General features: G+C 54.3%; 59 protein-coding genes, 1 other RNA gene, 1 pseudogene and 1 other annotated feature (1 of these 62 only partly in view). Of the genes and pseudogenes, 38 read left to right on the top strand and 23 right to left on the bottom strand.

The features are described 5' to 3' along the window. Positions 1–204: 204 nt before the first annotated feature. From clpB to rluD, 3 genes are all read right to left on the bottom strand, one after another. Complete coding sequence (clpB, locus tag O3S68_RS16870; RefSeq protein ID WP_269232016.1) at positions 205–2,778, bottom strand: ATP-dependent chaperone ClpB; 2,574 nt, start codon at positions 2,776–2,778, stop codon at positions 205–207. A gap of 129 nt (positions 2,779–2,907) precedes the next feature. Then, positions 2,908–3,639 carry a purine nucleoside phosphorylase YfiH gene (gene yfiH / locus O3S68_RS16865; protein ID WP_269232015.1) on the bottom strand — a complete coding sequence of 244 codons (732 nt, stop codon included), beginning with the start codon at positions 3,637–3,639 and terminating at the stop codon, positions 2,908–2,910. Further along, positions 3,636–4,616, bottom strand: a complete 981-nt coding sequence (gene rluD / locus O3S68_RS16860; protein WP_017459962.1) for a 23S rRNA pseudouridine(1911/1915/1917) synthase RluD — start codon at positions 4,614–4,616, stop codon at positions 3,636–3,638. The genes yfiH and rluD overlap by 4 nt, the downstream gene beginning before the upstream one ends. Positions 4,617–4,747: 131 nt before the next feature. On the opposite strand from rluD, the gene bamD reads away from it, so the two are divergent. The 4 genes from bamD (at position 4,748) to pheA (ending at position 7,517) form a co-directional block, all read left to right on the top strand. Then, a complete protein-coding gene (gene bamD / locus O3S68_RS16855) occupies positions 4,748–5,485 on the top strand; it encodes an outer membrane protein assembly factor BamD (RefSeq protein WP_020454767.1) in 738 nt (245 codons plus the stop codon). Positions 5,486–5,760: 275 nt separating this feature from the next. Next, positions 5,761–6,099, top strand: coding sequence for a ribosome-associated translation inhibitor RaiA (gene raiA / locus O3S68_RS16850; RefSeq protein WP_044489450.1), 339 nt, complete (start codon positions 5,761–5,763; stop codon positions 6,097–6,099). A 101-nt stretch (positions 6,100–6,200) separates the two neighbouring features. Then, positions 6,201–6,326 (top strand) — a sequence feature (Phe leader region). Then, positions 6,202–6,252, top strand: coding sequence for a pheA operon leader peptide PheL (gene pheL / locus O3S68_RS16845; RefSeq protein ID WP_189660115.1), 51 nt, complete (start codon positions 6,202–6,204; stop codon positions 6,250–6,252). (Overlaps the previous feature by 51 nt.) A 30-nt stretch (positions 6,327–6,356) precedes the next feature. After that, positions 6,357–7,517 carry a bifunctional chorismate mutase/prephenate dehydratase gene (gene pheA / locus O3S68_RS16840; RefSeq protein ID WP_020454769.1) on the top strand — a complete coding sequence of 387 codons (1,161 nt, stop codon included), beginning with the start codon at positions 6,357–6,359 and terminating at the stop codon, positions 7,515–7,517. On the opposite strand, the gene O3S68_RS16835 is transcribed toward pheA, so the two are convergent. From O3S68_RS16835 to O3S68_RS16810, 6 genes are all read right to left on the bottom strand, one after another. Next, positions 7,514–8,386 (bottom strand): SMP-30/gluconolactonase/LRE family protein, encoded by an 873-nt coding sequence (locus O3S68_RS16835; RefSeq protein ID WP_020454770.1) that lies wholly within the window; start codon positions 8,384–8,386, stop codon positions 7,514–7,516. The two genes, pheA and O3S68_RS16835, sit on opposite strands and share 4 nt — an antisense overlap. 68 nt (positions 8,387–8,454) lie before the next feature. Further along, positions 8,455–9,576 (bottom strand): bifunctional chorismate mutase/prephenate dehydrogenase, encoded by a 1,122-nt coding sequence (gene tyrA, locus O3S68_RS16830; protein WP_269232014.1) that lies wholly within the window; start codon positions 9,574–9,576, stop codon positions 8,455–8,457. 9 nt (positions 9,577–9,585) lie between these two features. Beyond that, entirely contained in the window at positions 9,586–10,656 is a 1,071-nt protein-coding gene (gene aroF, locus O3S68_RS16825; RefSeq protein WP_020454772.1) for a 3-deoxy-7-phosphoheptulonate synthase AroF, read from the bottom strand. Positions 10,657–10,838: 182 nt separating this feature from the next. Then, entirely contained in the window at positions 10,839–12,200 is a 1,362-nt protein-coding gene (locus O3S68_RS16820; RefSeq protein WP_269232013.1) for a PepSY-associated TM helix domain-containing protein, read from the bottom strand. Between the two features lie 63 nt (positions 12,201–12,263). Next, positions 12,264–12,845, bottom strand: a complete 582-nt coding sequence (locus tag O3S68_RS16815) for a DUF2946 family protein (RefSeq protein WP_269232012.1) — start codon at positions 12,843–12,845, stop codon at positions 12,264–12,266. Positions 12,846–12,935: 90 nt separating this feature from the next. Then, positions 12,936–13,787 (bottom strand): phage repressor protein CI, encoded by an 852-nt coding sequence (locus O3S68_RS16810; protein ID WP_269232011.1) that lies wholly within the window; start codon positions 13,785–13,787, stop codon positions 12,936–12,938. 531 nt (positions 13,788–14,318) lie between these two features. On the opposite strand from O3S68_RS16810, the gene O3S68_RS16805 reads away from it, so the two are divergent. The 26 genes from O3S68_RS16805 to O3S68_RS16680 all read left to right on the top strand — a co-directional run bounded on the left by O3S68_RS16805 (position 14,319) and on the right by O3S68_RS16680 (position 30,962). Next, positions 14,319–14,657, top strand: coding sequence for a DUF5347 family protein (locus O3S68_RS16805; RefSeq protein WP_045513809.1), 339 nt, complete (start codon positions 14,319–14,321; stop codon positions 14,655–14,657). Positions 14,658–14,724: 67 nt separating this feature from the next. Continuing rightward, positions 14,725–14,952: a DUF2732 family protein gene (locus O3S68_RS16800; protein ID WP_269232010.1), complete on the top strand. Its 228-nt coding sequence runs from the start codon at positions 14,725–14,727 to the stop codon at positions 14,950–14,952. Next, a complete protein-coding gene (locus tag O3S68_RS16795; RefSeq protein WP_269232009.1) occupies positions 14,952–15,173 on the top strand; it encodes a TraR/DksA family transcriptional regulator in 222 nt (73 codons plus the stop codon). Before O3S68_RS16800 ends, O3S68_RS16795 begins: the two co-directional genes overlap by 1 nt. Continuing rightward, the gene (locus tag O3S68_RS16790; RefSeq protein ID WP_269232008.1) at positions 15,174–17,228 is read left to right on the top strand and encodes a replication endonuclease; all 2,055 of its coding nucleotides are present in this window, start codon (positions 15,174–15,176) and stop codon (positions 17,226–17,228) included. A 74-nt stretch (positions 17,229–17,302) separates the two neighbouring features. Next, positions 17,303–17,488 (top strand): hypothetical protein, encoded by a 186-nt coding sequence (locus O3S68_RS16785; RefSeq protein WP_017459947.1) that lies wholly within the window; start codon positions 17,303–17,305, stop codon positions 17,486–17,488. 210 nt (positions 17,489–17,698) lie between these two features. Then, positions 17,699–17,902, top strand: coding sequence for a tail protein X (locus O3S68_RS16780; protein WP_020454780.1), 204 nt, complete (start codon positions 17,699–17,701; stop codon positions 17,900–17,902). Continuing rightward, a complete protein-coding gene (locus O3S68_RS16775) occupies positions 17,893–18,123 on the top strand; it encodes an HP1 family phage holin (RefSeq protein WP_017459945.1) in 231 nt (76 codons plus the stop codon). Before O3S68_RS16780 ends, O3S68_RS16775 begins: the two co-directional genes overlap by 10 nt. Further along, positions 18,098–18,607: a lysozyme gene (locus O3S68_RS16770; protein ID WP_269232007.1), complete on the top strand. Its 510-nt coding sequence runs from the start codon at positions 18,098–18,100 to the stop codon at positions 18,605–18,607. The genes O3S68_RS16775 and O3S68_RS16770 overlap by 26 nt, the downstream gene beginning before the upstream one ends. Then, complete coding sequence (gene lysB, locus O3S68_RS16765; RefSeq protein ID WP_160269062.1) at positions 18,604–19,017, top strand: Rz-like lysis system protein LysB; 414 nt, start codon at positions 18,604–18,606, stop codon at positions 19,015–19,017. The genes O3S68_RS16770 and lysB overlap by 4 nt, the downstream gene beginning before the upstream one ends. Beyond that, positions 18,917–19,162 carry an Rz1-like lysis system protein LysC gene (gene lysC, locus O3S68_RS16760; protein ID WP_082071816.1) on the top strand — a complete coding sequence of 82 codons (246 nt, stop codon included), beginning with the start codon at positions 18,917–18,919 and terminating at the stop codon, positions 19,160–19,162. The genes lysB and lysC overlap by 101 nt, the downstream gene beginning before the upstream one ends. Beyond that, the gene (locus O3S68_RS16755; RefSeq protein WP_269232006.1) at positions 19,125–19,592 is read left to right on the top strand and encodes a phage tail protein; all 468 of its coding nucleotides are present in this window, start codon (positions 19,125–19,127) and stop codon (positions 19,590–19,592) included. Before lysC ends, O3S68_RS16755 begins: the two co-directional genes overlap by 38 nt. Before the next feature lie 77 nt (positions 19,593–19,669). Further along, positions 19,670–20,305 (top strand): phage baseplate assembly protein V, encoded by a 636-nt coding sequence (locus tag O3S68_RS16750; protein WP_269232005.1) that lies wholly within the window; start codon positions 19,670–19,672, stop codon positions 20,303–20,305. After that, complete coding sequence (locus O3S68_RS16745; RefSeq protein ID WP_020454785.1) at positions 20,302–20,649, top strand: GPW/gp25 family protein; 348 nt, start codon at positions 20,302–20,304, stop codon at positions 20,647–20,649. Before O3S68_RS16750 ends, O3S68_RS16745 begins: the two co-directional genes overlap by 4 nt. A gap of 4 nt (positions 20,650–20,653) precedes the next feature. Beyond that, a complete protein-coding gene (locus O3S68_RS16740) occupies positions 20,654–21,562 on the top strand; it encodes a baseplate assembly protein (RefSeq protein ID WP_020454786.1) in 909 nt (302 codons plus the stop codon). After that, entirely contained in the window at positions 21,555–22,163 is a 609-nt protein-coding gene (locus O3S68_RS16735) for a phage tail protein I (RefSeq protein ID WP_269232004.1), read from the top strand. The genes O3S68_RS16740 and O3S68_RS16735 overlap by 8 nt, the downstream gene beginning before the upstream one ends. A 155-nt stretch (positions 22,164–22,318) precedes the next feature. Next, on the top strand, positions 22,319–23,296 hold the full coding sequence (locus tag O3S68_RS16730) for a phage tail-collar fiber domain-containing protein (RefSeq protein ID WP_269232003.1): 978 nt from the start codon (positions 22,319–22,321) through the stop codon (positions 23,294–23,296). Then, positions 23,296–23,880 carry a tail fiber assembly protein gene (locus O3S68_RS16725; protein WP_269232002.1) on the top strand — a complete coding sequence of 195 codons (585 nt, stop codon included), beginning with the start codon at positions 23,296–23,298 and terminating at the stop codon, positions 23,878–23,880. Before O3S68_RS16730 ends, O3S68_RS16725 begins: the two co-directional genes overlap by 1 nt. 131 nt (positions 23,881–24,011) lie before the next feature. Beyond that, positions 24,012–24,962: a phage tail protein gene (locus O3S68_RS16720; protein WP_269232001.1), complete on the top strand. Its 951-nt coding sequence runs from the start codon at positions 24,012–24,014 to the stop codon at positions 24,960–24,962. A 146-nt stretch (positions 24,963–25,108) separates the two neighbouring features. Continuing rightward, positions 25,109–26,290: a phage tail sheath protein gene (locus O3S68_RS16715; protein WP_045513765.1), complete on the top strand. Its 1,182-nt coding sequence runs from the start codon at positions 25,109–25,111 to the stop codon at positions 26,288–26,290. 12 nt (positions 26,291–26,302) lie between these two features. Beyond that, the gene (locus O3S68_RS16710) at positions 26,303–26,821 is read left to right on the top strand and encodes a phage major tail tube protein (protein ID WP_020454793.1); all 519 of its coding nucleotides are present in this window, start codon (positions 26,303–26,305) and stop codon (positions 26,819–26,821) included. A 60-nt stretch (positions 26,822–26,881) separates the two neighbouring features. Beyond that, positions 26,882–27,163, top strand: coding sequence for a phage tail assembly protein (locus O3S68_RS16705; RefSeq protein WP_020454794.1), 282 nt, complete (start codon positions 26,882–26,884; stop codon positions 27,161–27,163). A gap of 32 nt (positions 27,164–27,195) precedes the next feature. After that, entirely contained in the window at positions 27,196–27,315 is a 120-nt protein-coding gene (locus O3S68_RS16700) for a GpE family phage tail protein (protein WP_017459930.1), read from the top strand. Then, positions 27,308–29,080 (top strand): phage tail tape measure protein, encoded by a 1,773-nt coding sequence (locus O3S68_RS16695; RefSeq protein ID WP_269232000.1) that lies wholly within the window; start codon positions 27,308–27,310, stop codon positions 29,078–29,080. Before O3S68_RS16700 ends, O3S68_RS16695 begins: the two co-directional genes overlap by 8 nt. A gap of 14 nt (positions 29,081–29,094) precedes the next feature. Continuing rightward, positions 29,095–29,553 (top strand): phage tail protein, encoded by a 459-nt coding sequence (locus O3S68_RS16690; RefSeq protein WP_269231999.1) that lies wholly within the window; start codon positions 29,095–29,097, stop codon positions 29,551–29,553. Further along, the gene (locus O3S68_RS16685; protein WP_269231998.1) at positions 29,553–30,689 is read left to right on the top strand and encodes a contractile injection system protein, VgrG/Pvc8 family; all 1,137 of its coding nucleotides are present in this window, start codon (positions 29,553–29,555) and stop codon (positions 30,687–30,689) included. The genes O3S68_RS16690 and O3S68_RS16685 overlap by 1 nt, the downstream gene beginning before the upstream one ends. 78 nt (positions 30,690–30,767) lie before the next feature. Next, positions 30,768–30,962 (top strand): ogr/Delta-like zinc finger family protein, encoded by a 195-nt coding sequence (locus O3S68_RS16680; protein ID WP_017459926.1) that lies wholly within the window; start codon positions 30,768–30,770, stop codon positions 30,960–30,962. A gap of 427 nt (positions 30,963–31,389) precedes the next feature. On the opposite strand, the gene rplS is transcribed toward O3S68_RS16680, so the two are convergent. From rplS to ffh, 5 genes are all read right to left on the bottom strand, one after another. After that, entirely contained in the window at positions 31,390–31,737 is a 348-nt protein-coding gene (gene rplS, locus O3S68_RS16675; RefSeq protein WP_004104634.1) for a 50S ribosomal protein L19, read from the bottom strand. Positions 31,738–31,778: 41 nt separating this feature from the next. Next, positions 31,779–32,546: a tRNA (guanosine(37)-N1)-methyltransferase TrmD gene (trmD, locus tag O3S68_RS16670; RefSeq protein ID WP_269231997.1), complete on the bottom strand. Its 768-nt coding sequence runs from the start codon at positions 32,544–32,546 to the stop codon at positions 31,779–31,781. A 30-nt stretch (positions 32,547–32,576) separates the two neighbouring features. Further along, complete coding sequence (gene rimM, locus O3S68_RS16665; protein ID WP_017459924.1) at positions 32,577–33,125, bottom strand: ribosome maturation factor RimM; 549 nt, start codon at positions 33,123–33,125, stop codon at positions 32,577–32,579. 18 nt (positions 33,126–33,143) lie between these two features. Next, positions 33,144–33,392, bottom strand: a complete 249-nt coding sequence (gene rpsP, locus O3S68_RS16660; RefSeq protein ID WP_017459923.1) for a 30S ribosomal protein S16 — start codon at positions 33,390–33,392, stop codon at positions 33,144–33,146. 257 nt (positions 33,393–33,649) lie between these two features. Continuing rightward, positions 33,650–35,011: a signal recognition particle protein gene (ffh, locus tag O3S68_RS16655; protein ID WP_017459922.1), complete on the bottom strand. Its 1,362-nt coding sequence runs from the start codon at positions 35,009–35,011 to the stop codon at positions 33,650–33,652. Positions 35,012–35,177: 166 nt separating this feature from the next. Here ffh and O3S68_RS16650 point away from each other — a divergent pair, with 166 nt between their 5' ends. Further along, positions 35,178–35,966, top strand: a complete 789-nt coding sequence (locus tag O3S68_RS16650) for a cytochrome C assembly family protein (protein ID WP_020454801.1) — start codon at positions 35,178–35,180, stop codon at positions 35,964–35,966. A gap of 17 nt (positions 35,967–35,983) precedes the next feature. Then, positions 35,984–37,270, top strand: a complete 1,287-nt coding sequence (locus O3S68_RS16645; protein ID WP_025263874.1) for an HlyC/CorC family transporter — start codon at positions 35,984–35,986, stop codon at positions 37,268–37,270. 46 nt (positions 37,271–37,316) lie between these two features. Here O3S68_RS16645 and grpE read toward each other — a convergent pair whose 3' ends face one another. After that, positions 37,317–37,913: a nucleotide exchange factor GrpE gene (gene grpE, locus O3S68_RS16640; RefSeq protein WP_147271691.1), complete on the bottom strand. Its 597-nt coding sequence runs from the start codon at positions 37,911–37,913 to the stop codon at positions 37,317–37,319. A 123-nt stretch (positions 37,914–38,036) separates the two neighbouring features. Between grpE and nadK the strand changes: the two genes are divergently transcribed. The 3 genes from nadK to bamE all read left to right on the top strand — a co-directional run bounded on the left by nadK (position 38,037) and on the right by bamE (position 41,153). After that, on the top strand, positions 38,037–38,915 hold the full coding sequence (nadK, locus tag O3S68_RS16635; RefSeq protein ID WP_020454803.1) for an NAD(+) kinase: 879 nt from the start codon (positions 38,037–38,039) through the stop codon (positions 38,913–38,915). A gap of 87 nt (positions 38,916–39,002) precedes the next feature. After that, entirely contained in the window at positions 39,003–40,664 is a 1,662-nt protein-coding gene (recN, locus tag O3S68_RS16630) for a DNA repair protein RecN (RefSeq protein WP_269231996.1), read from the top strand. 147 nt (positions 40,665–40,811) lie between these two features. Further along, positions 40,812–41,153, top strand: a complete 342-nt coding sequence (gene bamE / locus O3S68_RS16625; RefSeq protein WP_269231995.1) for an outer membrane protein assembly factor BamE — start codon at positions 40,812–40,814, stop codon at positions 41,151–41,153. Positions 41,154–41,289: 136 nt separating this feature from the next. Here bamE and O3S68_RS16620 read toward each other — a convergent pair whose 3' ends face one another. Both O3S68_RS16620 and O3S68_RS16615 read right to left on the bottom strand, forming a co-directional pair. Continuing rightward, on the bottom strand, positions 41,290–41,583 hold the full coding sequence (locus O3S68_RS16620) for an RnfH family protein (protein WP_045513749.1): 294 nt from the start codon (positions 41,581–41,583) through the stop codon (positions 41,290–41,292). Continuing rightward, on the bottom strand, positions 41,573–42,010 hold the full coding sequence (locus O3S68_RS16615; protein ID WP_269231994.1) for a type II toxin-antitoxin system RatA family toxin: 438 nt from the start codon (positions 42,008–42,010) through the stop codon (positions 41,573–41,575). The genes O3S68_RS16620 and O3S68_RS16615 overlap by 11 nt, the downstream gene beginning before the upstream one ends. A 158-nt stretch (positions 42,011–42,168) precedes the next feature. Here O3S68_RS16615 and smpB point away from each other — a divergent pair, with 158 nt between their 5' ends. From smpB to O3S68_RS16600, 3 genes are all read left to right on the top strand, one after another. Beyond that, on the top strand, positions 42,169–42,651 hold the full coding sequence (gene smpB, locus O3S68_RS16610; RefSeq protein ID WP_017459912.1) for an SsrA-binding protein SmpB: 483 nt from the start codon (positions 42,169–42,171) through the stop codon (positions 42,649–42,651). Between the two features lie 439 nt (positions 42,652–43,090). After that, positions 43,091–43,454: a transfer-messenger RNA gene (gene ssrA / locus O3S68_RS16605) on the top strand. Between the two features lie 225 nt (positions 43,455–43,679). After that, the gene (locus O3S68_RS16600) at positions 43,680–44,702 is read left to right on the top strand and encodes a hypothetical protein (protein WP_269231993.1); all 1,023 of its coding nucleotides are present in this window, start codon (positions 43,680–43,682) and stop codon (positions 44,700–44,702) included. A gap of 170 nt (positions 44,703–44,872) precedes the next feature. Here O3S68_RS16600 and O3S68_RS16595 read toward each other — a convergent pair whose 3' ends face one another. The 6 genes and pseudogenes from O3S68_RS16595 to O3S68_RS16570 all read right to left on the bottom strand — a co-directional run. Then, positions 44,873–45,190 (bottom strand): hypothetical protein, encoded by a 318-nt coding sequence (locus O3S68_RS16595; RefSeq protein ID WP_269231992.1) that lies wholly within the window; start codon positions 45,188–45,190, stop codon positions 44,873–44,875. After that, positions 45,190–45,429, bottom strand: a complete 240-nt coding sequence (locus O3S68_RS16590; RefSeq protein WP_269231991.1) for a hypothetical protein — start codon at positions 45,427–45,429, stop codon at positions 45,190–45,192. The genes O3S68_RS16595 and O3S68_RS16590 overlap by 1 nt, the downstream gene beginning before the upstream one ends. A 133-nt stretch (positions 45,430–45,562) precedes the next feature. Continuing rightward, positions 45,563–45,991, bottom strand: a complete 429-nt coding sequence (locus O3S68_RS16585) for a tail fiber assembly protein (RefSeq protein ID WP_269231990.1) — start codon at positions 45,989–45,991, stop codon at positions 45,563–45,565. A 3-nt stretch (positions 45,992–45,994) separates the two neighbouring features. Then, positions 45,995–46,642 carry a gp53-like domain-containing protein gene (locus O3S68_RS16580; protein ID WP_269231989.1) on the bottom strand — a complete coding sequence of 216 codons (648 nt, stop codon included), beginning with the start codon at positions 46,640–46,642 and terminating at the stop codon, positions 45,995–45,997. A 2-nt stretch (positions 46,643–46,644) separates the two neighbouring features. Further along, positions 46,645–47,229 carry a YmfQ family protein gene (locus O3S68_RS16575; RefSeq protein ID WP_269231988.1) on the bottom strand — a complete coding sequence of 195 codons (585 nt, stop codon included), beginning with the start codon at positions 47,227–47,229 and terminating at the stop codon, positions 46,645–46,647. Next, positions 47,220–47,620 (bottom strand): annotated as a pseudogene (locus O3S68_RS16570) (baseplate J/gp47 family protein); its annotated part runs 187 nt beyond the window's last position; the annotation flags it as partial. The gene O3S68_RS16575 and the pseudogene O3S68_RS16570, both read right to left, overlap by 10 nt.

Genomic DNA, 47,620 nt, shown 5'->3' with positions numbered 1-47,620 from the left:
TCTTCACCTGACAGGCCGGTGTGTTTGCCGTTGTGCCGTGTCAGTGGAGGCGCATTATAGGGAGTTAATTCCCGCTGACAACCCCTAATTTGAAAAAAGTAACCGTTCGCTCACTTTTCAGGCGAATTACGCTGAGAAGTTAAATTTTTGCCTGGTTTTCAAACAAAAACGAGCCCGAAAGGGCTCGTTTTCTTCTTTTGTGACTTACTGCACTGCCACAATGCGCTCATCTTTCACTACGAGTTGCACCGGTTTGCCCGGAATCAGCTCGCCCGAAAGAATCTGCTGCGCCAGCGGGTTTTCAATCTGCTGTTGAATAGCGCGTTTTAGTGGACGCGCGCCATACACCGGATCGTACCCGTTTGCGCTGAGCAGTTTCAGCGCGTCGTCGGAAATGCTTACCGCATAACCACGCTCTTCCAGGCGCTTATACAAACGCTGCAACTGGATCTGCGCAATAGACGCAATGTGTTTTTCACCCAACGGATGGAACACTACCACTTCATCAATACGGTTGATGAATTCCGGACGGAAATTCTGGCTCACCACACCTAACACCAGCTCTTTCATGTGGCTGTAATCCAGATCGCCAAAACGCTCCTGGATCAAATCAGACCCCAGGTTGGAAGTCATAATGACGACCGTATTACGGAAATCAACCGTTCTGCCTTGTCCGTCTGTCAGACGACCATCATCCAGTACCTGCAACAAAATGTTGAACACATCCGGATGCGCTTTCTCTACTTCATCCAGCAGAATAACGGAATAAGGGCGACGGCGAACCGCTTCTGTCAGATAACCACCCTCTTCATAGCCAACATATCCCGGAGGCGCACCGACAAGACGCGAAACGGAGTGTTTCTCCATAAATTCCGACATGTCGATACGCACCATTGCATCGTCGCTGTCGAACATAAAGTTCGCCAGAGACTTACACAGTTCGGTTTTACCCACCCCGGTTGGGCCAAGGAACAGGAACGAACCGATCGGACGATTCGGATCCGACAGCCCTGCGCGGCTACGGCGAATAGCGTTAGAAACGGCTTCGACAGCTTCATCCTGACCGATTACACGATGATGGAGGTCATGCTCCATGCGCAGTAATTTTTCGCGCTCGCCTTCCATCATTCTCGCTACCGGGATGCCAGTCCAGCGCGCCAACACCTCTGCAATTTCGGCATCGGTCACACGGTTACGCAGCAGGCGCATGGTTTTACCCTCGGCCTGAGTTGCGGCAGCCAGCTGTTTTTCAAGTTCCGGGATTTTCCCGTACTGAAGTTCCGACATGCGTCCCAAATCACCATTACGACGCGCTTGCTCCATGGCAATTTTGGCCTGTTCCAGTTCCGACTTAATGGTTTGGGTTCCGGAGAGGGAGGCTTTTTCCGCTTTCCACTCTTCTTCTAATGATGAGTACTGGCGCTCTTTATCTTCCAGCTCTTCATTCAGCATTTCGAGCCGCTTGAGACTGGCCTCATCGGACTCTTTCATCAGCGCCCGCTGCTCCAGCTTGAGCTGGATGATACGGCGATCGAGCCGGTCGAGTTCTTCCGGTTTCGAGTCAATCTGCATACGAATGCTGGACGCGGCTTCATCAATCAAGTCGATGGCTTTATCCGGCAGCTGACGATCGGCGATGTAGCGATGCGACAGCGTTGCCGCCGCAACAATTGCCGGGTCGGTAATTTGCACGTGATGATGCAGTTCATAACGCTCTTTCAGCCCACGCAGAATCGCAATGGTGTCTTCCACCGTCGGCTCGGCCACCAGCACTTTCTGGAAACGGCGTTCGAGAGCCGCATCTTTCTCTATATACTGGCGATACTCATCCAGCGTCGTAGCCCCCACACAGTGCAATTCACCGCGCGCTAGCGCAGGTTTCAGCATGTTGCCCGCATCCATTGCACCATCGGCTTTACCGGCACCGACCATCGTATGCAGCTCGTCAATAAACAGAATGACGTTGCCTTCCTGTTTCGCCAGGTCGTTCAGCACACCTTTTAAACGCTCTTCAAACTCACCGCGATATTTTGCACCGGCAACCAGTGCGCCCATATCCAGCGCCAGTACACGGCGGCCTTTCAGCCCTTCCGGCACTTCGCCGTTAACAATACGCTGCGCCAGCCCTTCGACAATCGCGGTTTTACCGACGCCCGGTTCACCAATCAGCACCGGGTTATTTTTGGTACGCCGTTGCAGTACCTGGATCGTACGACGAATCTCTTCGTCACGACCGATAACCGGATCGAGCTTGCCTTGTTCGGCGCGCTCAGTCAGATCGACGGTAAATTTTTTCAAGGCCTGACGTTGGTCTTCGGCCCCCTGATCGTTCACGTTCTCTCCCCCACGCATTTGTTCAATCGCCTGGGTCACATTGGCCGTTGTCGCACCAGCAGCTTTAAGCAAATCCATCAGCGTACCGCGTGATTCAAGCGCAGCCAGAACGAAAAGTTCCGACGAGATAAAGTTGTCACCTCGCTTTTGCGCCAGCTTGTCGCAAAGATTCAGTACACGTACCAGATCCTGAGAAGGCTGTACGTCGCCACCGGTGCCTTCCACCTGCGGCAAGCGGCTCAGCGCTTGTTCAATCGCTGTGCGTAACTGGCCGGCGTTCACGCCAGCAGAGGTTAATAAAGGATGAATCGAACCGCCTTCCTGATTGAGTAAGGCGCTCATTAAATGAAGAGGTTCGATAAACTGGTTGTCGTGCCCGAGTGCGAGCGACTGGGCATCGGCGAGAGCAAGCTGGAATTTATTAGTAAGACGATCCAGACGCATAACTCCTCCCATAACAGGTCAAAATTGCTACTGGAGATTAAATGAGGTCATCCCTCAATTATTCAAGGTGAATGACCTGAATTATGCGAAAGAAAACCTACGCGTACTGGATCGTCTTGATTCTTTAGGTTATATCAGCCAAATGAAACTTGCCATACGCCCGGTCGTCTTGTCCCGGCGGTATGAGAAAAAATTATCCTTATCGCTGAAGGTACAGCGATCGCCGCCGAACACATGCCGGACGCCTACGCTCGCCAGACGCTGGCGTGCAAGCTGATAGATATCAGCAAAATATTTTTCACCGTGAGGACGAAAAGCGCTGTCGGCCTGCGGATCGTGCGCCATGAACGCTTCACGAACTTCTGCACCAACTTCAAACGTTTGCGGCCCAATTGCTGGCCCCAGCCACGCCAGCAGATTTTCCGGCTTATCGGCGAAACACGCAACTGTCTGTTCCAGCACGCCTGCACATAAACCCCGCCAGCCGGCGTGAGCAGCAGCAACTTCGGTGCCCGCCTGGTTACAAAACAAGACCGGTAAACAGTCTGCTGTCATCACCGCACAGACCGTACCGGGTAAGTTGCTGTATGACGCATCCGCCCGTTTCGACGCATAAGGACCACCGCTAAGTGTGAGCACGTCAGTACCATGAACCTGTTCAAGCCACTCCGGCTTCGAAGGCAAACCGCCCGCCGCGAATAAGCGCGCGCGATTCTCTTCCACATGCTCAGCATTGTCACCACAGTGTGCGCCAAGATTCAGCGAATCGTAAGGTGGCAGGCTTACACCACCGACGCGCGTCGAGCTACAAGCCGCGACACCTTTCGGCAGCGGCCAGTCCGGGAGGATCAGTTTGGTCATAACCAGGCAACATCGTCCTTATGGGTTTCAAAATCAGCGCGCATCGCATCAATCAAATCAACCATATCTTGCGGAATTGGCGCATGCCATTCCATTTCAATACCGCTGATAGGATGGTAAAGGCGCAGCATAGTGGCGTGCAGCGCCTGGCGGTCAAACTTGCGCAGTGCATCGATAAATTCGTCCGATGCGCCTTTCGGCGGACGCGGGCGACCACCATAGAGCTGATCGCCAACCAGCGGGTGAGTGATATGCGCCATATGTACGCGAATCTGATGCGTACGGCCTGTTTCCAGGCGCAGACGCAGACGCGTATGCACACGGAAATGCTCCATAATGCGGTAATGTGTCACCGCCGGCTTGCCCATCGGGTGCACCGACATATGGGTACGCTTGGTCGGATGGCGGCTGATCGGTTCTTCCACCGTGCCGCCAGAAGTCATATGCCCAATCGCTACCGCTTCGTATTCACGCGTGATTTCTCGCAGTTGCAGCGACTCCACCAGCCGCGTCTGAGCGGGTACGGTTTTCGCCACTACCATCAAACCGGTGGTGTCTTTATCCAGGCGGTGGACGATGCCTGCACGCGGAACATCCACAATAGGCGGGTAATAATGCAGCAGAGCGTTAAGGACAGTGCCATCCGGGTTACCTGCGCCCGGGTGTACAACCAGGTCGCGCGGTTTGTTAATGACGATAATGTCATCGTCTTCATAGACGATGTTAAGTGGAATATCCTGCGGTTCAAAACGTGCTTCTTCTTCGATTTCCGCATTGATAGCAATGAGTTCGCCACCCAACACTTTCTCTTTCGGCTTGTCGCTGACAACGCCGTTGACCAGCACGCGCTGGTCGAGAATCCATTCTTTTATGCGCGAACGTGAATAATCCGGGAACAATTCGGCCAAAGCTTGATCTAAGCGTTGACCGAGTTGGTTTTCGGATACCGTTGCGGTGAGTTGTACCAGTTGTGCCATATACAGCTTCTTCGTTAACGTTGGGTTTTACGGCTTCGCCGTTTAATATAGTGTGCTATTGTAGCTGGTCTTAGTCGGGAGCAGGAATAAAGAATCTCCCGCGTAAACATTCTGAGGAAAGTCTAAACGTCATGACGCGCTTGAAATATCTGGTGGCAGCCGCCACGTTGAGTCTGGCTTTGACAGGTTGCTCCGGTTCAAAGGAAGAAGTACCTGATAATCCGCCAAACGAAATCTACGCGACAGCTCAGCAAAAGCTGCAAGACGGTAACTGGAAGGCGGCAATAACGCAACTGGAAGCACTGGATAATCGTTATCCGTTTGGTCCTTACTCACAACAAGTGCAGTTGGATCTGATCTACGCGTACTACAAAAATGCCGATCTGCCGCTGGCGCAAGCCGCGATTGACCGTTTTATTCGACTGAACCCAACCCACCCGAACATTGATTATGTAATGTATATGCGTGGGCTGACCAACATGGCGCTGGATGACAGTGCTCTGCAAGGGTTCTTCGGCGTAGACCGGAGCGATCGCGATCCGGCGCATGCCCGTGACGCATTCAAAGACTTCTCCAAACTGGTGCGCGGCTACCCGAACAGCCAGTACGTCACCGACGCCACCAGACGACTGGTGTTCCTGAAAGATCGTCTGTCGAAATACGAACTGTCGGTTGCGGAATACTACACCGATCGCGGTGCGTGGGTTGCAGTAACCAACCGCGTAGAAGGGATGCTGCGTGACTTCCCGGATACAAAAGCGACCCATGACGCGCTGCCGCTGATGGAAAAAGCCTATCGCGAGCTGCAACTCAACGCGCAGGCGGATAAAGTGGCGAAAATTATTGCGGCGAACAGCAATCGAACCTGATTGACCTGATCGCCTGAAATACAAAACGGCAGCCTTTCGGCTGCCGTTTTTTTATTCATTTTATCTATCACTAAAGCGGTTTAGCCGCAATTCATCCTATCAACTATGACTGCTAATGATGGCGTAGACAAGGTAAATTTGCCCTCTTCCTGCCCTGCCTCACAAAACCCTTTTATTGACAAAAAGTGACAAAATAATGTGATTTAAATCACACATTTTGACATTGTGGACGGTATGCTGAAATCACCAAGACGGAAAGACAAGAGGTAAAATTTATGACAATGAACATTACCAGTAAACAAATGGAAATTACTCCGGCAATCCGCCAGCATGTCACAGACCGTCTCGCCAAACTGGATAAATGGCAAACTCAACTGATTAATCCGCATATCATCCTGTCGAAAGAACCGCAGGGCTTTATCGCCGATGCAACCATCAACACACCGAACGGACAACTGGTTGCCAGTGCGAAACATGAAGATATGTATACCGCCATCAACGATTTGATTAACAAGCTGGAACGGCAGCTGAATAAAGTGCAACACAAAGGTGAAGCACGTCGCGCCGCAACATCGGTGAAAGACACAAGCTTCGTTGAGGAAGAAGAAGAGTAGTCTCTACATTGAGCCCATCCCAACGCGCCCACGGGCGCGTTTTTTATTGACAGAGCGAAAACAGTACGGGTACTGTACTTCGGTCGCACAAAGGAAAACTCCATGAAACTTGTTCCGTTCTTCTTCGCATTCTTTTTTACCTTCCCCAATTAGGGAGGCGATTCGTTTTGTGATAAAGAATGCGAAGACGAACAATAAGGCCTCCCACACCGGGAGGCCTTTTTTATTGATAACAATTAAAGACGAAAGGCAACAACATGACGGCTGAAAACCCCTTACTGGATTTACGCGTAAAGATCAGCGCACTGGATGAACAGCTGCTGACGCTGCTGGCCGAACGCCGCCAGCTCTCTGTTGAAGTCGGCAAGGCCAAGCTGGATTCACACCGTCCGGTACGCGATATCGATCGCGAACGTGATTTACTCGAACGTTTGATAGAGCTCGGCAAAGCGCATCATCTGGATGCCCACTACATCACCCGCCTGTTTCAGTTGATCATCGAAGATTCCGTTCTCACCCAGCAAGCCCTGCTCCAGCAGCATCTGAATAAAATCAACCCGCACTCTGCCCGCATCGCCTTTTTGGGGCCAAAAGGATCCTATTCACACCTGGCCGCCCGTCAGTACGCGGCGCGCCATTTTGAGCAGTTCATTGAAAGCGGTTGCCTGAAATTTCACGATATCTTCAGCCAGGTGGAAACGGGTCAGGCCGATTACGCGGTGGTGCCGCTGGAGAACACCAGCTCCGGGGCAATTAACGACGTTTACGACCTGCTCCAGCACACCAGTTTGTCTATCGTTGGTGAACTGACGGTGCCTATCGACCATTGCATTCTGGTTTCCGGCTCCACCGATTTAGAACACATCACCACGGTTTACAGCCATCCGCAGCCTTTCCAGCAGTGCAGCCAGTTCATTAACCGCTATCCACAGTGGAAAATCGAGTATTGCGAAAGCACTTCCGCCGCGATGGAAAAGGTCGCGCAGGCGAATTCGCCGCAGGTTGCGGCGCTGGGCAGCGAAGCCGGTGGCGCGCTGTATGGCTTGCAGGTGCTGCAACGTAATCTGGCGAACCAGACGCAGAACATCACACGCTTTGTGGTGCTGGCGCGTAAAGCCATTGATGTATCCGATCAGGTTCCGGCAAAAACCACGCTGCTGATGGCAACCGGCCAGCAAGCAGGCTCGCTGGTTGAAGCCCTGCTGGTGCTGCGTAACCACAATTTGATCATGACCAAACTAGAATCGCGCCCGATCCATGGCAACCCGTGGGAAGAGATGTTCTACATCGATGTGCAGGCCAATTTGCAATCCGGGCAGATGCAAAAAGCGCTGCGCGAACTCACCGACACCGCGCGTTCGCTGAAAGTCCTCGGTTGCTACCCCAGTGAAAATGTGGTGCCGGTCGACCCGGCTTAAACCTCTTTAAACAGCGGTTTCTTCATCCCTGCCACCGCCACGGGCAGGGTGAAGATCGCTCCCGACAGCGGATATTGCGCCACTTCGTCCGCCGTCATATTTTCCCGCGTGGTGGTGATAAACAGCGTTTTCATATCAGGCCCACCAAAACAGACCATCGTCGGGCAACGCACCGGCAAGCGATACTCAGCCAGTTGTTCACCCTGCGGCGAAAAACGCGCGATGCGCCAGCCATCAAACATTGCGCTCCAGTAGCAACCTTCAACATCCATCGCCGCCCCGTCCGGAATACCTTCCCCGGCGTTAAAGCGGCGGAAAACCTCGCGTTTACCCGGCTCACCCTGCTCATCAAGCGGCGTGCGGTAAATCACCGCGTTCGGCGTGTCCGAGGTGAACATCCACTGCTTATCGTGGCTGAAGGCAAGACCATTGGCACCGTGAATGTCGCACTGCAACACTTTGGGCGTGAGGTCATGATTAATGCGCAATAGCAACGCGCCGTTATAATCGCCCGGCCCCCAGAATGTGCCCGCATAAAAACGGCCAAGATGATCGGTGCCGCCATCGTTAAAGCGCGCCAGTTGCGGGTTTGAAGGGTTATCACACACTTTTTGTCGCAGCAAACCGCGCGCATCCGTCAGCCAGATGCCATTACGCATCGCCACGATAAAGCCGCCTTCCTCACGTAGCGCAAAGCAGCCAACCTCTTCGGCAAACGACAGCACCGTATGTTCGCCAGACGATAAGTGGTAACGATGGATCTCACCTTCAATAATATCTGCCCAGTAGAGCGCCTGCTCCGCGTCGCTCCAGGTGGGGCATTCCGGCAAATGCCCGGTGTAATCAAACAGCGTGTGCAGCTCAGCCATTGCGCATCCCTTAAATGAAAAAAGCCAGCGGGTAACCACTGGCTTTTCAGTATAAACGGCTTTTTTATTTACGGGCGGCTGTCGTTGGCCTGGCGTAACAACACGCGGCTTTCGCTCTGGAAACGTTGCGCATAGTCACCAAACCAGTGTTCAACTTTGCGGAAGCTGTCGATAAACGCCTGCTTATCGCCCTGCTCCAGCAGGCCAATCGCTTCACCAAAACGCTGGTAGTAGCGTTTAATCAGCGCCAGGTTACTGGACGACGACATAATAATGTCGGCGTACAACTGTGGATCCTGGGCAAACAAGCGCCCGACCATCGCCAGTTCCAGGCGATAAATCGGTGAGGAAAGCGCCAGCAACTGTTCGAGCTGAACATTCTCTTCCGCCAGATGCAAACCATACGCGAAGGTCGCGAAGTGGCGCAGCGCCTGAATAAAGGCCATGTTCTGATCGTGTTCAACAGCGCTAATGCGGTGCAAACGCGCGCCCCATACCTGAATCTGCTCCAGGAACCACTGGTACGCTTCCGGCTGTCGGCCATCACACCAGACCACCACCTGTTTAGCCAGGCTACCGCTGTCCGGGCCAAACATCGGATGCAGCCCGAGCACCGGCCCTTTATGCGCGCTCAGCATCGCCTGTAACGGGCCGCTTTTCACCGACGCCAGATCGACCAGAATACAGTCCTCCGGCAAGGTCGGCAGTTTGCCGATCACCTGCTCGGTAACGTGAATGGGCACGCTGACAATCACCATGCCCGCGTCAGCCAGCAGCACATCGGCCTGCGCCCAGTCCTCTTTTTCAAGGATGCGCACCTGGTAGCCAGAGAGCGTCAGCATTTTGGCAAACAGTTGCCCCATCTGCCCGCCACCACCAACAATCACCACCGGACGCAGTTCCGGGCAGAGGGTTTTAAATCCTTTGTCGTTCTCGCTGGAGTAGGATTCGCGCATGACGCGGCGCAGCACATCTTCAATCAGATCCGGCGGTACACCCAGTGATTCAGCCTCTTTGCGACGCGATGCCAGCATCGTCGCTTCGCGCTCCGGTACATAAATTGGCAAGCCATATTTACTTTTGACTTCGCCAACTTCCGCCACCAGCTCCAGGCGGCGCGCCAGCAAATCCAGCAGCGCCTTGTCAACTTCATCAATTTGATCGCGCAGCGCGGTCAGTTCAGCAACCATAACACCCTCTTAAGCAAAACGCGCCGCCAGGCTGTTACGCAGATCGTTATTGATTTCACGCAGCAGCGCTTCGGTCGCTTCCCAACTGATGCACGCATCGGTCACGGAAACGCCATACTTCATCTCGCAGCGCGGCTGCTCAGAAGATTGATTGCCTTCATGAATATTGCTCTCAATCATCAGACCGGTAATCGAACGGTTGCCATCTTTGATCTGCGCCACCACCGATTCAGCAACGGCAGGCTGGCGACGGTAATCTTTATTGGAATTACCATGGCTGCAATCTACCATCAGCGACGGTCTCAGTCCCGCCTGTTCCATCTCTTTTTCACACTGCGCGACATCCGCCGGGCTGTAATTCGGCGCTTTACCGCCGCGCAGGATCACATGTCCATCAGGGTTGCCCTGGGTTTGCAGCAGGCAGACCTGGCCGGCCTGGTTGATCCCCACAAAGCGGTGCGGCATGGCTGCGGCGCGCATCGCATTGATAGCGGTCGCCAGGCTGCCATCGGTGCCGTTTTTGAAGCCAACCGGCATTGACAAACCTGAAGCCATTTCGCGGTGCGTCTGCGATTCAGTGGTTCGCGCACCAATCGCCGACCAGCTAAACAGGTCGCCAAGGAACTGCGGGCTATTCGGATCCAGCGCTTCAGTTGCCAGCGGCAGCCCCATGCTGACCAGCTCAACCAGCAGACGACGCGCAATCTTCAGGCCAGCTTCCACATCAAACGAGCCATCCATGTGCGGATCGTTAATCAGCCCCTTCCAGCCAACGGTGGTCCGGGGTTTTTCAAAATAGACGCGCATCACCAGATAGAGGCTATCGCTGACCTCTGCGGCAAGGGCTTTAAATCGACGGGCATATTCAATCGCGGCTTCAGGATCGTGAATCGAGCAGGGACCACAGACCACCAGCAGACGCGGATCGCGCCCGGCAATGATGTTGGAAATGGTCTGGCGGGACTGCGCGATTTGCGCTTCCTGCTCGGCAGTCAACGGGAAGGCCGCTTTCAACTGATCCGGGGTGATCAGCACCTGTTCATCGGTAATATGTACGTTATTCAGCGCGTCTTTTTGCATGATCAAAATCCTGTATGGCTCGTTTGCGATAGTTGTTCCTCGAGTGAGGATGACGTAACGATACCATAGCTGGTAAAGATTTCAATCCACATAACGTAACGATTACTTTACAATGACAAATTAATCGCCATTTAATCACCACTAAGTGTAATTATATTTTTACACTCAGTGGCGTTTTACAACTACATCGTTACGACAGAACGTCTGGCATGTTGTTTCCAGCGCAAAGCATCAATGAGGATAAACAGCAGCAAGCTGGCGCCCATGACGGGTAACGCCAGCCCCAGCAACAGCGCCAGGAACGCGCTTATTACCCGTCCTGACAGTGGTAAAACCAGCCAATTGTGCAGCAGCGTACTTGCCGAGTTGACGTTGGCACTGGCCGGGCGGCGGATCCACCACAGCCGGTAACCAACCACAATCATCACGCACAGCGCACTGCCAAAGGCGATCAGTAGCAACTGGTTCGCCAGGCCAAACAGAATGCCCATATGGAAATCAACGCCCCAGCGCGTCAGCTTCGCCATTAGCGGAAAGTCCGTAAACCTTGTGCGATCCACTACCGTCATCGTGCTGCCATCAATCGCCACCGCATCCACACGCGTGGGCCAGCCGCGATCGATTTCGGTTACCGTCCAGGCTTTATCCGCACTGCGTGGCGGGCGGATCTCCAGCTTGCCGGCGGCGATCCCGGCCTGCCGCGCACTGTGCAACGCTTCATCGAACTGCACCCGATCCGGCTGCATATCCGGCATAACCATCCCCTCATGCATCATATGGTGTTCCGCATGCGGATCGTGCATCTCCGGCACACCGTGCAGTTGCGTATTGACCTGCGGCGTCATCCAGCCAAGCGCTGCACGCAGGCTGTCAACATTGCCGCCCGCCCACTGCGACCAGGTCAGACCGGTGGCGGAAAACAGCAGCATCCCGATAAGCAGGAGCCAGCCTAAAGAGACATGCAGGCGACGATGATTTTGCATAGCGTTATTAATGCGCCGTTTCGGGCGGGTAAAAAACCACAGCGCAATACCACCAAGCGCGGCAACCCACATCCAGGACGCCGCCAGTTCGCTGTACAGACGACCCACATCGCCCAGCAGTAGCGAGCGGTGGAAATAGTCAATCCACTGGCGCAGCGGCAAAATTCCACTGGTGCCGTAGACCGTCATATCCCCTTTCACTTGCAGCGTCACCGGATCGATAAATATCGCGCGGTTCTCCGATGCGCCCAGTTGTGGGTCAGCAAACATCACGCGGGTAGTGTCACTCCCGGTAAGGCCAGGGCGCACCGCATGCAGACGCAAATGGCCGCCGGTTAGCTGTTCAGCCACGGCAATCTGTTCGGCGAGCGGCTGCCGCGTTCCCCCTTCCACACCGTAAAGCGCATCGTGATAGAACCAGTTTTCCAGCTGTGGCGTCGCCACATATAACGTGCCGCTCAGGGCGGCGACAAAAATAAACGGGCCGACAAACAGGCCAATGTAAAAATGCAGGCGTCGCAGCACGCTGAGCCACGCCGCACGCGGAGTGCAGGTTGTCATACTTTTCCTCAGAAATAGCAAAAGGTCGCCGTTTCGCACAGGCGAACGGACATTTTTTTAGGATCAGGAAAAGCAGACGCGCGGCGGGGCGCGGGTATCAGGACAAAGCCAGGGAAAGAAGTGCCAGTGCTGAACAGGCTGACGGGCAACGACCAGGCAGATGCGCAGCACACGACCGAGCAGGAGCAAAATAACGAGGAAGAGAAGACCGGGAACATGTGCCAGCAGTACGCAGTAGCCACAGGCCTCGGCGTGATCAAGCGGCATACTTTGCGGCGAAGGTTGATGGTGCGACATCGGCGGCGATGCGACATCGTGATGTATGCGCATCGGCATGCTCATCTCGTTCGGCGGCGATGCGGCATCGTGATGCGCGCGCATCGGCATGCTCATCTCGTTCGGCGGTGATGTGCCATCATGATGTGCATGTATCGGCATGCTCATCTCATTCGGCTGCGATGCGGCATCGTGCTGTGCATGCATCGGCATGCCCATCTCGTGGTGCATGCCGGGCATCGCGCTCATTGGGTCTTGCTGCAGCGAAACAGAAATCAGCGGCGCGACGAGGATCAGCAAGATCGCAAACAGCGCCAGCCCTGCGGCTGCGCGTTGTGCTGCGTATTGATGAAAAACGTTCCTCACCACTTCCCCTCCCGGTCGAGGCGGCATTGTAAATTAAACATCACCAGAAAGTTAATTTACTTGTCGTTTTTCTGCAGACTCAGCGCCAGCGGCTCAGACATGTTTCTCGAGCGTAAAGACCACCACGCCATACGGCACGATTTCCGCTACCGCACACTCAAAATCCACCGCACCGTTGGTAAGGCGCACTTTGCCGCCCGGCAGACGCACCACATCAAAAACATCCAGCGTATCGTCAATGCTGATAAACCAGCGGCCGTTGCCAATTTTTTGCGCACGGGTATCCACCAGCCAGCCTGCATTTAGCCCTTCAATAAAATTCAAACCGTCGGTAGACGCTGGCGCGAGACTGCGATCCAGCGACCAGACGCCCGCCTCTTTCAGCTCGCCAGACTCATGGCGAAATTTCGGGATGCTCAGCGCCGCGTCATTTTGCGCGGCGCCCGCGGTTGCAGCGGGATACATTTCGCCTTTGCCCGTCGCCAGCCAGCCTAAAGAGACGCCGGTATCCAGCGCACAAGTCACCACTACATCGCCAGGGAAAAACTCACGTCGCACCCAGGTGCTGATGGTGCCGGAGGAGATATCCAGTAAATCTCCCAGCTCTTTTTGCATCTCGAACCCGTACGCATCAAGGATACGGCGCAACACCGGACGCCCGCCGGTCGACAAAATTTCGTCGTACAGCGCTTTGCCCTTCGGCACCGGTTTATCCGTCAATTTCGCATTTGCAAATTCACCTGTCACCAGCCAGTGCAGGTCTGCGCCGGTGTCGAGTGCGCATTTGACCACCGCTTTATACGACACGCTATCGCGCTGGATCCAGCTGCTGATATTGTTCGCCGGCACATCCAGCGCCTCAGCGAGGGCTTTCTGGCTGGAGACGGAATAGGACGCGGCAATGCGCTCAATCACATCCTGAACACTCATCTTGTTTTCACTCATGGACACCAACATCGAAAAAGTGATTTACACAATCGCATTTGCGATTTATATTGCTGTACATCGACCAAAAAGCACAGCTTCGCAGTACATTTTAAACAACAGGAGATAATGCGATATGTCAGATGCAAAATCAACGCCGTCGCATCCGCAATCGGCTACTCAAATGCGATCCAAACGTGGCTGCCACAGCCGTGTGAGCACTGAGATAACGGCCCGTTTTCCGGCACGCTACGCCGCGACTCGCATAACAAAGTCCGCGCCAGTAAACCAGAAAACATCCTCGGCAATCCATAGCCAGTGCGAATGTCAGAGAGATCAGCAATACGCTGAGCGCATATCGCAGGGCCGACTTAACCGCCACATGTCTGACCTTCACGACACCGCAACATGGCGCAATGCGCAGGTGAATGCCAGCGCTTTGCATTTTGCCTTTACGCAACAGGAAAAGTGCCGTCACGGCGTTAAACGCCCTTTCGGCATGGTGTTACGCTGAATTTGCTTTTGCAAGCCAACACTATCGCAGGAGAGCTTATGGCTATCACATCCCCTGTCGTGCATGTTCCGCTTAGCACATCAGAGCGGCTAAGCGGGCTAAACCATATCGCCGAGCTTCGCGGTCGTTTATGGGGCGATAACTGGAGCGACGTAGCACGCTTTATCGACGATCTGCGCGACCCGCGTGACGAACACGCAGAAGAGAACAACCGGGCGCTGGCGGCCATTTTCTTTCTTGCCCGAGTGCCCGCCGCGCGCCAGGCGCTCAACCCGCACGCATTAACGCTTGATGAGAAGCGGGCGGTGATCGCCGCCATGAACCATTTCCGCGCGGTAGTCAGCCAGTTTCCGAAACGGCTCACCATGCCGCTGTAAACCCTAAATCCACAACCATGACGTCAACCCGTCGGGCATCCCCTTGCCCAAATTCAGGAGCAACACAATGAGAAAACAACCCTTCAATTCACCGAACCACAGCCCGGACGCTCTCGCGCTCCAGCTTGCGCAAGCGCGCAACAATGAACGTCTGCGCTGCGCCGGCGTTATCTCCGCCCGTCTGGACGCCCTGGCCACATTCATCAGTTCGCATCGCCTTGAATGGCATGATGCCGCTGAATTGTTGCGCCAGGAAGCCAGCCACATCGACAACCAGGCGCAGGAGCTGCACTAATGGCCGACGAAATGGATCTCGCCCAGCAACGCGAGATGGAAGAACGCGAGCGGCATATTCAGCATGCACGCAATCGCCTGCTGGCACCCTTAAGGCTGACCTGTGAAAGCTGCGATGCGCCTATCCCGCAAGCGCGGCGCATGGCGCTGCCCGGCGTCACCTGTTGCGTTTGTTGCCAGCAGATCGCCGAACTGAAAGACAAGCACTACAGGAGACGCTAATTGTCTGTCACCTGGGCTTATCCGTGGAATGCGCCGCGTTCAGCTATCTCCAGCCCCTTGCTCACTCACGCTGAGCTGCACCGCCGTAATCGCCATATTGCGGCGGTGTCGCAGGCGCGTCAGGCACTGGCGCTCCAGCCGGAGTGCGTACGCGTTTCACTCACCCGAGCTGCGGATACGATAGAAAAAGAGCACGGTATGGCGCGGGCGGAGGCTTTTCTGTTGCATTTTTATCGCCGCACGCTGCCGCGGCTCAACGCGGTGGCGCAACGCTATCAACTGGATCATTTACAACCGCGCGTCTCCAGAGCGGTGTTCAACGGCCATTTTGATACGGTTATCCAGCAGGGGCTGGCGCACCGCTTAGTCTCGCTGTTTACCCGCTACAACCAGTTACCGGATATGAACAAAGCCCCTGTCGACAGGCTGGCGGCGGACATCGCCAATTTTATTCGCGGTGAACTGGCAGAGCACGACGACACAAGCGCAACGGAGCTGAAAACGCTGCATCGCTGGTATCTGCACGCAGGCACCATCGCTTTGCAATTCAACGTCACTCCCCCGCACTGGCAGCGAGTGATGCAAAAAGTCGTCAGCGCGGAAGATCTCGCCCCGGCAATCATGCGCCTGTTCAGCGAGCAGTGGTGGCGCGGGCATCTGCGCAAAGCCGCCGGGCAGTGGCGCGAACATTTGCACATCGCCCTCGGCAATGTCAGCAAGAAAAAACAGCCCTACGCCAGCGCGCAGTGCGTAACCGCCTGGCGCGAGCAAAAACGGCGTAATCGCGAGTTTCTGAAAAGCATGGAGCTGGAAGATGAAGAGGGAAACCGCATTAGCCTTATTGATAAACACGACGGCTCGGTAGCCAACCCGGCAATCCGTCGCTGTGAGCTGATGACGCGCCTTCGCGGTTTCGAAACCATCTGCCAGAACCTTGGTTACGCAGGCGAGTTTTACACGTTAACCGCGCCCTCGGCCTGGCACGCAACAACGCGCGCGGGCTACCGTAACCGGAAATGGAACGGCGCCAGCCCGGCGCAAACCCAGGCGTATTTCACCACGTTGTGGGCGCGTATCCGCGCGAAGCTGCACCGCAACGGCCTGCGCGTTTTCGGCATTCGCGTGGCAGAACCGCATCACGACGGCACTCCGCACTGGCACCTGCTGCTGTTTATGCAGCCGCAGGAGGTTGCCCGCGTGCGCGAGATCCTGGGAGATTTCTCCTGCCAGCAAGACCGCCACGAGCTGTCCAGCGCGAAAGCGCAACGGGCACGCTTTCACGCCGAAACCATTGATGCACAAAAAGGCAGCGCGACCGGTTATCTGGCGAAATATATCGCGAAAAATATCGACGGCTATGCGCTGGACGGCGAAACCGATGTTGAGAGCGGCGCATTGCTGAAAGAGAGCGCCTGCGCGGTCTGCGCTTGGGCCGCACGCTGGCGCATCCGCCAGTTTCAGTTTATTGGCGGCGCGCCGGTCACCGTTTACCGCGAGCTACGCAAACTGGTCGATAACGATGCCGCGCGCGGATTGAGCGTGGAGTTTGCGCAGGTGCATGAAGCCGCCGATCGCGGCGACTGGGCGGGTTATGTCAACGCGCAAGGCGGGCCGTTCGTCAAACGCGATGCGCTGCAGGTGCGCACTCTTTATGAAGCAGACGGCGATTTTAATCAGTATGGCGAAGAGACGCTGCGCGTACGCGGCGTGTATGACAGCGTGGCTGGAAGCGGATCGCCGCTGCTGACGCGGCTGAAAAAGTGGAAGATCGTGCCAAAGCGCGCACAGGAAAACGTGCCGGACACCGCCCTTTCTTGGAGTTCTGTCAATAACTGTACGCCCTTCGAGCCCGATCAGCGGTTAAACCGCCGCCAGCGTCGGCAACTTACTGCCTGGCTGCGCAGCGATATTCTGCAGGCGCGCAAACGTATGCCAAAAAGCGTGCGCTGTACTGGCAGGAGTAGCAGGGAAATAGCTGGAAACACCGGGTTTAAAGCGCGAGCAGAAAGCCATAATGGTTTTCTTTATCAGCAACATAGTGATGGGAACAAATAATTATCGCTTCCCATTAATAATCAGCCTATGATACTGTATAAACATACAGTACAAGAAATTCATGAGAGGGATTCATGGTCTCTGAGCGACTAAATCAGACTCAGCACAAGTGGGCATGCGTGCAATTCATTGCCGAGGTGTCTCTGCTGGCTAACTGCAAACCGTCCGATCTGAAACTGGCGCTGAGTCTGATTGCGGACCTGGCCAACAGCGAAAACGCTACCGATGAGGATGAAAACATTTTCTACAAGGCCGAATAGCGCCCCGCCACGACCTTTCCCGGCAGTTAACGCTGCCCTTCTCTCGATGCGCCAGCGGCACTGCTGCCTGGTGCATTCGTGCTGTGCTTTTCTCTCTGCGCCCACCTGTTGTGCCAGCGCTTAACCAGCCCCGAAAGATAGCGTCCATCGCCTGCGGTCAGGAAACTTAACCATGGGGAAAAACCTTCCTGATGGAAAGAGACGCGAACGATGAATGTGAAAACACAACAAGGCGATACCCTCGACCTGCTTTGCCTGCGTTATTACGGGCGCACCGCATCAGTGGTCGAAACGGTGCTCGCCGCCAACCCGGGGCTCGCCGATCTGGGCGTTATTTTGCCTTATGGCACCACGGTCAACCTGCCGGAAGTACAGACGCAAACCATTAAAGAGACGGTGAATCTATGGGGCTGACCATCGAAAAAGTCACCTCATCGCTGGCGTACTGGATAAGCGTGGCGCTGACCTTTTTCGGTGCCATGACCCCGCAAGACTTTGCCGCCTATTTTGGCGCGCTGGGTGTTGCCGTCACCGTGGCGGTGAACTGGTACTACCGCCGCAAAAGCTATCTGTTCCTCCAGTCCTGCGCGTCAACCCAGGAGGTGATGAATGGGATTACCCGTAAAACGCTGTAGCGCGGCGGCGGTGCTGGCGCTGGCGGTACTGCTGCCGGATTTCCGCTTACTGAAAACTTCACCGCGGGGGCTGGCACTGATTGCCGATCTTGAAGGTTGTCGCCTGCGTCCTTACCAGTGCAGCGCCGGGGTCTGGACATCCGGCATCGGTCACACCGCAGGCGTTATACCAACGCGTGATATCAGTGAAAAAGAGGCGGCGAGCAACCTTGTCGCCGATGTATTACAGGTTGAGCGCAGACTGGCGCAGTGCGCACCGGTGGCGATGCCGCCGCAGGTGTATGACGCGGTGGTCAGCTTCGCCTTTAACGTTGGCAGCGGCGCGGCTTGCCGCTCGACGCTGGTTTATTTCCTTAACCAAAAGCAGTGGCGCCAGGCCTGCGATCAGCTGCCGCGCTGGGTGTTTATCGACGGTGTACGTAACCAGGGACTGGAAAACCGCCGCCAGCGCGAACGCGGCTGGTGCCTGCAGGGGGCGCAATGAATGCTCGTCTGATCGCCCTGTTGATCGCCTCGCTCGGCCTGCTGTGGCTGGTGCAGCAAAACCACTCGCTGAGCACCTCGCTGGCGCAATCCCGCCAGCTTACGCGTGAGCAAAACAGCGCCATCACGCAGCTGAAAGCGCAACTGAACGCCGCCGCCGCGTTGGCGGACAAAAACCAGCAGGCGCAGGTGGCACTGCGCCTGCAACTGGATGCCGCCAGCACGCAAGCGGTGCGGCGTGAACAATCGATAACGAGGTTACTCAATGAAAATGACGCCTTTCGCCGCTGGTACAGCGCTGAGTTGCCTGATGCTGTGCGCCGGGTGCACCAGCGCCCCGCCTGCCCTTCCGCCGGTCACTGTTTACAACAGTTGCCCGCTGGTCAGCCTGTGCCCGATGCCGGGAAGTAACCCGCAAACTAACGGCGATTTGAGCGCCGATATCCGCCGACTGGAGCTTGCGCTGGCACAGTGTGCGCTCCAGGTCGAAACCCTTAAACATTGCCAGGATGAGATCAATGCTAAAACCCAATACGCTACGCACCGCGCTGACTGACGCCGTGCCGGCGCTGCGCGATAACCCCTCGATGCTGCGCCTGTGGGTGGATAAAGGCAGTAACACCGCCACCCTCGCCAGCTCACTCTCTTTTGAAAAACAGTTCAGCCTCAATGTCACCGTCAGCGGTTTTGCCGGTGATATCGATGCGCTGTTCGTACCGGTGATGGCGTGGCTGCGTGCTAACCAGCCCGACATCCTCACTACCGAAGCCGGCCGCAAAGGCAGCTTCAGCTGGTCGCTGGTGGCGAACACCGACAACACCCAGGATTTGACGATGGTGCTGCAACTGACCGAGCGCACCAAAGTCACGGAAATCGACGGCGCGCTGCATGCCGAAACACTGCCGGAACCGCTGCCGCCCGCGTTCGTGACCCGCCCGACCGAGCTTTATATCAACGGTGAACTGGTGAGCCGCTGGCCGGCCTGAATCGCCCGGCGTTGTGCCAAAAACCGGACAGCCCTGTCCGTTTTTCAACGCCCGTCACGCATAGGATGATTTCCGTTATGAACAGACAACTCTCGCTTCAGGAACTGTCCCGCTTGCTGCGCAATATGATCCGCACCGGGATAATCGTTGATATCGATCTGAACAGCGGGCGCTGCCGGGTGCAGACCGGCGGCCTCGTAACACAATGGTTGCAGTGGTTAACCCACCGCGCCGGGCATTCACGGAGCTGGTGGGCACCTTCCATCGGCGAACAGGTGTTGCTGCTGGCGGTCGGCGGCGAGCTTGACACCGCGTTCGTGCTGCCGGGAATTTTTTCCGATGACAACCCGGCCCCTTCGGCATCCGCCGACGCCTTGCATGTCGCTTTTCCCGATGGCGCAGTCGTGGAATATGAACCGAAAACCAGCGCGTTAACGGTGAGCGGCATTAAAACCGCCACCATCAGCGCGTCGCAATCCCTTACCGCTACCGTACCCGACGTGCGGGTGACCGCCACGACCCGCATCACGCTGGATACGCCGGAAGTGGTCTGTACCAACAAGCTCATCACCGGCACGCTGGAGGTACAAAAAGGCGGCACGATGAACGGCAACATTGAGCACAGCGGCGGATCGCTCACTTCCAACGGCAAAGTGTTGCATACCCATAAACACCCCGGCGACAGCGGCGGCACAACAGGAGCGCCTTTATGACAGTTCGTTACAGCGGGTTAAACCGCACCACCGGCAAGCGTCTTACCGACACCGAGCATATTCGCCAGAGCATCAGCGACATTCTGCGCACGCCGATAGGCTCCAGAGTGATGCGCCGCGATTACGGCTCATTGCTGTTTGAGATGATCGACCAGCCGCAAACCCCGGCGCTGACGCTGCAAATTCAGGCCGCCTGTTACATGGCGCTATTGAAATGGGAACCGCGCATTAGCGTAAGCGCGGTCACCACCGAGCGCCAGTTCGACGGCAAGTTGCTGGTCAACCTGACCGCGCAACTCGCCAGCACCGGCGAGTCCCTTTCGTTAACCCTTCCAGTGAGTTAAAACCATGCCGATTATCGATCTGAGCCAACTGCCGGCGCCGGATGTGGTCGAGGAGCTTGATTATGAGGCTATCCTCAACGACCGCAAAGCGACGCTGATTTCCCTGTTTCCCGCCGATGAACAAGAAGCGCTGGCGCGCACGCTGGCGCTGGAGTCCGAACCACTGACCAAATTTCTGCAAGAGAACGCCTACCGTGAAGTGATGTGGCGCAGCCGCGTTAACGAAGCGGCCCGCGCGGTGATGCTGGCCTACGCCGCCGGGAAGGATCTGGATGTGATGGCCGCCAACAGCAACACCGCGCGGCTGGTGGTTTCGCCCGCTGACGAGAGCACCATTCCGCCAACGCCGGCGGTGATGGAGTCTGACAAAGATCTGCGTCTGCGCGCGCAGCAGGCGTTTGAAGGGCTAAGCGTCGCCGGGCCGGAAGGCGCTTACGAATACCATGGTCGCAGTGCCGACGGGCGGGTTGCCGATATTTCGGTCATCAGCCCGAACCCGGCGTATATCACCATTTCCGTGCTCTCCCGCGAGGGGGACGGCCGCGCCAGCGATGAGCTGATCGCCATCGTGGATAAAGCCCTGAACGCCGAAGATGTGCGCCCGGTGGGCGACCGTGTGACGGTGCAAAGCGCGGAGATCGTGCCTTACCAGATTAACGCCACGCTCTACTTCTACCCCGGCCCGGAATCGGAACCGATTCGCCAGGCCGCTGAGCAGCAGTTAAAAGCCTATATCAACGCGCAACGGCGTTTAGGGCGCGATATCCGCCAGTCGGCGATTTATGCCGCGCTGCACGTTGAAGGCGTGCAGCGAGTGGAGCTGAGCGCGCCGCAAAGCGATCTGGTGCTGGCGAAAAATCAGGCCTCTTACTGCACCGCCTGGAGCATTAATGCCGGAGGCACCGATGAGTGACGACCGTTTGTTGCCTGTTGGCTCATCCGTTCTTGAGGTGGCAGCGGCAAAAGCGGCAGCAGATATTGAGCGCGTGCCGGTGCCGCTGCGCACGCTGTGGGATCCGCAAACGTGCCCGGCGGAGCTGCTGCCTTACCTGGCATGGGCGCTCTCCGTCGACCGCTGGGACTTTAACTGGCCGGAAGCGACCAAACGCAAAGTGATTGCCGCTTCATTCTTCGTTCATCAACACAAAGGCACGCGCAGCGCGCTACGCCGGGTGGTTGAGCCGCTCGGTTTTCTGATTGAGCTGCGCGAATGGTGGGAGGACAACGCCGAGCCGGGCACCTTTAAACTGGTGATTGGCGTGCAGGAGAATGGCATTACCGAGGAGATGTACCTTGAGCTGGAGCGGCTGATTAATGATGCCAAACCGGCGAGCCGCCACCTGACCGGGTTAAACATCAGCCTGAGCAGCAGCGGCGAGTTTTATGTCGGCGCCGGTTGCTATCTGGGTGAAGAGCTGACCGTTTACCCTTACATGCCGGAAGAGATTGTTGTTGGCGGTGCATATTATCCGGCTTCAGCGGTTCATCTGGTTGATGATGTCATCATCACTTAACCACGTAACATCACACCAAACGGGCTGCGGCCCGTTTTTTTTACCCGCCTCGTTGTGCCAGCGGGCAGCCAACCCCGCCTGATAGCGTTCGCCTGTCGCTGAACGGAAAATGTCTTCTGTACTGATTCATCACCCAACAACCTGAGAGTTAACGCATGACTGCAAAATTCTTTGCCATTCTGACCAATCAGGGGGCCGCGAAGCTGGCGAACGCCGCGTCGCTTGGCACAAAGCTTAACCTTACGCAGATGGCGCTCGGCGATGCCAACGGCGTACTGCCCACGCCTGATGCGGCGCAAACTCAACTGATTAATCAGAAGCGAATTGCCCCGCTGAACCGCCTGTCCGTTGATCCGAATAACACCAATCAGATCATTGCCGAACAGGTGATCCCGGAAAACGAAGGCGGTTTCTGGATCCGCGAAATTGGCCTCTACGATGATGACGGCGTGCTGATTGCTATCGCCAACTGCCCGGAAACTTACAAGCCGTTGTTGCAGGAAGGCAGCGGACGCACGCAGACGATTCGCATGGCGCTGATTGTTTCATCGACAGCAGCCGTGACGCTGAAGATTGACCCGTCGGTGGTGCTGGCCACGCGCCAGTATGCGGATGATAAAGCGAGAGAGGTGAAAGGCTATGCCGATACTCTTCTTGCCGCTCATATGGCTGCCGCAAACCCGCATCCACAATATCTCGCAGTCGCGGATATCAATAACTACCTTCCTGTCGGTGTGCCAATTCCTTATCCAGCTGCGACCCCGCCAACTGGCTGGTTCAACTGTAATGGCTCCGCATTTGATAAAACAAAATACCCCATTCTGGCGTCGCTTTTTCCCTCGGGGAATCTGCCCGACCTGCGCGGTGAGTTTATTCGCGGCTGGGATAACGGGCGTAATGTCGATGCAAACAGGGGATTAGGGCAATGGCAGGGCGATGCGCTGCAACAACATACCCATGACTACTTCACCATTTTACCGCTCGCAGATACTGACCGGGGAGGTGGCTCTTCACTCTTTTCACTCGATAACTCAACCTGGTCGACCACCAATGGTGTCGGCGGCGGCGCACGCGTCGCTTCAGAAACACGTCCACGCAATATTGCGTTTAACTACATCATGAGGGCAGCATAATGGAACAAGCCGTACTGAACGACAACCTGATTGCAATCAAAGCAGGTTACATCACCGTCTATCATTACCGCGAAACGACCCGTGAATATCTCGCGCCATCAGAAGAGTATTTGGCTGTTGGTCTCGGTATTCCTCGTTTCTCCACTATCGAAAAACCGGGAGAGGGTAAAGCGGGCTTCGCTATCTGTCGCACTGTTGCGCTGGATGCCTGGGAGTACGTTCCCGATCATCGTGGCGAAACGGTGTATGACATCAATACGAAGCAGAAAAGGGAAATTACCGAATTAGGCAATTATCCTGCGGACGTCACACCGCTTGCCCCTTCAACGCCTTATGACAAGTGGGATGGTAGCCAGTGGGTGACCGATCAAGCCGCGCTGATTGCTGTCGCAGAAGCTAAAAAAACACAACTGCTCAACGAAGCCAAAAACACTATCAGCCTGTGGCAAACCGAGTTGCAACTCGGCATCATCAGCGATGACGATAAAGCCCGGCTGATTGCATGGTTGCAGTACATCAAGCTGCTCCAGGCGGTGGATACCGCAACGGCACCGAATATCAACTGGCCGCAACAACCGCAATAATATCAGACGGGCTACGGCCCGTTTTTTTCATTCATAGTTGTCCTGCCCATAAACCAACCCCAACCGATAGCCCTGCCTGATGCGCTCACCGGAAAATAGTGCCCACGTTTCCGACAACTGAGAGTGAACGCATGACCGCGAAATATTATGCCATTCTGACCAATCAAGGTGCGGCGAAGCTGGCAGCAGCTACCGCGCTTGGCACGCAAATTCATATCACGCAAATGGCCGTCGGCGACGGTAATGGCAGCCTGCCCACGCCCGACGCCACACAAACCCAACTGCTTAACCAGAAGCGCATCGGTGCGGTGAACACGCTCACTGTCGATGCGGCCAACGCAAATCAGATCATTGCCGAACAGGTGATCCCGGAAAACGAAGGGGGCTACTGGATCCGCGAAATGGGGCTTTTTGATGACGATGGCGTGCTGATTGCCATTGCCAACTGCCCGGAAACGTACAAGCCGTTGTTACAGGAAGGCAGCGGCCGCACGCAGACGATTCGTATGGCGCTGATTATTTCGTCAACGGCGGCGGTGACGCTGAAAATCGACCCGTCGGTGGTGCTGGCGACACGCAAATATGTCGACGATAAGGTTATCGAGGTAAAAGCCTATTCCGACGAGCTGATGAAACAGCATGTCGCCGCCAGTAACCCGCATGCGCAATATCCATTGATTTCAAATGCGTTACAGGAAATGACGAGTGCGGGCCTGGTGAATCGCGTGCATGAAAATCTGAACCTTAGCGCCATTGTACTGGCGGGAACCGCTACCGGACAATTAGCTAATTACGGGTATTTAAAAATCCCCGTAATCATTGCTAATGTCAAAAAAGAGGTCATTATCCAATGGATGTTTGGGGCGACCAACGTAACTAACGGCACGGACTCAGTGATAAATTGGCCCATTGCCTTTCCTACAGCCTGCCTGAGTGCGCAGGTCACATTTAATGAATCTGCCGGTCCATTTAGTGATATCACCACACCGGTTTACATCACCGCCCGCTCACTGAATACGATCACGATTCGTTCATACACCGGTGCAGCAAATGGCGTAGATATTCTGGGCATCGGTTTTTAACCGATGCCCAGAATATACAGAAACGGGCCCCGGCCCGTTTTTTTTGTCTACCGTGTTGTTTCATCCCCACGCCAACCCCGACAAATAGCGCGTTAGCGCTGCGGTCTGGAAAATAGCACTCACCCCAACACCACGGAGTTAATCGGATGAGTGACTACCATCATGGCGTTCAGGTCGTCGAAATCAACGACGGCACACGCGTCATTTCCACTGTCTCAACTGCTATCGTCGGCATGGTTTGTACGGCCAGCGACGCCGATGTGGCAACCTTTCCACTGAATGAACCGGTGCTTATCACCAACGTGCAAAGCGCCATCGCTAAAGCGGGCACCAAAGGTACGCTGGCATCGTCTTTACAGGCGATTGCCGATCAGGCGAAACCGGTGATTGTTGTGGTGCGTGTCGCGGAAGGTAGCGGCGACGATGCCCAGGCGCAGACGATTTCCAATATCATCGGCACCACCGATGCAAACGGGAAATACACCGGTCTGAAAGCGCTGCTGACCGCTGAAGCGGTGACCGGCGTGAAACCGCGTATTCTTGGCGTGCCGGGTTACGACACCCTGGAAGTCGCAACCGCGCTGGCCCCCATCTGCCAGAAGCTGCGTGCCTTCGGTTACGTCAGCGCCTGGGGCTGCAAAACCATTTCGGAAGCTATTAAGTACCGCGAGAATTTCAGCCAGCGCGAGCTGATGGTGATTTGGCCGGACTTCCTCGCCTGGGATACCGTTGCTAATGCCAGCGCCACGGCGTACGCCACGGCGCGCGCACTCGGCCTGCGCGCTTATATCGACCAGTCTGTTGGCTGGCACAAAACCCTGTCTAACGTCGGCGTTAACGGCGTGACCGGCATCAGCACCCCGGTGTTCTGGGATCTGCAGGAATCCGGCACCGATGCGGATCTGCTGAATCAGGCTGGCGTCACCACGCTGATTCGTAAAGATGGCTTCCGTTTCTGGGGCAACCGCACCTGCTCGGATGATCCGCTGTTCCTGTTTGAAAACTATACCCGTACCGCGCAGGTTATTGCCGACACCATGGCCGACGCGCATATGTGGGCGGTGGACAAACCGATTACCGCGACGCTTATCCGCGACATCATTGATGGCATTAACGCGAAATTCCGCGAGCTGAAAAGCAACGGTTACATCGTCGATGCGACCTGCTGGTTCGATGAATCCGCGAACGACGCCGAAACCCTGAAAGCCGGGAAACTGTATATCGATTATGACTATACGCCGGTCCCGCCACTGGAAAACCTGACCTTACGCCAGCGCATCACCGATAAGTACCTGGCGAACCTGGTCTCCTCGGTTAACAGCAATTAAGGAGCCTGATAAATGGCAATGCCGCGAAAACTGAAATACATGAACGTGTTCCTCAATGGCTACAGCTACCAGGGTGTCGCCAAATCCATCACGCTGCCAAAGCTGACCCGCAAGCTGGAAAACTACCGTGGTGCAGGCATGAATGGCGTCGCGCCGATTGATATGGGTCTCGATGAAGAGGCGATGTCAATGGAGTGGTCGCTGGGCGGCTTCCCGGATGAAGCTATCTGGGAACTGTATGGCGCCACCAGCGCCGACGCGGTGCCGATCCGCTTCGCCGGTTCTTACCAGCGCGATGACACCGGGGAAACGGTGGCAGTGGAAGTGGTGATGCGTGGTCGCCAGAAAGAGATCGACACTGGCGAAAACAAGCCGGGTGAAGATACGGAATCCAAAATCTCCGTGGTTTGCACCTACTTCAAACTGACCATTGATGGCAAGGAGCTGGTGGAGATCGACACCGTCAACATGGTTGAAAAAGTGAACGGCGTCGACCGTCTCGAACAGCACCGCCGCAATATCGGCCTGTAATGCCCCACCCGGTCAGCCTGGCTGGCCGGGTCTTCCCCCCGCAAAAGCAACGAGGATCGTATGAGCCACGAAACAGATAACGTCATTACCCTGCAAACCCCGATTAAACGCGGCGAGCAGTTGATCAATTCCCTTACGCTGATGAAACCGAACGCCGGTACGCTGCGCGGCCTGAGCCTGGCCGCGGTGGCAAACGCCGAAGTGGACGCGCTGATTAAAGTGCTGCCGCGCATCACCTCCCCTTCACTTACCGAGCAGGAAGTGGGCGCGCTGGATCTGGCCGATATGGTGGCGCTGGCGGGCAAGGTGGTCGGTTTTTTGTCACCAGCTTCGGGACAGTAAATTTTCCGGCCAGGCTGTCGGTTGACGATCTGATGGCGGATATCGCGGTGATCTTCCACTGGCCGCCATCAGAGCTTTACCCCCTGAGTCTGAGCGAACTCATCACCTGGCGCGAAAAAGCGCTGCAGCGAAGCGGAAACACATATGAGTAACAGCGTAAATATCGAGGCCCTGCTCGCTGCTGTTGATCAAGCGAAGCGGCCCTTTCAAACCCTGCAGACGGCGAATGTGTCGCTGTCTGACAGCATAAAAGCAACGGAGAAAAACCTGAGCGGGTTGTATGGGCAACTCGCGCAGGTGGATGGCTTAATGCGGGCGGAAAAAGCCCTTACCTCAGTCAATGTGCGGCTGGAAACGATGCAGCAGCGTACGCAAAAACTGGCGGAACAAGGCCCGCCGACGCGCAGCCACGCCAGTCTTTTGCAGTTCACACAACAGCGTGTCGGCCAGCTGCATCTGCAGCGCCTCAACCTGACGGCGAAAGTCGCCAGGCGGAAAAGCGTGGTTACCGAATCCGGCCTTGACGCTGCGGCGCCACTGGCGGAAAAGCTGCGGCTGAAAAGCCGCATCAGCGACAGTTCGGCGCAGTTGGTAACCCAACAGCAGAGCCTGAAACAGGAAAACCGGCAGCAACGGCAGAAGAAAATCCAGGATGCGCAGCAGAGCATCACAGGGATGGGCGGAAAAGTCGCCAGCCTTGGGAAGGCCAGTATGTCGGTGGCAAACACCGGTTTTAGCCTTGGCAAAAAATTGCTGCAACCGGGTTATGAAGCATCACTGCAAGCGCGCCCTACCGTGCAGCCTGCGCCAGCGGGCACCGCTGTCGCCAGCCTCCAGCAGAACGCCGGAAACCGGGCCCAGCCGATCGCCAACCAGCAACAAAGCGGCGGCGATGCTGCGGCCGTGACGCAAAACAATGCCGGCAACCTTGGCACGGATTTAGCGGCGCTGCAGGCGGCTTATCAATCCCTGAGCGTGGACATTTTCGCCACCCAGGAGTCGTCGCTGCGCATGCTGGTACAGACCGCGACTGGTTATCTCGGGCAGCTTCAGCAGTGGGTGCAAAATAACCAGGGGCTGGTGCAAAGCTTTGGTCTGATAGCGACGGTGATCGTCGGCGTTGCAGGGGCAATTGGCACTATCGCAAGCGTGATTGCGCCCGTCTTTACGGGGATCAGCACGCTTATCACCATTGCCACGACCTTCGGCAGCGTGTTTACCACCGTTTGTGGTGGGATCATGGCGGTTATCGGCGGACTCACCTGGCCAATTGTTGCCGTGGTGGCTGCCATCGCCGCTGGCGCTGCGCTGATTTATAAATACTGGGAGCCTATTAGCGCCTTTTTTAGCGGCGTGATTGAGGGGATCGTCGCGGCATTTGCCCCCATTGCAGAGATGTTTTCGCCATTACAGCCGGTTTTCGATGCCATCGGCGGTGCACTGCAAACGGTAAAAGAGACCTTTATCGCGCTGCTGACGCCAATCAAGGCCAGCGAGGAGACGCTCACTCAATTCGGCAACCTCGGGCAGAGTGTCGGTAAAGTGCTGGTTACTGCATTCACCTGGCCACTGAACCTCTTCCGTTCACTGAGCGAGAGCGCGACGGGGTTGCTGGAGACGCTGGGCATTATCGATAAGAAACCCGCACTGGCGCTCAAACCATCGATCGAGCAACCCGCTACCGGAGGGGTATCCAGCTATATCCAGCCCACAAGTTCGCAACCGGGGTATAACGCCTATCAGATGGCGCGCCCGTCAACCGGCAGCTCTTACCTCGACCAAAGCCGTACGGAATATAACGTCACGCTGCAGGGCGATGTCACGCCGGGCAGCAGCAACGAACGTTACCTGCAGGATCTGTTCCGCCAGGATGCCGATAACCGGCGCAACAACGCGTTATCCCAATTCAACCCGTAAGGAGAGTTCGCATTATGATGCTGGCATTGGGGCTTTTTGTTTTTATGCGGCAGACGCTGCCATTTCAGAATATGAGCCGTACCTCAGCGTTTAACTGGAAGAACAACGCGCGTGTGGGCAAGCGCGCGGCGTTTCAGTACATCGGTCCAGGGGAGGAAACCATCGAAATTACGGGCGCGCTCTACCCGGAACTCACTGGCGGTGTGCTGTCGCTTGCGGCGGTACGTCTGATGGCCGATCAGGGTCGCTCATGGCCGCTTATTGACGGAACCGGAATGATTTACGGCATGTATGTAATAAGCAGCGTCACCGAAAACGGTTCTGAGTATTACAGCGACGGTTCACCGCGCAAAATCACCTTCACGCTCAAACTTACGCGCGTTGATGAATCGCTGGAGGCCCTGGCGGGCGATCTTCAGGCCCAGGGGGAACAACTGTTCAGGGACCCGACGAAGATGCTGGGGAACATGTGATGATTGACGTACTCACCCAGGATTTGGGGCGAACAAGCGTCCCCCTGTTTACGCTGAAGCTAAAGCAGAAACAGCATGATCCGCAGCAAGCGCAAAAACAGCAAGTAAAAGACATTACCTACGATATTGCGCCTCGCCTGATAGCATTGACCGTCACCGATAATCGCGGGTTTGAAGCCGATACACTAACGTTAACGCTGGATGATGCCGACGGGAAAATCCAGATGCCGCAGCGCGGTAATGAGGTAAGTGTCGCCATTGGTCGACTGGGAGAACTGCTCACTAATATGGGCACGTTTACCATCGATCAGGTGACGCATCGAGGTACGCCGGATCAGGTGGTTGTTACCGGCCGCAGCGTCGATTTTCGCGGCAATATGAATAGCCCAAAAGAGTGGTCATGGCATGACACAACGCTTGGCGAAGTTGTCAAAGATATCGCCTGGCGTAATTCACTGAGCGCCAGTGTCGCGCCAGCGCTGGCAAATATAAAAATCGCCCATATCGACCAGTCTAATGAGTCCGACATTGGCTTTCTTACCCGGCTGGCAACTCGCAACGGTGCTGAAATCGCCGTGAAATCAGGTACGCTGATTTTCCTTGTTCCGGGCATGTGCGTTCGGGGCGGCAAGGTTGTTCCTTCGGTGACGATCACCCGCAGCGATGGCGACTCACACGAGTTTACCCTTGCCGATCGCGCAGCTTACAGCGGTGTGGTTGCCCACTGGCAAGATACCAGAACGCCAAAAGCGCAGACGAAGCAGGTAAAACTGACGCGCAAAATCGCGACAACCAGCAATGAAAAACAGGAAGCGACCGATTACACCGCTGGATCAAAAGATAATATCTATACCCTGCCGACGACATACTCTTCTAAAGATGAAGCCATGCGGGCGGCAGAGGCACAGTGGCAAGATATCCAGCGCAACGCGGCGAAATTTACGCTCACTCTCGCTCAGGGGCGCACCGATATCTCAGCAGAAAGCCCTGTGTATGTTTCAGGCTTTAAAGATGCGATCAACAATACGCCCTGGGTAATCAAAAAAGTGACACATGGCATTGATAGCAATGGTTTTATTAGCAAACTGCAGCTGGAGGTTCGGGTTGATGGCGTTAAATATGAAGTGCAGGAATAACGTCAAATGCATTCTTTAACTTGCATTTGCAAGCCAAAAGGATAATATAACTGGCATATACACGAGGGAGAAACCACCATGATGCATTGCCCGGTATGCCAACAAGCGGCGCACGCGCGCTCCAGCCGCTACCTCAGTTCTGAAACCAAAGAGCGCTATCACCAGTGCCAGAATATTCACTGTGGTTGTACGTTTGTCACCCATGAGTCGCTGGCGCGTTACATTGTCCGCCCGCCAGCACTGCAAGTGAGCGCGTCACACGCCGGGAAGTAATCCGGCGAAAATAATCAAAAGCCTGCGCCAGCAGGTTTTTTATTTCTGCATCGATAATAGGTAATGGAAAAAAATACGTGGGCAATGGATGGTCACAGAGCATAAAAACCACTGATACAGGAAACGCCCTGGGTTCAGCCTAAATTAAATATGCGTCTGCCTGCCCGGAGAGATGTCGATCCTGATAAGGATGCGAAACCAGAATTTGTTAGCGTGCGGATCTACAGGATGCTGTTTTTAGCTCGCAATCAAACCATTAATAAAGCTCGCTGCCTGCTGTGAACGATTTAAATCCCAAAGCAATACGCCAAAACCTGGCGCTGAACACGTCTAAAGAAGGTGGTTTTCAGATGAGTATAAAAAAGGGGCTGGCATTACGCCAACCCCTTGTTTCATAACACGCTTTGGATGTAGCGTGTGCGCTATCTTAGTTAAGACGCTCTTTGATACGAGCAGACTTACCAGTACGCTCACGCAGGTAGTACAGTTTAGCTTTACGAACGGCACCACGACGTTTGACAGAGATGCTGTCAACTACCGGAGAGTGAGTCTGGAAGACACGCTCAACGCCTTCGCCGTTGGAAATTTTACGAACAGTGAATGCAGAGTGCAGACCGCGGTTACGAATAGCGATAACCACGCCCTCGAATGCCTGCAGACGTTTTTTGGAACCTTCAACAACCCATACTTTCACTTCCACGGTGTCACCCGGACGGAAGGAAGGCACGTCCTGCTTCATCTGCTCTTGTTCAAGTTGCTTAATAATGTTGCTCATAATTTAATCTCTTATCCTGGGTAAACTGATATTCGGGTGGCTTAAGCCATCCCATCATGTTTCTGTTGCTGTTGCGCTTGTTCCCGTTGGAACTCCGCCAGCAACCTTGCTTGCTCTTCAGTCAGAGCCAGGTTTTCCAGAAGTTCAGGTCTTCTAAGCCAGGTGCGGCCCAGCGACTGCTTCAAACGCCAGCGACGTATCTCGGCATGGTTCCCCGACAGTAACACCGCCGGTACTTCCATTCCTTCTAACACTTCAGGTCGGGTATAGTGTGGGCAGTCCAGCAACCCATCGGCAAAAGAATCTTCCGTTGCCGAAGCTTCATGCCCCAGTACCCCCGGAATAAACCGGGAAACCGAGTCAATCAGCGTCATCGCTGGTAACTCACCACCGCTGAGAACGTAATCGCCGATAGACCATTCTTCGTCAATCTCGGTTTGAATTACGCGCTCATCTATCCCTTCGTAGCGACCGCACACCAGAATCAGTTTCTGATTCGTTGCCAGTTCGCTGACGCCCGCTTGATCAAGCTTGCGCCCCTGAGGCGACAGATAAATCACTTTGGCGCCTTCGCCCGCCGCGGCTTTTGCTGCATGAATGGCGTCCCGTAGGGGGTTCACCATCATTAACATCCCCGGTCCGCCGCCGTAAGGACGATCGTCCACGGTACGGTGCCGGTCGTGAGCGAAATCACGCGGACTCCAGCTCTGGATGCTCAGCAGGCCATTTTTTACTGCCCGGCCAGTTACCCCGTAGTCGGTAATCGCGCGGAACATTTCAGGAAACAGGCTAATTATGCCAATCCACATAGCGCCGTCTTTTACCGTATATCCGGAGGTTTAAAAACCAGGATCCCAATCTACTTCAATGGTTTGAGTAGTGAGATCGACTTTCTTGATAACCTGCCCATCGAGGAACGGAACCAGCCGCTCCTTGATACCAAATGCATCTTTCAGGTTTGCCTTGATGACGAGAACGTCATTCGACCCGGTTTCCATCATATCGACGACTTTACCGAGGCTGTAACCTTCAGTAGTCACTACCTGGCAGCCCATCAGGTCTTTCCAGTAGTAGTCACCCTCTTCCAGTTCCGGCAACTGCGCGGAATCAACGACAATTTCACAATTGGTCAGCAGATTCGCGGCATCTCTGTCATCAACACCTTTCAGTTTGATGACGATGTCCTGATTGTGGTAGCGCCAGCTTTCCAGCTCAATGCTCTGCCACTGACCCGCCTTCTGGATAAACCAGGGCTGATAGTCAAAAATGCTTTCGGCGTCTTCGGTGGAGGAAAACACTCTGAGCCAACCACGAATTCCGTAAGAAGACCCCAGCTTGCCGACAATAATTGGCTCAACAGGGACCGGTGCGGCTTGTTGCTTGCTCATCATGACCACCGTGACAGATTAAGCTGCTTTCTGTGCTGCTTTGATCAGCGCGGAAACGCGATCGGAAACGGTAGCGCCCTGGCCAACCCAGTGCTGAATACGATCCAGATCCAGGCGGGTGCCTTCTTCTTTCTCGGAAGCGATCGGGTTGAAGAAACCAACGCGCTCAATGAAGCGACCGTTGCGTGCATTGCGGCTGTCAGTAACAACAACCTGGTAGAACGGACGCTTTTTAGCGCCGTGACGTGCTAAACGAATAGTTACCATAACATCCTCTTGTGTGAATAAAACACCAGGCCCCATCGAGGAACGGAGCCCGGTGTCATATTAAAAGCCCGAAAATTTTACTGATTTTGGGGGAAATTGCAATCAGGATAAAGTAAACAAGGGATATAAGGCGTATATCGGTGCAGCCAGTTTAGTTCCGGCGTGCGCACAGAAAGCGGAGCGTACACGGAGTACGTGAGCATTTCGAGCACGCCCGGGGGCTAAAATGGCAAACAAGATAGCCTTACGCCCTTGTTTTAGCGACCCGGGAAACCAGGCGGCATCATCCCCTTCATCCCGCGCATCATCTTCGCCATCCCGCCCTTCTTCATCTTCTTCATCATGCGCTGCATGTCGTCGAATTGTTTGAGCAGACGGTTCACATCCTGCACCTGCATGCCGCAGCCGGCGGCGATACGGCGCTTACGCGAACCTTTGATGATGTCCGGGTTGGCACGCTCTTTCAGCGTCATGGAGTTAATGATCGCTTCCATACGCACCAGCACTTTGTCGTCCATTTGCGCTTTAACGTTGTCCGGGATCTGGCCCATGCCCGGCAGCTTGCCCATCAGGCTCGCCATGCCGCCCATGTTTTTCATCTGGCGCAGCTGCTCAAGGAAGTCGGTCAGATCGAAACCGTCGCCCTTCTTCAGTTTATTCGCCAGCTTTTCAGCCTGCGCTCGGTCAACTTTGCTTTCGATATCTTCGATAAGCGACAACACGTCGCCCATGCCAAGGATGCGTGAGGCGATACGATCCGGGTGGAACGGCTCCAGCGCTTCCGTTTTCTCGCCGACACCGAGGAATTTAATCGGTTTGCCGGTGATATGGCGAATGGAGAGCGCCGCACCGCCGCGCGCATCACCGTCCACTTTCGTCAGCACCACGCCGGTCAGCGGCAGCGCTTCATTAAAGGCTTTCGCGGTATTCGCGGCGTCCTGACCGGTCATGGCGTCGACGACAAACAGGGTTTCTACCGGCTTAATCGCCGCGTGAACCTGTTTGATCTCATCCATCATCGCTTCGTCGACATGCAGACGACCGGCGGTATCCACCAGCAGCACGTCGTAGAATTTCAGCTTCGCCTCTTTCAGCGCGGCGTTAACGATGTCAACTGGCTTTTGCGCGACGTCAGAAGGGAAGAAATCGACGTCAACCTGCTGCGCCAGCGTTTCCAGCTGTTTGATCGCCGCCGGACGGTAAACGTCGGCAGAAACGACCATCACTTTCTTCTTGTGCTTCTCGCGCAGGAACTTACCGAGTTTACCGACGCTGGTGGTTTTACCCGCCCCCTGCAGACCCGCCATCAGCACTACCGCTGGCGGCTGCGCGGCAAGGTTCAGGCTCTGGTTCTCTTCGCCCATCGCCGCAACCAGTTCGTTGCGCACGATTTTGACGAACTCCTGGCCCGGCGTCAGGCTCTTGTTCACTTCATGGCCAACCGCTTTCTCTTTTACGCGGTTGATAAAATCACGCACCACTGGCAGCGCAACGTCCGCTTCCAGCAGTGCCATACGCACTTCGCGCAGGGTATCTTTGATGTTGTCTTCAGTGAGGCGTCCACGGCCACTGATATTGCGCAGGGTGCGCGACAAACGATCGGTTAAATTATCAAACATTGTCTCTCGCCTGAGGTGATACGATGGCCGCCAGCGCGACGCATAACAGAAATTTCCCGGAGTATAACATGAAGACATTGCTCCTGTATGTGATGCAACTGTTGGAGCCAACGTCACGTAACGTTATACTGCTTTTCTTTCTTCTTCAGTCAACTGCCGACATCCTATGCCCGTTTTTGCCCTGATCGCTCTTGTCGCCTACTCAATCAGCATTGCGCTGATCGTTCCCAGCCTGCTGCAAAAAAACAGCGGCTGGCGCAGAATGGCTATCCTTTCGGCGGTAATCGCACTTATTTGTCACGGTTTCGGCCTGAAAGAACGCCTGTTCCCGGATGATGGCGGGCAAAACCTGAGCCTGCTGAATGTCGGTTCGCTGGTCAGCCTGATGATCTGTACGGTAATGACGATTGTGGCGTCGAAAAATCGCGGCTGGCTGCTGCTGCCGATTGTCTATACCTTCGCGTTAATCAACCTTGCTTTCGCCGTTTTTGTACCCAATGAGTACATTACCCATCTGGAAGCCACGCCGGGCATGATGGTGCACATTGGCCTGTCGCTTTTCGCCTATGCCACACTGATTATTGCGGCTATGTACGCGCTGCAACTGGCCTGGATTGACTATCAGTTGAAGAATAAACGGCTGGCGTTCAGTAACGAAATGCCACCGCTGATGGTGATTGAGCGCAAAATGTTCCACATTACGCAGGTTGGCGTTGTGCTGCTGACGCTGACGCTATGCACCGGCCTGTTCTTTATGCAGAACCTGTTCAGCATGGAAAATATCGACAAAGCGGTGCTCTCAATCATCGCCTGGTTTGTCTACATTGTTCTGCTGTGGGGCCATTACCATGAGGGCTGGCGCGGCCGCAGGGTCGTCTGGTTCAACGTTGCAGGCGCGGGGATTTTAACGCTGGCCTATTTTGGCAGCCGCATTCTGCAGCAGTTCGCGAGCTAATCACAAAGGAGTTCCCCCTGGAACACATTTCCACCACGACGCTGATTATTACGCTAATCATCATGGTCGTGGTTTCGGCCTACTTTTCCGGTTCCGAAACCGGAATGATGACACTCAACCGTTACCGCTTGCGCCACTTAGCCAAGCAGGGCAACCGCGCGGCAAAACGCGTAGAAAAGCTGTTGCGTAAACCCGACCGCCTGATAAGCCTGGTGCTGATTGGTAACAACCTCGTCAATATTCTGGCGTCGGCAATTGGCACCATTGTTGGGATGCGCCTGTATGGCAATGCTGGCGTCGCTATTGCCACCGGTGTGCTGACCTTTGTGGTGCTGGTGTTCGCCGAAGTGTTGCCAAAAACCATCGCCGCGCTCTACCCGGAAAAAGTGGCCTTCCCCAGTAGCTTCCTGCTCGCGCCGCTGCAAGTCATCATGATGCCGCTGGTGTGGTTGCTGAACGGCGTGACGCGCGTGCTGATGCGCATGGTGGGTATTAAAGCGGATGTGGTGGTCAGCGGCGCGCTCAGCAAAGATGAGCTGCGCACCATTGTGAACGAATCGCGCTCGCAAATTTCCCGCCGCAACCAGGACATGTTGCTGTCGATTCTCGATCTGGAAAAAGTCAGCGTTAACGACATCATGGTGCCGCGCAACGAAATTGTCGGCATTGATATCAACGACGACTGGAAGGCCATTGTTCGCCAGCTCACGCACTCGCCGCACGGTCGCATTGTGCTCTACCGTGATTCGCTGGACGACGCCATCAGCATGCTGCGCGTGCGTGAAGCCTACCGGTTAATGACGGAAAAAAACGAGTTCACCAAAGAGGTGATGCTGCGCGCCGCTGACGAAATCTACTATGTTCCGGAAGGTACGCCGCTGAGCGTGCAACTGGTGAAATTCCAGCGCAATAAAAAGAAAGTCGGCCTGGTGGTCGATGAGTATGGCGATATTCAGGGGCTGGTGACGGTCGAGGATATTCTGGAAGAGATTGTCGGCGACTTTACCACCTCCATGTCACCTGCGCTGGCGGATGAAGCCACGCCGCAAAATGACGGCTCGGTGATCATCGACGGCAGCGCCAACGTGCGCGAACTGAATAAAGCCTTTAACTGGCGCTTACCGGAAGACGAAGCCCGCACCATTAACGGCATGCTGCTGGAGGCGCTGGAAGAGATCCCGGCGGTGGGTACGCGAGTGCGTATCGAGCAGTACGACATCGATATTCTCGACGTGCAGGACAATATGATTAAGCAGGTTCAGGTGATCCCGGTGAAAGCACTGCGGGAAAGCGTCGCCGAATAAGCGAAAAAAAACCCTCTCCGGACGGAGAGGGTTTATCTAAAAAAAGTTACGCCTTCGCTTTAGCAACGGTCACCATCGCTGCGCGAATAGTGCGGCCGTTTAAGGTGTAACCTTTTTGCATCACGCCCAGCACTTTACCAGCGGCAATCTCTTCAGATTCCACCATGGCAATCGCCTGATGCACGTTTGGATCCAGCGGAACGTCGGTTTCAGCAATCACTTCCACGCCGAATTTCTTCACCACATCCAGCATGTTTTTCAGCGTCAGTTCAATGCCTTCAACCATCGGTGCCATCTCGGCGTTGTTTTTGTCCGCCACTTCCAGTGCGCGATCCAGGCTATCGATAACCGGCAGCAGTTCATTGACGAACTTCTCCAGCGCGAATTTATGCGCTTTCTCGATATCCTGTTCGGTACGGCGACGCAGGTTTTCCATTTCCGCTTTAACGCGTAAAACAGTTTCGCGCTCGCGGCTTTCCGCTTCAGCTAACTGCGCTTCAAGGTTCGCAATTTTCTCATCGCGCGGATCCACCTGCCCAGCAGAATCGTCAGACTCAACAACTGCCTCAACTTCGTCGTGCTGTTCCATGATAATTTCTTCCGGGGCTTGCCCGTCAGGCGTTTTCTGTTCTTTACTACTCATGAATTTCTCCGCGTTTTTTTGCATTCATCTCGCTAACCTGCATTATTATGGGGATCAGTTTCCGGGATTCAAGGGAACGTGACAGATTGTCATCATTTCACTCGCCACAAGGACCTCCAGAAAATGACCCATCATTTCAAGTGTATTGGTATTGTCGGGCATCCACGGCACCCTACCGCACTGACCACACATGAAATGTTATATCGCTGGTTAAGCGCCAAAGGTTATGACGTCATTGTCGAACAACAGATTGCCCAGGAATTGCAGCTCAATAATGTGAAAACCGGCACGCTGGCAGAAATCGGTCAACAAGCCGATCTCGCGGTGGTTGTCGGCGGCGACGGTAATATGCTGGGCGCGGCGCGCACGCTGGCGCGCTATGATATCAAGGTTATTGGGATTAACCGCGGCAACCTCGGCTTTCTCACCGATCTCGATCCCGACAACGCGCAGCAACAGCTGGCCGACGTGCTGGAAGGTCATTATATCGCTGAAAAACGTTTTTTGCTGGAAGTGCAGGTCTGCCAGCAAGAGTGCCAGAAACGTATCAGCACCGCGATCAACGAAGTAGTACTCCACCCGGGCAAAGTTGCCCATATGATTGAATTTGAAGTCTATATCGACGAAGTTTTCGCCTTTTCCCAGCGTTCGGATGGGCTGATTATCTCAACCCCTACCGGTTCCACCGCCTATTCACTCTCCGCCGGCGGGCCGATTCTGACGCCATCGCTGGATGCCATCACGCTGGTACCGATGTTTCCGCACACGTTGTCTGCGCGCCCGCTGGTGATAAACAGCAGCAGCACTATTCGCCTGCGCTTTTCCCATCGTCGCAGCGATCTGGAGGTGAGTTGCGACAGCCAAATCGCGTTGCCGATTCAGGAAGGTGAAGATGTACTTATCCGCCGCTGCGACTATCACCTCAATCTTATTCACCCTAAAGATTACAGTTATTTCAATACGTTAAGCTCTAAGCTCGGCTGGTCGAAAAAATTGTTCTGAAAATCATCGCACAACACTTTACTGTATATAAAACCAGATTATACTGTACGAAAATACAGTTATGGTTTTTCATACAGGAAAGCAACCATGTTGGCACAACTGACCATCAGTAATTTTGCTATCGTTCGTGAGCTCGAGATTGATTTTCACAGCGGGATGACAGCTATTACCGGCGAAACCGGGGCGGGTAAATCGATTGCCATTGATGCACTCGGGCTATGCCTGGGCGGTCGTGCGGAAGCCGACATGGTACGCGCAGGCGCGCCGCGCGCCGACCTGTGCGCCCGCTTCGCACTAAAAGATACTCCCGCCGCCCAACGCTGGCTCGAAGAGAACCAGTTAGAAGATGGGCGTGAGTGTTTACTTCGCCGAGTGATCAGCAGCGACGGGCGCTCCCGTGGTTTTATCAACGGCACGGCGGTACCGCTTTCCCAGTTGCGCGAGCTGGGCCAGTTACTCATTCAGATCCATGGTCAGCACGCGCATCAGCTTCTTATTAAGCCTGAGCAGCAGAAAAACCTGCTCGATGGCTACGCCGGTGAGTATGCGCTAACTCAGCAAATGACCGAACACTACCGTGCCTGGCATCAAAGCTGCCGCGAGCTGGCCCAGCATCAACAGCAAAGCCAGGAGCGCGCCGCCCGCGCAGAGCTTTTGCACTACCAATTGAAAGAGCTGAATGAATTTAACCCGCAGCCAGGCGAGTTCGAGCAGATTGATGAAGAGTACAAACGCCTCGCCAATAGTGGTCAGCTACTGTCTACCAGCCAGCATGCACTGAACGTGCTGGCAGACGGTGAAGAGGCCAATCTGCAAAGCCAGCTCTATACCGCCCGCCAACTGCTTGGCGAACTGGCAGGTATGGACGCACGTCTTTCCGGCGTGCTGGATATGCTCGAAGAAGCTGCTATTCAGATTAGCGAAGCCAGCGATGAGCTGCGCCACTACTGCGACCGCTTAGATCTCGATCCAAACCGTCTGTACGAACTGGAACAGCGTATCTCACGACAGATTTCGCTGGCGCGCAAACATCACATCAGCCCGGAAGAGCTACCTCAGTTTCACCAGTCACTGCTTGATGAACAGCAACTGCTCGACGATCAGGCTGATTCCCAGGAAACCCTGGCGCTGGCTGTCACACACCATCACCAGCTCGCGCTGGCGACCGCCCAGCAGTTGCATGAGCAGCGCGTGAAATATGCGCAGGAACTCGGCGAATTAATTACTGAAAGCATGCATGCGCTCTCCATGCCGCACGGCGTCTTTACCATTGATGTGGCGTTTGATGCCCATTCGCTGACAGCTGAAGGTGCCGATCGCATCGAATTTCGTGTGACAACCAACCCCGGCCAGCCGCTGCAATCAATCGCCAAAGTCGCCTCTGGTGGTGAACTGTCGCGCATTGCGCTGGCTATCCAGGTGATCACCGCACGGAAAATGGAAACCCCGGCGCTGATCTTCGATGAAATCGACGTTGGCATCAGCGGCCCAACAGCCGTGGTTGTAGGTAAGCTGTTGCGCCAGTTGGGTGAATCCACGCAGGTAATGTGCGTAACGCACCTGCCGCAGGTTGCCGGTTGTGGCCATCATCACTTCTTTGTCAGCAAAGAAACGGATGGCGCAATGACCGAAACGCATATGCAGCCGCTGGATAAACGTGCCCGTTTGCAGGAACTGGCGCGCCTGCTTGGCGGTAGTGAAGTGACCCGCAACGCGCTGGCGAACGCCAAAGAGCTGCTGGCAGCGTAAACTTTTTTGTAATATGACGGTCAGAGTTCTCGACAAAATCGACAACAGACCCGCCGGCAAAGGTTTTAAACTGGCGAAAGGTCTATTATCATCGGCATATTACATATGAGCCACGTATTGTTCGGGCCGAAAAGGAATCAAATCACTATGCGCTGTAAAATGCTGACTGCTGCCGCAGCGGTTCTTCTGATGTTGACCGCAGGTTGCTCTACCGTAGAACGCGTGGTTTACCGTCCTGATATCAATCAGGGGAACTACCTGACGCCAAATGATGTTTCTAAAATCCGCGTAGGTATGACGCAACAGCAGGTTGCCTATGCACTGGGTACGCCGATGATGACCGACCCATTTGGCAGTAACACCTGGTTCTACGTGTTCCGCCAGCAGCCGGGTCATGAAGATGTTTCTCAGCAAACCCTGACGCTGACTTTCAGCAGCAATGGCGTATTGATCAATATGGATAACAAACCTGCGCTGACCAAAGGCTAAGGTTGCAGAAATGTAAAAAGGTGCTCAATGAGCACCTTTTTTGTTTGAGTTTGTATGAGCCATTTATGTCGGCTCTTTTCCCGTCGTGTTCGGATTCTTACTTACCGGCGCCGGTAACAAAACCCATGCTATCAGCTTACGCTTTCTTAGCCGACTTCTCAGCGCGCTGGCGGCGCAGCTCTTTCGGATCGGCAATCAGCGGGCGGTAAATCTCTACGCGATCGCCGTCGTGCACGGCATCGTGCAATTTCACCGGGCGGCTATAAATCCCTACTTTATTCACCTTCAGGTCAATATCATCACGCAGCTCGAGCAAACCTGAAGCGCGTATCGCCTGCTCAACGGTTGCGCCCTCTTCAAGCGTAACCCGTTGAAGATACTGTTTCTCCGGCAGTGCGTAAGCCACTTCTACCGCGATATTACCCGGCACGGTAAACCTCTTTCGCCCGGTGGGTAAACGCCTGCACCATGTTTGCCGCCAGTTCTTTAAAGATGCGGCCAAACGCCAGTTCAATCAGCTTATTGGTAAATTCAAAATCAAGTTGAAATTCTACCCGGCAGGCATCAGCACTTAGCGGCGTGAATTTCCACCCACCGATCAACGACTTGAATGGGCCATCGACCAGATGCATCAAAATGCTTTGATTAGTGTCCAGCTTATTACGCGTGGTAAACGTTTTGCTGATCCCGGCTTTGGAAACATCCACCGCCGCGGTCATTTGCGTCGGCCCGGATTCCAGCACCCGGCTGCCAGTACAGCCAGGCAAAAACTGCGGGTAGGATTTTACATCATTCACTAACTTGTACATTTGTTCCGCGCTGTAAGGCACCAGCGCAGTACGGCTAATCTGAGGCATATCGTTTTCCGCGTTCACACAATCGTCAAATAATACCATTTCCCCAGGATGAAAGGAAAACGCAATGCCCGAACTCATGCTAAGATAACCGGCTAAACCTCACAGGACGCAATGAGGTCAGTTTCAGATATCAGATTACCGGATGGCTTCACGACACTATGACGAAGAAAAAAGCATACAAACCAGGTTCAGCCACCATTGCGCTGAATAAGCGCGCCCGCCATGAATACTTTATCGAAGAGGAATTTGAGGCCGGGCTGGCACTGCAAGGCTGGGAAGTAAAATCCTTACGCGCCGGTAAAGCAAACATCGGTGACAGCTACGTTATTCTGAAAGACGGCGAAGCCTTTCTGTTTGGCGCAAACTTTACGCCACTGACCGTAGCCTCCAGCCACTATGTTTGCGATCCGACTCGCACACGTAAGCTACTGCTTAATCAACGCGAACTCGATTCACTGTATGGACGTATCAACCGCGAAGGTTACACCGTGGTGGCGCTGTCGTTGTACTGGAAAAATGCCTGGTGCAAAGTGAAAATCGGCGTGGCGAAAGGTAAGAAACAGCACGACAAGCGCACCGATTTGAAAGAGCGCGAATGGCAGCTAGATAAAGCTCGCATTATGAAAAACGCCGGGCGTTAATCGCGTCCGCATTGCCCTCTCACGCCGGGAGAGGGCATCGAACATTTCTCAACCCTCACTCAGCGTCTCATTCAGTTTGCTCAATGTTTTTATAGATAATCCAGCACCGCTTTGATCTCCAGACTGGCAATTATCTCCGGCAGACTAGGAAAGATTTTCCTGTACGGTTGGTCAGTTCAGCGCTTCTTATACGCGCGTAAACCACGCCTCTGGAGCGCTCAAAAACAGGCGATCGGGTCAATTCCATACGCTCAACTACGTTAGCCATCTGGTGTGAACGCTTTGTCTCGCATACAGCAATAATAAATACGGCATGATCGTATGCATCAGTTGCTGTTGCGTGTGGACACTTACTAACCGCATTTCCCTCGACAAAAGTCATTGTGATATGGACTGGAATGGCACGTCATAAATCTGTTATACTGAGCGTCACACTTTTGGGGCTGATTCTGGATTCGACGGGATTCGCGAAACCCAAGGTGCATGCCGAGGGGCGGTTGGCCTCGTAAAAAGCCGCAAAAAAATAGTCGCAAACGACGAAAACTACGCTTTAGCAGCTTAATAACCTGCTTAGAGCCCTCTCTCCCTAGCCTCCGCTCTTAGGACGGGGATCAAGAGAGGTCAAACCCAAAAGAGATCGCGTGGATGCCCTGCCTGGGGTTGAAGCGTTAAAACTAATCAGGCTAGTTTGTTAGTGGCGTGTCCGTCCGCAGCCGGCAAGCGAAATTAAAGACTGGACTAAGCATGTAGTACCGAGGATGTAGGAATTTCGGACGCGGGTTCAACTCCCGCCAGCTCCACCAAATATACATGGACAGTGGCAGGACAGAGTCTTAAAAAACAGTAAGTTAGCCACTTATCCCGGACGGTGACCGGACACCAAAGGGACAAAAAAGGATACGCAAAGGAGCCGCGGCTCTCTGTTGTGAAAAGCTCGCTTCGGCGGGCTTTTTTCTTTTTCAGACTCGAATCGTCATGCTTATCTTCATCGAATTGAGCCTGGTTAAAAACTTGATAAGGGTATGCAAATGGACGCAACTGCGGACTTTTTGATTCGTAGCGAAGAGGATTTTTTAAATTTTTTGGAAGTCATTAAAAAAAGTGAGGGCTTAGAAACTGAGGAATTTCTCTTCCCACAGGTAAAGTTTGAAGGCTGGCCTGTTCTTGATATCAATGTTAAAGGTGAGCGGTACCATTCCTCCATCACTTCAGCCATGCTGTTTGGGATGTCGATGCTTAACGAGGAAATTCAGCGCGCTTTCGCTACCATAAGATATGGCTCTCAAAATCTTCAACGATTGACTAATGAAGATAAGCAAAGACTTGATATTGTTTTCAACATTAGCGAAGGTTCCAGTGACGCTGAAGGTGTTACTGATAAGATCATCAACGCGGTGACTGGTTTTCTACGGGATTCTATGAACGGTATGACGGGTTGGCAAAAAATGTTGGTTGTAATCGCGATTGTTGGCGCAGCCAGCACTTGCGGATATCACTACATTTCTGAAAATGCCGAGAGTGAAAGGCATGCAACCGATCGACAAGTAGAAATCGCAAAAACAACATCTGAAGGTATTAATAAAGCAATCAGTGCTACTTTGGACTACAAAATAAACGGAAAATCAGCCACCAGTGAAGAAGTTATCCACCATGGTCAGGCTGGTAAAAGTGCATTAGTTAAGCAACTCGCCGCAGATCCTACAGTTGAATCAGTAACCCTCGGAAATGAGAAACTCTCTCGCGAAGAGCTAAATACATATAATGGCCGCCAGGCTATTGATAGGGACCGCCTTGAGAAAACGGATACGTTCTTTGTTAAAGGTGTAACAAGGACAGGACCAACAAACCAAGATATCAATATTAACGTCCTGCGAGTTTCAAACGCGGATGGTTTCACTATTAAAGCTTCTGCTGATGTGATAACCCAAGATGAATTAACTGCCATCACCGACGCTTTATCGAACAATACAACCATAAAAATAAGATACTTGGAAGTTATCGAAAAAGGCGCCATTTCTTTAGGTCAGTTTAACACTGTAGCAACAGACTAATCTTTTTAGAGAGATAATCTTCTGTCATGGGGTGTCAGGGGTCGGAGGTTCAAATCCTCTCGTGCCGACCAAAAAATCCCAGGAAAACCAACCCATTGCGGTTGGTTTTTTTATGGTTGCGATTTGGCTAAGGTAAAACAAAGGTAAAATGAAGGTAAAACCCATGACACCTAAACTGCTAAATCATCGTCTTTAACGCGGATTAGCGTATAGGTAAGGACGCCGTGTACTGTAACCCCGTCCAACGCCTCGCCTTCAATGGCTTCACCGTCTTCCGTTATCAGCGCCCCGCGCATCCATTTAGCAAACTGCGCGCGGCCGTCGAACGTGGCGAGAACAGTTTCACCCTCAACCGGCCTGGCAGAAAGGTCAATCACCGCATACCCGGTGTCCGTCTCGATGATCCTGCAATTTGCGTCCATCTGGCAAAGCGCGTCAACGGTTAGCGCGCGCTGTGCATAATCAGCCGCTGGAGATGGAAAGCCCATTATTGAATACTCCCCATGTTGCGAAGCATCCAGAGACGGTTCTCACTGAGGTCAGTCGTCTTGTCCACAAAATACGGCTGATAGCGCTCTATCCAGTCGTTAGCGTCCCGTTCGCTGAAATGCCAGTTGCGGGCGTTAAGCTCCTGTATAAAGTCTGCGGTGCGAAGGTACTGATACCCCTTCGGGTTCCGCTGTATCGCTGCAACAAAAGCTGAATGAATTTCGTACTGACGCGGCATGATCACCACCCTTAAATACTGTTTTTATATACAGTATAATGGTTCAGGTGCATGATCAAGCCCCCGCTTCGTTAACGGGGGCCTTTATGGTGGGATTACCTTTTAGGGTGAAGCGGTTAGGAAGAAGAAAATTTTATGAGGGAAGTGAGGGCCAGGCTATACCGGGTGCGGTCGATGTATCGACGGCATAGAGAGAATCCAGATAATCAAGCCATCGTACGTATTGCGCCAACTCGTCACCTTTCAGGCGACCAAGCGCGGCCTTGCCAGGCCATTGTTTATTGTTCATATACGTATTTGCAGCGTCTATTTTCATGGAGCGAAGAAATTCGGCATCTAATACAAGCGCAGATTGCGGTTTATCGCCCCACACCGGCATGCCAGCATCATCCGTGGCAAGAACTTTTCCCGCCGGTGGCGATGCATTAAACGTATCCCTGATATCATCAGAAACGGGGATGGCATCATCAGGTAGTGTCGCGGATTTTTTAAAATCCTCGAGTAAAATCAATGGATAAAAGGCTAAAGTGGTTTTCGAAAAAAGGTAATTTTTGTTCTCCATGACTTATCTCCCAACTACGATAACGGAAAATGTAAAAGCCCCATTGGTGATAAACTCAGCGCCTGAATTTGTCAGTCCGCCAGCGTTCACCACTGATGACCCCGAACCGCCAGGAACCATCGCCATGGCAAAGACATTATTGGGGAATGGTGTTGGGAAGTTATAAGTTGCATGCCCGGCAGCGGCAGTTACGCATAACATCCACTGGATTAGTAATCCCTTCCCATCAGGAGTGGGGAGTTTGAACCATCCGCTGCTACTTTGTGTGCTCCCGATAGACGAGGTAAAAGAGGACATATCAGGTATTTGTCCAATGCCGGTGCCGACATCTTTCAGTGCTGCGGTTTTTAAACCAAGGTTCGTGAGAGCCTGCGCCACGGCGGTAGCCCCATCAGCTTTAATATCCGCAAATGGGTTTGCCCGACTAAGCAGCAGGGACTTCAGCGCTGTTAACAACTGATCATGTTTTGTTTTATTAAGGACAGCGCCAGAAGCTTCAACAACTGCGGCCAGTTCTTCCTGAAGCATGTCAAAGTAATCGTCATCCAGTTCTGTGGCAGGCGTACCGGTTTGCGGGTTCCCGCGGGTAAAGCCATTTTTGCCGGGGCCAAACTTGTCCACCTGTGCGGCGGGTGTATCAATACGGTGCATGGTTACTCCGGATATTTAAAAACTACATAGGTATGAGAGGGGCATAGCTTCGTCAGTACGCACTCAACAATCGTGTCCCCCCACCAGCGCAGGGGTGAAGTGCAGTTATCGGTACAGGTCATGGAATTAACATCGACTGACGATGGCATATTGACCTGCCAGTAATAACGCCACTCCGGCGAATCGACCACCTCCGTACAGGGCGAGATGCATTTAAACGGACTTTTGATGTACCGGGTGATCGTTGCGCCCTTCTTCCCAAGTGCCTCAAGTTGCGCCAGATAGAATGCTTCGTTAATCCCGCCGACCAGATTGAGCTTTGCATCAAGCCGCCGCTGGCGCTGCCTGATTGTCTGGGTTCCTTCCGGGATGCACTCATCCGGTAAGCCTGCAATTCGCTCCCAGCGGTTGATAAGTTCGGTTGTGGTACGCGGATCAATCTCATACATCAGTGCATCTGCGCGCTGATGCACCCGAAGCAATGAGGGTGCCACACCTTTTATCGCCGGATCATCAGGTGACCACGCCGGGCCAGGAGGCAGAAGAGCAGACAGCAGGCTGATGTAATCATCACGGGTTACAGCCATGTAATAGCCCCCAGCACCGCCAGCTCGTTTTTCGCAATCGCAATATCCGCCGCAGGCGAAACCAGCGTGTGACTGTGCTCACCGGTGGCGACAGATATCGCTTCATTGATGCGGGAGAGTTCAAGCAGCCCATCCGGGTAGCCATCACGCTGCAGGAACGCCCGAAGCTCCGCTTCAACCGCGGCGCGTACTGCCCCGGTATCAGGATTAAGGTCGATAGTGAAACTGATAACCTTCGGCGCGGCAGTAAACACATACAGCGCCGAACCTGCCACCGGTGCCAGAGGCTCGATATGTTCCCTGACGGCGGCAACGGTGGTTTCATCCAGGATAGGGTTAACCAGATCGCTGCTGGCCACCAGTAGACCTACCGTACCGATCCCCATCCAGT

This window comes from Kosakonia sp. SOY2, from assembly GCF_027109175.1.
Classification (GTDB): domain Bacteria; phylum Pseudomonadota; class Gammaproteobacteria; order Enterobacterales; family Enterobacteriaceae; genus Kosakonia.
The sequence above is the reverse complement of the archived record's forward strand: the minus strand, read 5'-3'. Positions and strand labels throughout refer to the sequence as shown.

Excerpts from the sequence above, each read along its gene's own strand:
- O3S68_RS16730 (WP_269232003.1), top strand. The coding sequence starts at position 22,319 with ATGACTGCAAAATTCTTTGCCATTCTGACCAATCAGGGGGCCGCGAAG.
- rimM (WP_017459924.1), bottom strand. The coding sequence starts at position 33,125 with ATGAGCAAGCAACAAGCCGCACCGGTCCCTGTTGAGCCAATTATTGTC.
- O3S68_RS16705 (WP_020454794.1), top strand. The coding sequence starts at position 26,882 with ATGAGCCACGAAACAGATAACGTCATTACCCTGCAAACCCCGATTAAA.
- O3S68_RS16745 (WP_020454785.1), top strand. The coding sequence starts at position 20,302 with ATGACAGTTCGTTACAGCGGGTTAAACCGCACCACCGGCAAGCGTCTT.
- O3S68_RS16735 (WP_269232004.1), top strand. The coding sequence starts at position 21,555 with ATGAGTGACGACCGTTTGTTGCCTGTTGGCTCATCCGTTCTTGAGGTG.
- tyrA (WP_269232014.1), bottom strand. The coding sequence starts at position 9,576 with ATGGTTGCTGAACTGACCGCGCTGCGCGATCAAATTGATGAAGTTGAC.
- rluD (WP_017459962.1), bottom strand. The coding sequence starts at position 4,616 with ATGGCACAACTGGTACAACTCACCGCAACGGTATCCGAAAACCAACTC.
- O3S68_RS16650 (WP_020454801.1), top strand. The coding sequence starts at position 35,178 with ATGCCCGTTTTTGCCCTGATCGCTCTTGTCGCCTACTCAATCAGCATT.
- O3S68_RS16590 (WP_269231991.1), bottom strand. The coding sequence starts at position 45,429 with ATGCCGCGTCAGTACGAAATTCATTCAGCTTTTGTTGCAGCGATACAG.
- O3S68_RS16725 (WP_269232002.1), top strand. The coding sequence starts at position 23,296 with ATGGAACAAGCCGTACTGAACGACAACCTGATTGCAATCAAAGCAGGT.
- yfiH (WP_269232015.1), bottom strand. The coding sequence starts at position 3,639 with ATGACCAAACTGATCCTCCCGGACTGGCCGCTGCCGAAAGGTGTCGCG.
- pheA (WP_020454769.1), top strand. The coding sequence starts at position 6,357 with ATGACGGCTGAAAACCCCTTACTGGATTTACGCGTAAAGATCAGCGCA.
- bamE (WP_269231995.1), top strand. The coding sequence starts at position 40,812 with ATGCGCTGTAAAATGCTGACTGCTGCCGCAGCGGTTCTTCTGATGTTG.
- O3S68_RS16750 (WP_269232005.1), top strand. The coding sequence starts at position 19,670 with ATGAACAGACAACTCTCGCTTCAGGAACTGTCCCGCTTGCTGCGCAAT.
- O3S68_RS16575 (WP_269231988.1), bottom strand. The coding sequence starts at position 47,229 with ATGGCTGTAACCCGTGATGATTACATCAGCCTGCTGTCTGCTCTTCTG.
- O3S68_RS16580 (WP_269231989.1), bottom strand. The coding sequence starts at position 46,642 with ATGCACCGTATTGATACACCCGCCGCACAGGTGGACAAGTTTGGCCCC.
- bamD (WP_020454767.1), top strand. The coding sequence starts at position 4,748 with ATGACGCGCTTGAAATATCTGGTGGCAGCCGCCACGTTGAGTCTGGCT.
- O3S68_RS16835 (WP_020454770.1), bottom strand. The coding sequence starts at position 8,386 with ATGGCTGAGCTGCACACGCTGTTTGATTACACCGGGCATTTGCCGGAA.
- aroF (WP_020454772.1), bottom strand. The coding sequence starts at position 10,656 with ATGCAAAAAGACGCGCTGAATAACGTACATATTACCGATGAACAGGTG.
- nadK (WP_020454803.1), top strand. The coding sequence starts at position 38,037 with ATGACCCATCATTTCAAGTGTATTGGTATTGTCGGGCATCCACGGCAC.
- rplS (WP_004104634.1), bottom strand. The coding sequence starts at position 31,737 with ATGAGCAACATTATTAAGCAACTTGAACAAGAGCAGATGAAGCAGGAC.
- O3S68_RS16615 (WP_269231994.1), bottom strand. The coding sequence starts at position 42,010 with ATGCCTCAGATTAGCCGTACTGCGCTGGTGCCTTACAGCGCGGAACAA.
- raiA (WP_044489450.1), top strand. The coding sequence starts at position 5,761 with ATGACAATGAACATTACCAGTAAACAAATGGAAATTACTCCGGCAATC.
- lysB (WP_160269062.1), top strand. The coding sequence starts at position 18,604 with ATGAATGCTCGTCTGATCGCCCTGTTGATCGCCTCGCTCGGCCTGCTG.
- O3S68_RS16785 (WP_017459947.1), top strand. The coding sequence starts at position 17,303 with ATGGTCTCTGAGCGACTAAATCAGACTCAGCACAAGTGGGCATGCGTG.
- O3S68_RS16600 (WP_269231993.1), top strand. The coding sequence starts at position 43,680 with ATGGACGCAACTGCGGACTTTTTGATTCGTAGCGAAGAGGATTTTTTA.
- smpB (WP_017459912.1), top strand. The coding sequence starts at position 42,169 with ATGACGAAGAAAAAAGCATACAAACCAGGTTCAGCCACCATTGCGCTG.
- O3S68_RS16695 (WP_269232000.1), top strand. The coding sequence starts at position 27,308 with ATGAGTAACAGCGTAAATATCGAGGCCCTGCTCGCTGCTGTTGATCAA.
- recN (WP_269231996.1), top strand. The coding sequence starts at position 39,003 with ATGTTGGCACAACTGACCATCAGTAATTTTGCTATCGTTCGTGAGCTC.
- grpE (WP_147271691.1), bottom strand. The coding sequence starts at position 37,913 with ATGAGTAGTAAAGAACAGAAAACGCCTGACGGGCAAGCCCCGGAAGAA.
- O3S68_RS16800 (WP_269232010.1), top strand. The coding sequence starts at position 14,725 with ATGAGAAAACAACCCTTCAATTCACCGAACCACAGCCCGGACGCTCTC.
- O3S68_RS16770 (WP_269232007.1), top strand. The coding sequence starts at position 18,098 with ATGGGATTACCCGTAAAACGCTGTAGCGCGGCGGCGGTGCTGGCGCTG.
- O3S68_RS16710 (WP_020454793.1), top strand. The coding sequence starts at position 26,303 with ATGGCAATGCCGCGAAAACTGAAATACATGAACGTGTTCCTCAATGGC.
- lysC (WP_082071816.1), top strand. The coding sequence starts at position 18,917 with ATGCTGTGCGCCGGGTGCACCAGCGCCCCGCCTGCCCTTCCGCCGGTC.
- O3S68_RS16795 (WP_269232009.1), top strand. The coding sequence starts at position 14,952 with ATGGCCGACGAAATGGATCTCGCCCAGCAACGCGAGATGGAAGAACGC.
- rpsP (WP_017459923.1), bottom strand. The coding sequence starts at position 33,392 with ATGGTAACTATTCGTTTAGCACGTCACGGCGCTAAAAAGCGTCCGTTC.
- clpB (WP_269232016.1), bottom strand. The coding sequence starts at position 2,778 with ATGCGTCTGGATCGTCTTACTAATAAATTCCAGCTTGCTCTCGCCGAT.
- O3S68_RS16700 (WP_017459930.1), top strand. The coding sequence starts at position 27,196 with ATGGCGGATATCGCGGTGATCTTCCACTGGCCGCCATCAGAGCTTTAC.
- ffh (WP_017459922.1), bottom strand. The coding sequence starts at position 35,011 with ATGTTTGATAATTTAACCGATCGTTTGTCGCGCACCCTGCGCAATATC.
- O3S68_RS16755 (WP_269232006.1), top strand. The coding sequence starts at position 19,125 with ATGCTAAAACCCAATACGCTACGCACCGCGCTGACTGACGCCGTGCCG.
- O3S68_RS16775 (WP_017459945.1), top strand. The coding sequence starts at position 17,893 with ATGGGGCTGACCATCGAAAAAGTCACCTCATCGCTGGCGTACTGGATA.
- O3S68_RS16805 (WP_045513809.1), top strand. The coding sequence starts at position 14,319 with ATGGCTATCACATCCCCTGTCGTGCATGTTCCGCTTAGCACATCAGAG.
- O3S68_RS16715 (WP_045513765.1), top strand. The coding sequence starts at position 25,109 with ATGAGTGACTACCATCATGGCGTTCAGGTCGTCGAAATCAACGACGGC.
- O3S68_RS16820 (WP_269232013.1), bottom strand. The coding sequence starts at position 12,200 with ATGACAACCTGCACTCCGCGTGCGGCGTGGCTCAGCGTGCTGCGACGC.
- O3S68_RS16685 (WP_269231998.1), top strand. The coding sequence starts at position 29,553 with ATGATTGACGTACTCACCCAGGATTTGGGGCGAACAAGCGTCCCCCTG.
- O3S68_RS16740 (WP_020454786.1), top strand. The coding sequence starts at position 20,654 with ATGCCGATTATCGATCTGAGCCAACTGCCGGCGCCGGATGTGGTCGAG.
- trmD (WP_269231997.1), bottom strand. The coding sequence starts at position 32,546 with ATGTGGATTGGCATAATTAGCCTGTTTCCTGAAATGTTCCGCGCGATT.
- O3S68_RS16690 (WP_269231999.1), top strand. The coding sequence starts at position 29,095 with ATGATGCTGGCATTGGGGCTTTTTGTTTTTATGCGGCAGACGCTGCCA.
- O3S68_RS16585 (WP_269231990.1), bottom strand. The coding sequence starts at position 45,991 with ATGGAGAACAAAAATTACCTTTTTTCGAAAACCACTTTAGCCTTTTAT.
- O3S68_RS16595 (WP_269231992.1), bottom strand. The coding sequence starts at position 45,190 with ATGGGCTTTCCATCTCCAGCGGCTGATTATGCACAGCGCGCGCTAACC.
- O3S68_RS16680 (WP_017459926.1), top strand. The coding sequence starts at position 30,768 with ATGATGCATTGCCCGGTATGCCAACAAGCGGCGCACGCGCGCTCCAGC.
- O3S68_RS16720 (WP_269232001.1), top strand. The coding sequence starts at position 24,012 with ATGACCGCGAAATATTATGCCATTCTGACCAATCAAGGTGCGGCGAAG.
- O3S68_RS16810 (WP_269232011.1), bottom strand. The coding sequence starts at position 13,787 with ATGAGTGAAAACAAGATGAGTGTTCAGGATGTGATTGAGCGCATTGCC.
- O3S68_RS16780 (WP_020454780.1), top strand. The coding sequence starts at position 17,699 with ATGAATGTGAAAACACAACAAGGCGATACCCTCGACCTGCTTTGCCTG.